This is a genomic window from Noviherbaspirillum denitrificans (assembly GCF_002211445.1).
GTDB classification, from domain to species: Bacteria; Pseudomonadota; Gammaproteobacteria; order Burkholderiales; family Burkholderiaceae_D; genus Noviherbaspirillum; species Noviherbaspirillum denitrificans.
Genome location: NZ_LSTO01000001.1, coordinates 4,223 through 53,536 on the forward strand (window position 1 = coordinate 4,223; position 49,314 = coordinate 53,536).

57 protein-coding genes are annotated in these 49,314 nt (G+C 63.3%); 30 read left to right on the forward strand and 27 right to left on the reverse strand.

What is annotated here, in order from left to right:
* Nucleotides 1-521: M14 family zinc carboxypeptidase (locus tag AYR66_RS00035; protein WP_234814627.1), on the reverse strand; the 521-nt coding region annotated here is incomplete at its 3' end.
* Between the two features lie 94 nt (nt 522-615).
* Nucleotides 616-1,779, reverse strand: a complete 1,164-nt coding sequence (metK, locus tag AYR66_RS00040; RefSeq protein WP_088705791.1) for a methionine adenosyltransferase — start codon at nt 1,777-1,779, stop codon at nt 616-618.
* 180 nt (nt 1,780-1,959) lie between these two features.
* Between metK and AYR66_RS00045 the strand changes: the two genes are divergently transcribed.
* From AYR66_RS00045 to AYR66_RS00085, 9 genes are all read left to right on the forward strand, one after another.
* Entirely contained in the window at nt 1,960-2,805 is an 846-nt protein-coding gene (locus tag AYR66_RS00045) for a lysophospholipid acyltransferase family protein (protein ID WP_088705792.1), read from the forward strand.
* On the forward strand, nt 2,802-3,674 hold the full coding sequence (locus tag AYR66_RS00050) for an LpxL/LpxP family acyltransferase (protein WP_088705793.1): 873 nt from the start codon (nt 2,802-2,804) through the stop codon (nt 3,672-3,674). The genes AYR66_RS00045 and AYR66_RS00050 overlap by 4 nt, the downstream gene beginning before the upstream one ends.
* An 8-nt stretch (nt 3,675-3,682) precedes the next feature.
* Entirely contained in the window at nt 3,683-4,534 is an 852-nt protein-coding gene (dapF, locus tag AYR66_RS00055) for a diaminopimelate epimerase (protein WP_088705794.1), read from the forward strand.
* 149 nt (nt 4,535-4,683) lie between these two features.
* On the forward strand, nt 4,684-5,682 hold the full coding sequence (locus AYR66_RS00060; RefSeq protein WP_088705795.1) for a porin: 999 nt from the start codon (nt 4,684-4,686) through the stop codon (nt 5,680-5,682).
* Nucleotides 5,683-5,777: 95 nt separating this feature from the next.
* The gene (locus tag AYR66_RS00065) at nt 5,778-6,446 is read left to right on the forward strand and encodes a DUF484 family protein (RefSeq protein ID WP_088709523.1); all 669 of its coding nucleotides are present in this window, start codon (nt 5,778-5,780) and stop codon (nt 6,444-6,446) included.
* Nucleotides 6,447-7,412 carry a tyrosine recombinase XerC gene (xerC, locus tag AYR66_RS00070; protein WP_088705796.1) on the forward strand — a complete coding sequence of 322 codons (966 nt, stop codon included), beginning with the start codon at nt 6,447-6,449 and terminating at the stop codon, nt 7,410-7,412.
* Between the two features lie 2 nt (nt 7,413-7,414).
* Nucleotides 7,415-8,617, forward strand: coding sequence for a class I SAM-dependent rRNA methyltransferase (locus tag AYR66_RS00075; RefSeq protein ID WP_088705797.1), 1,203 nt, complete (start codon nt 7,415-7,417; stop codon nt 8,615-8,617).
* A 91-nt stretch (nt 8,618-8,708) separates the two neighbouring features.
* Nucleotides 8,709-9,191 (forward strand): Fur family transcriptional regulator, encoded by a 483-nt coding sequence (locus tag AYR66_RS00080; RefSeq protein WP_088705798.1) that lies wholly within the window; start codon nt 8,709-8,711, stop codon nt 9,189-9,191.
* A gap of 4 nt (nt 9,192-9,195) precedes the next feature.
* Nucleotides 9,196-10,233, forward strand: coding sequence for a CobW family GTP-binding protein (locus AYR66_RS00085; RefSeq protein ID WP_088705799.1), 1,038 nt, complete (start codon nt 9,196-9,198; stop codon nt 10,231-10,233).
* Nucleotides 10,234-10,385: 152 nt separating this feature from the next.
* On the opposite strand, the gene AYR66_RS00090 is transcribed toward AYR66_RS00085, so the two are convergent.
* Nucleotides 10,386-10,817, reverse strand: a complete 432-nt coding sequence (locus tag AYR66_RS00090) for a hypothetical protein (protein WP_141103986.1) — start codon at nt 10,815-10,817, stop codon at nt 10,386-10,388.
* Nucleotides 10,818-10,875: 58 nt separating this feature from the next.
* Here AYR66_RS00090 and dksA point away from each other — a divergent pair, with 58 nt between their 5' ends.
* The 8 genes from dksA (at nt 10,876) to AYR66_RS00130 (ending at nt 17,993) form a co-directional block, all read left to right on the forward strand.
* Nucleotides 10,876-11,361, forward strand: a complete 486-nt coding sequence (gene dksA, locus AYR66_RS00095) for an RNA polymerase-binding protein DksA (protein WP_088705801.1) — start codon at nt 10,876-10,878, stop codon at nt 11,359-11,361.
* A gap of 111 nt (nt 11,362-11,472) precedes the next feature.
* Complete coding sequence (locus AYR66_RS00100; RefSeq protein WP_088705802.1) at nt 11,473-12,135, forward strand: ABC transporter ATP-binding protein; 663 nt, start codon at nt 11,473-11,475, stop codon at nt 12,133-12,135.
* Entirely contained in the window at nt 12,132-13,343 is a 1,212-nt protein-coding gene (locus AYR66_RS00105) for an ABC transporter permease (RefSeq protein ID WP_088705803.1), read from the forward strand. The genes AYR66_RS00100 and AYR66_RS00105 overlap by 4 nt, the downstream gene beginning before the upstream one ends.
* Before the next feature lie 97 nt (nt 13,344-13,440).
* A complete protein-coding gene (locus AYR66_RS00110) occupies nt 13,441-13,941 on the forward strand; it encodes a DUF3299 domain-containing protein (RefSeq protein ID WP_088705804.1) in 501 nt (166 codons plus the stop codon).
* A gap of 395 nt (nt 13,942-14,336) precedes the next feature.
* Nucleotides 14,337-15,755, forward strand: coding sequence for an STAS domain-containing protein (locus tag AYR66_RS00115; protein ID WP_088705805.1), 1,419 nt, complete (start codon nt 14,337-14,339; stop codon nt 15,753-15,755).
* A gap of 126 nt (nt 15,756-15,881) precedes the next feature.
* Nucleotides 15,882-16,418 carry an ATP-dependent protease subunit HslV gene (gene hslV, locus AYR66_RS00120; RefSeq protein WP_088709524.1) on the forward strand — a complete coding sequence of 179 codons (537 nt, stop codon included), beginning with the start codon at nt 15,882-15,884 and terminating at the stop codon, nt 16,416-16,418.
* A gap of 25 nt (nt 16,419-16,443) precedes the next feature.
* Nucleotides 16,444-17,790, forward strand: coding sequence for an ATP-dependent protease ATPase subunit HslU (gene hslU / locus AYR66_RS00125; RefSeq protein ID WP_088705806.1), 1,347 nt, complete (start codon nt 16,444-16,446; stop codon nt 17,788-17,790).
* 2 nt (nt 17,791-17,792) lie between these two features.
* Complete coding sequence (locus AYR66_RS00130) at nt 17,793-17,993, forward strand: hypothetical protein (RefSeq protein ID WP_088705807.1); 201 nt, start codon at nt 17,793-17,795, stop codon at nt 17,991-17,993.
* A 1-nt stretch (nt 17,994) separates the two neighbouring features.
* Here the strand turns inward: AYR66_RS00130 and AYR66_RS00135 are convergent, their stop codons facing one another.
* The 12 genes from AYR66_RS00135 to gspG are packed head-to-tail and all read right to left on the reverse strand — an operon-like array spanning nt 17,995 to nt 29,101.
* Nucleotides 17,995-18,777 (reverse strand): type II secretion system protein N, encoded by a 783-nt coding sequence (locus tag AYR66_RS00135; protein WP_088705808.1) that lies wholly within the window; start codon nt 18,775-18,777, stop codon nt 17,995-17,997.
* A gap of 22 nt (nt 18,778-18,799) precedes the next feature.
* Nucleotides 18,800-20,020, reverse strand: coding sequence for a type II secretion system inner membrane protein GspF (gene gspF / locus AYR66_RS00140; protein WP_088705809.1), 1,221 nt, complete (start codon nt 20,018-20,020; stop codon nt 18,800-18,802).
* Between the two features lie 7 nt (nt 20,021-20,027).
* A complete protein-coding gene (gene gspE / locus AYR66_RS00145) occupies nt 20,028-21,467 on the reverse strand; it encodes a type II secretion system ATPase GspE (RefSeq protein WP_088705810.1) in 1,440 nt (479 codons plus the stop codon).
* A gap of 2 nt (nt 21,468-21,469) precedes the next feature.
* Complete coding sequence (gene gspD, locus AYR66_RS00150; RefSeq protein WP_088705811.1) at nt 21,470-23,659, reverse strand: type II secretion system secretin GspD; 2,190 nt, start codon at nt 23,657-23,659, stop codon at nt 21,470-21,472.
* Nucleotides 23,656-24,429, reverse strand: a complete 774-nt coding sequence (locus AYR66_RS00155; protein WP_088705812.1) for a type II secretion system protein N — start codon at nt 24,427-24,429, stop codon at nt 23,656-23,658. Before AYR66_RS00155 ends, gspD begins: the two co-directional genes overlap by 4 nt.
* Nucleotides 24,430-24,439: 10 nt before the next feature.
* The gene (gene gspM, locus AYR66_RS00160) at nt 24,440-24,934 is read right to left on the reverse strand and encodes a type II secretion system protein GspM (protein WP_088705813.1); all 495 of its coding nucleotides are present in this window, start codon (nt 24,932-24,934) and stop codon (nt 24,440-24,442) included.
* The gene (gspL, locus tag AYR66_RS00165) at nt 24,934-26,184 is read right to left on the reverse strand and encodes a type II secretion system protein GspL (protein WP_088705814.1); all 1,251 of its coding nucleotides are present in this window, start codon (nt 26,182-26,184) and stop codon (nt 24,934-24,936) included. Before gspL ends, gspM begins: the two co-directional genes overlap by 1 nt.
* A gap of 18 nt (nt 26,185-26,202) precedes the next feature.
* Nucleotides 26,203-27,153, reverse strand: a complete 951-nt coding sequence (gspK, locus tag AYR66_RS00170) for a type II secretion system minor pseudopilin GspK (RefSeq protein ID WP_337366587.1) — start codon at nt 27,151-27,153, stop codon at nt 26,203-26,205.
* Nucleotides 27,150-27,764, reverse strand: a complete 615-nt coding sequence (locus tag AYR66_RS00175) for a PulJ/GspJ family protein (protein WP_088705815.1) — start codon at nt 27,762-27,764, stop codon at nt 27,150-27,152. Before AYR66_RS00175 ends, gspK begins: the two co-directional genes overlap by 4 nt.
* Nucleotides 27,761-28,141 carry a type II secretion system minor pseudopilin GspI gene (gene gspI, locus AYR66_RS00180; RefSeq protein ID WP_088705816.1) on the reverse strand — a complete coding sequence of 127 codons (381 nt, stop codon included), beginning with the start codon at nt 28,139-28,141 and terminating at the stop codon, nt 27,761-27,763. The genes AYR66_RS00175 and gspI overlap by 4 nt, the downstream gene beginning before the upstream one ends.
* Before the next feature lies 1 nt (nt 28,142).
* Nucleotides 28,143-28,643: a GspH/FimT family pseudopilin gene (locus tag AYR66_RS00185; protein WP_420093120.1), complete on the reverse strand. Its 501-nt coding sequence runs from the start codon at nt 28,641-28,643 to the stop codon at nt 28,143-28,145.
* Nucleotides 28,640-29,101, reverse strand: coding sequence for a type II secretion system major pseudopilin GspG (gspG, locus tag AYR66_RS00190; RefSeq protein ID WP_088705818.1), 462 nt, complete (start codon nt 29,099-29,101; stop codon nt 28,640-28,642). The genes AYR66_RS00185 and gspG overlap by 4 nt, the downstream gene beginning before the upstream one ends.
* 244 nt (nt 29,102-29,345) lie before the next feature.
* Here gspG and AYR66_RS00195 point away from each other — a divergent pair, with 244 nt between their 5' ends.
* Nucleotides 29,346-29,687 (forward strand): cupin domain-containing protein, encoded by a 342-nt coding sequence (locus AYR66_RS00195; RefSeq protein ID WP_088705819.1) that lies wholly within the window; start codon nt 29,346-29,348, stop codon nt 29,685-29,687.
* Nucleotides 29,688-29,716: 29 nt separating this feature from the next.
* Here AYR66_RS00195 and AYR66_RS00200 read toward each other — a convergent pair whose 3' ends face one another.
* The 5 genes from AYR66_RS00200 to AYR66_RS00220 all read right to left on the reverse strand — a co-directional run bounded on the left by AYR66_RS00200 (nt 29,717) and on the right by AYR66_RS00220 (nt 32,478).
* Entirely contained in the window at nt 29,717-30,715 is a 999-nt protein-coding gene (locus AYR66_RS00200) for an NAD(P)H-dependent glycerol-3-phosphate dehydrogenase (protein ID WP_088709526.1), read from the reverse strand.
* Nucleotides 30,716-30,741: 26 nt separating this feature from the next.
* Nucleotides 30,742-31,188, reverse strand: a complete 447-nt coding sequence (locus tag AYR66_RS00205) for an SH3 domain-containing protein (RefSeq protein WP_088705820.1) — start codon at nt 31,186-31,188, stop codon at nt 30,742-30,744.
* 30 nt (nt 31,189-31,218) lie between these two features.
* Complete coding sequence (gene secB, locus AYR66_RS00210; RefSeq protein ID WP_088705821.1) at nt 31,219-31,725, reverse strand: protein-export chaperone SecB; 507 nt, start codon at nt 31,723-31,725, stop codon at nt 31,219-31,221.
* 73 nt (nt 31,726-31,798) lie between these two features.
* Nucleotides 31,799-32,062, reverse strand: coding sequence for a glutaredoxin 3 (gene grxC, locus AYR66_RS00215; RefSeq protein ID WP_088705822.1), 264 nt, complete (start codon nt 32,060-32,062; stop codon nt 31,799-31,801).
* 14 nt (nt 32,063-32,076) lie between these two features.
* Nucleotides 32,077-32,478 carry a rhodanese-like domain-containing protein gene (locus AYR66_RS00220; protein WP_088705823.1) on the reverse strand — a complete coding sequence of 134 codons (402 nt, stop codon included), beginning with the start codon at nt 32,476-32,478 and terminating at the stop codon, nt 32,077-32,079.
* A 106-nt stretch (nt 32,479-32,584) separates the two neighbouring features.
* Here AYR66_RS00220 and gpmA point away from each other — a divergent pair, with 106 nt between their 5' ends.
* From gpmA to AYR66_RS00240, 4 genes are all read left to right on the forward strand, one after another.
* On the forward strand, nt 32,585-33,331 hold the full coding sequence (gene gpmA, locus AYR66_RS00225) for a 2,3-diphosphoglycerate-dependent phosphoglycerate mutase (protein ID WP_088705824.1): 747 nt from the start codon (nt 32,585-32,587) through the stop codon (nt 33,329-33,331).
* Between the two features lie 10 nt (nt 33,332-33,341).
* Nucleotides 33,342-34,766 carry a murein hydrolase activator EnvC family protein gene (locus AYR66_RS00230; RefSeq protein WP_088705825.1) on the forward strand — a complete coding sequence of 475 codons (1,425 nt, stop codon included), beginning with the start codon at nt 33,342-33,344 and terminating at the stop codon, nt 34,764-34,766.
* A 3-nt stretch (nt 34,767-34,769) separates the two neighbouring features.
* The gene (locus tag AYR66_RS00235) at nt 34,770-36,245 is read left to right on the forward strand and encodes a S41 family peptidase (protein ID WP_088705826.1); all 1,476 of its coding nucleotides are present in this window, start codon (nt 34,770-34,772) and stop codon (nt 36,243-36,245) included.
* 96 nt (nt 36,246-36,341) lie between these two features.
* Entirely contained in the window at nt 36,342-37,088 is a 747-nt protein-coding gene (locus AYR66_RS00240; RefSeq protein WP_088705827.1) for a HesA/MoeB/ThiF family protein, read from the forward strand.
* Here the strand turns inward: AYR66_RS00240 and AYR66_RS00245 are convergent.
* A complete protein-coding gene (locus AYR66_RS00245; protein WP_088705828.1) occupies nt 37,085-37,405 on the reverse strand; it encodes a hypothetical protein in 321 nt (106 codons plus the stop codon). The genes AYR66_RS00240 and AYR66_RS00245 overlap by 4 nt on opposite strands.
* A 178-nt stretch (nt 37,406-37,583) precedes the next feature.
* Between AYR66_RS00245 and AYR66_RS00250 the strand changes: the two genes are divergently transcribed.
* The 5 genes from AYR66_RS00250 to AYR66_RS00270 all read left to right on the forward strand — a co-directional run bounded on the left by AYR66_RS00250 (nt 37,584) and on the right by AYR66_RS00270 (nt 41,705).
* Complete coding sequence (locus tag AYR66_RS00250) at nt 37,584-38,453, forward strand: DMT family transporter (protein WP_088705829.1); 870 nt, start codon at nt 37,584-37,586, stop codon at nt 38,451-38,453.
* On the forward strand, nt 38,450-39,652 hold the full coding sequence (locus tag AYR66_RS00255; protein WP_088705830.1) for a YbfB/YjiJ family MFS transporter: 1,203 nt from the start codon (nt 38,450-38,452) through the stop codon (nt 39,650-39,652). Before AYR66_RS00250 ends, AYR66_RS00255 begins: the two co-directional genes overlap by 4 nt.
* A 75-nt stretch (nt 39,653-39,727) precedes the next feature.
* Nucleotides 39,728-40,627: a DMT family transporter gene (locus AYR66_RS00260; RefSeq protein ID WP_088705831.1), complete on the forward strand. Its 900-nt coding sequence runs from the start codon at nt 39,728-39,730 to the stop codon at nt 40,625-40,627.
* 114 nt (nt 40,628-40,741) lie between these two features.
* Complete coding sequence (locus AYR66_RS00265) at nt 40,742-41,227, forward strand: hypothetical protein (protein ID WP_088705832.1); 486 nt, start codon at nt 40,742-40,744, stop codon at nt 41,225-41,227.
* Nucleotides 41,228-41,231: 4 nt separating this feature from the next.
* Nucleotides 41,232-41,705: a hypothetical protein gene (locus AYR66_RS00270; RefSeq protein WP_088705833.1), complete on the forward strand. Its 474-nt coding sequence runs from the start codon at nt 41,232-41,234 to the stop codon at nt 41,703-41,705.
* Nucleotides 41,706-41,722: 17 nt separating this feature from the next.
* Here the strand turns inward: AYR66_RS00270 and pabB are convergent, their stop codons facing one another.
* The 4 genes from pabB to AYR66_RS00290 all read right to left on the reverse strand — a co-directional run bounded on the left by pabB (nt 41,723) and on the right by AYR66_RS00290 (nt 45,952).
* Nucleotides 41,723-43,552, reverse strand: coding sequence for an aminodeoxychorismate synthase component I (gene pabB / locus AYR66_RS00275; protein ID WP_088705834.1), 1,830 nt, complete (start codon nt 43,550-43,552; stop codon nt 41,723-41,725).
* A 64-nt stretch (nt 43,553-43,616) separates the two neighbouring features.
* Nucleotides 43,617-44,510: a DMT family transporter gene (locus AYR66_RS00280; protein WP_088705835.1), complete on the reverse strand. Its 894-nt coding sequence runs from the start codon at nt 44,508-44,510 to the stop codon at nt 43,617-43,619.
* Nucleotides 44,511-44,629: 119 nt separating this feature from the next.
* Entirely contained in the window at nt 44,630-45,205 is a 576-nt protein-coding gene (slmA, locus tag AYR66_RS00285) for a nucleoid occlusion factor SlmA (protein ID WP_088705836.1), read from the reverse strand.
* Nucleotides 45,206-45,226: 21 nt separating this feature from the next.
* Nucleotides 45,227-45,952 carry a pyrimidine 5'-nucleotidase gene (locus tag AYR66_RS00290; protein WP_088705837.1) on the reverse strand — a complete coding sequence of 242 codons (726 nt, stop codon included), beginning with the start codon at nt 45,950-45,952 and terminating at the stop codon, nt 45,227-45,229.
* Nucleotides 45,953-46,003: 51 nt separating this feature from the next.
* On the opposite strand from AYR66_RS00290, the gene AYR66_RS00295 reads away from it, so the two are divergent.
* The gene (locus AYR66_RS00295; RefSeq protein WP_088705838.1) at nt 46,004-46,933 is read left to right on the forward strand and encodes a TraB/GumN family protein; all 930 of its coding nucleotides are present in this window, start codon (nt 46,004-46,006) and stop codon (nt 46,931-46,933) included.
* A 34-nt stretch (nt 46,934-46,967) separates the two neighbouring features.
* Here AYR66_RS00295 and argB read toward each other — a convergent pair whose 3' ends face one another.
* Nucleotides 46,968-47,879, reverse strand: a complete 912-nt coding sequence (gene argB / locus AYR66_RS00300; RefSeq protein ID WP_088705839.1) for an acetylglutamate kinase — start codon at nt 47,877-47,879, stop codon at nt 46,968-46,970.
* A 142-nt stretch (nt 47,880-48,021) separates the two neighbouring features.
* On the opposite strand from argB, the gene AYR66_RS00305 reads away from it, so the two are divergent.
* Nucleotides 48,022-48,579: a sigma-70 family RNA polymerase sigma factor gene (locus tag AYR66_RS00305; RefSeq protein WP_088705840.1), complete on the forward strand. Its 558-nt coding sequence runs from the start codon at nt 48,022-48,024 to the stop codon at nt 48,577-48,579.
* Entirely contained in the window at nt 48,576-48,761 is a 186-nt protein-coding gene (locus tag AYR66_RS00310; RefSeq protein ID WP_088705841.1) for a zf-HC2 domain-containing protein, read from the forward strand. Before AYR66_RS00305 ends, AYR66_RS00310 begins: the two co-directional genes overlap by 4 nt.
* 7 nt (nt 48,762-48,768) lie before the next feature.
* On the opposite strand, the gene AYR66_RS00315 is transcribed toward AYR66_RS00310, so the two are convergent.
* On the reverse strand, nt 48,769-49,314 hold a 546-nt coding region (locus AYR66_RS00315; protein ID WP_206046999.1), incomplete at its 5' end, for an SPOR domain-containing protein.

Below are 49,314 nucleotides of genomic sequence, written 5' to 3' on the forward strand. Positions count from 1 at the left end.
GGGAAGCGGCGCGGGTCGCTGCCGGTGGTTTTCATCCAGTAGCGCTTGGCATCCTGTTCCCAGCCCGGCGTGGGGAAATTCCGGTTCAGGTCGACGCCGTTGGCGTTCACGCGCTGCGGCTTCGACGCAAGCAGGCCGTCCGGATTGACGACCGGCGCAACGCGCCAGTGGAAAGCCTGCGCCGGCGGCGTCTGCAGCAACTGCATCCATTCGAAGACGATTGCCGCTGCCGTCAGTTCATCGCCGTGGATACCGCCCAGCAGCAGTACGCGCACAGGCTCGCCCTGCTTGCCGTGTTTTGCAGCCGGGATGGAGCGCATCAGTATGGGAAAACCGTTGCGCGAGGAAGCGCCGGTCGGCTGCAGTCCGCTTTTCTGGCAGGTCGCCGCATTCACGCCGGGAAGCCTCGGCGTCAGCCGCTTGCACCATTCGGCCTGCTGGGCCGCGGTGGCGGGAGCGGCGAACGCGGGGACACATGCTGCCGCAACCAGCAGCGCGATGGCTTTGCGAATCAATCGCACAATAACGTCATCCAATGAAATCGGGCCTGCACGAGAAATTACTCGAAACAGGCCCGTTGCGCCACTGCCTGCAAAAGCAGGCGTAGCGGTGTTACTACAGACCGGCGGCGGCGCGCAATGCGGCTGCCTTGTCCGTACGCTCCCACGAGAATTCCGGCTCTTCACGGCCGAAGTGGCCGTAGGCGGCGGTCTTCGAATAGATCGGACGCAGCAGGTCGAGCATCTGGACGATGCCTTTCGGACGCAGGTCGAACAGTTCATGCACGAGGACGGCCAGCTTGTCGTCGCTGATCACGCCGGTACCGAACGTGGTGACCATGATCGATGTCGGTTTGGCAATGCCGATTGCATAAGACACCTGGATCTGGCAGCGCTTGGCCAGGCCGGCGGCGACGATGTTCTTCGCCACGTAACGGCCGGCGTAGGCGGCGGAACGGTCGACCTTGGACGGATCCTTGCCGGAGAATGCGCCGCCACCGTGGGGAGCTGCGCCGCCGTAGGTGTCGACGATGATCTTGCGGCCGGTCAGGCCGCAGTCACCCTGCGGGCCGCCGATGACGAAACGGCCGGTCGGGTTGATCAGGTAGCGGGTGTTCTTCAGCCACTCCTGCGGCACCACCGGCTTGATGATTTCCTCGATCGCGGCTTCTTCGATCGCCTTGTGCTCGATGTCCGGGCTGTGCTGGGTGGACAGCACGATGGTGTCGATCGCAACCGGCACGCCGTCGACGTACTTCAGCGTGACCTGGGACTTCGCATCCGGACGCAGCCACGGCAGGCGGCCGTCCTTGCGCAGTTGCGACTGGCGCTCGACGATGCGGTGCGAATAGTAGATCGCAGCCGGCATCAGTTCCGGCGTCTCGTCGCAGGCATAACCGAACATCAGGCCCTGGTCGCCGGCGCCCTGGTCGAGGTCGATGCCCTTGCCTTCATCCACGCCCTGCGCGATATCCGGCGATTGCTTGTCGTAAGCGACCAGCACGGCGCAGCTCTTGTAGTCGATGCCGTAGTCGGCATTGTCGTAGCCGATGCGCTTGACGGTGTCGCGTGCGACGCTGATGTAATCGACGTTGGCGGTGGTGGTGATTTCGCCGGCGAGGACGACGAGGCCGGTGTTGCAAAGAGTTTCAGCCGCGACGCGTGCTTTCGGGTCCTGTGCCAGGATGGCATCGAGGATGGAATCGGAAATCTGGTCCGCGACCTTGTCGGGATGACCTTCGGAGACGGATTCGGAAGTGAAGAGATATTCGTTTGCCATTGCAGGCTCCTGTAATGATGATTGCTGACCATGTCGCGGCCAAACATTCAATTCGAGCCTGCGACGCTTTAGCGAGATTTGTATTCCGCCTCGCAAGTTGTCGTGTTAACTCGGCGGGTACAGCAATATGATATTTTACGCGTCTTCCAAAGTTTCTCAACATTTCCCATTGACTAATTGATGCTTGTCAGACTTTTTCACCTGCTTTCCGTCATGCCGCTCCCCGTCCTGCATGGCTTCGGTGCGGTCCTGGGGTGGATGGTCTATCTGGCATCGCCATCCTACCGGCGGCGCATGAAAGACAACATCACCCGCGCTGGTTACGCAGGTTCGCTGCCATCCGCCATCGCTGAAGCGGGCAAGAACATCCTCGAGCTGCCGTTCGTCTGGTGCGCCCGGCCCGAACGCGTGCTGAAAACCGCACGCATTGAGGACTGGGAAGTTGTGCAATCGGCGCTGGATGCAAAGCAGGGAATCATCTTCCTGACGCCGCACCTTGGCTGCTTCGAAATCCTGGCGCAAAAAGTGGCTTCGATCACCCCTGTCACGGTCATGTACCGCCCCCCGAAGAAATCGGCGCTCAAGCCGCTGGTCGAGGACGCGCGCCGGCGCAACAACCTCGGCCTTGCACCGGCGACGCTGTCGGGCGTACGCCTACTGCTCAAGACGCTCAAGCAGGGCAACCTCATCGGCATCCTGCCCGATCAGGTGCCGCAGGAAGGCGAAGGCGTATGGGCCGATTTTTTCGGCAAGCCCGCGTACACGATGACCTTGCCGGCCAAGCTGCAACAGATGACCGGGGCACCGATCATTCTCTCGTATGCGGAACGCCTCCCGGGCGGCAAGGGCTATGTGCTGCGCTTCGCGCGCTTCGACGGTGACATGACAGGCACGCCCGCCGACCAGGCGCGCGCGATCAATGCCGGCATGGAAGCGCTGATCGCACACTGCCCCGCGCAGTACTTCTGGAGCTACAACCGCTACAAGGCCCCGGACGGCATCGCGGGCCCAGGGGAGACACAATGAGGCTGCTCCTTGGGGTAATGTGGCTGCTGCACTGGCTGCCGCTGCCGCTGCTCGCGCGCATCGGCGAAGCAGTCGGCTCGCTGCTTTTCCTAGTCGTGAAATCGCGCCGGCACATCACGCTGACCAACCTGCGCCTGTGCCTGCCCCAGCTGTCCGAGGAAGAACGCCGGTCGATCGCGAAGAAGCATTTCCAAGCGTATGCGCGCAGCGTGCTGGAACGCGCCATCCTCTGGTGGGCGCCGGAAGCGCGCCTGCACCGCCTGATCCAGGTCGAGCCACGCGTGCCGCTCGATACCATCCAGTCGGGCCCGACCATCCTCCTTTGCCCGCATTTCGTTTCGCTGGATGTGGCCGGCGTTGCGGTCGTCCTGGAAACCAACCTGTGCTCGATCTACACCAAGCAGCAGAACAAGGTGTTCGACGAAGCACTGCGCAAGGGCCGCTCGCGCTTCCGTCCGGTGCGGCTGTTTTCGCGCGGCGAAGGCGTCAAGCCGATCATCCGCGCGATGCGCGAAGGCCTGCCCTTCTTCATGCTGCCGGACATGGATTTCGGCGAGAAAGATGCGGAGTTCGTGCCCTTCTTCGGCATCCCGGCCGCGACGCTGACAGCACCGGCGCGCATTGCCGGAGCAACAGGGGCGAAGGTCGTACCGGTCATCGCCACCTATCTGCCGAATTACCGCGGCTGGAAGGTCAGCTTCCATCCTGCCTGGGACAACTACCCCGGCGACGACATTACGGCGGCGACGCGGCGCATGAATGCCTTTATCGAAGACCGCGTGATGGAAGCACCGGCAGAATACTTCTGGGCGCACAAGCGCTTCAAGACGCGTCCGCCGGGCGTGCCAAGCGTCTACGCAAAGTTATAATCGCTGGCATGAAACTCAAATTCACAAAAATGCACGGCGCCGGCAATGATTTCGTCGTCATCGACGCGATCAACCAGGATGTCCGGTTCACTCCCGAACAGTGGAAGCAGCTGGCCGACCGCCGCTTCGGCGTCGGCGCAGACCAGATGCTCGTCGTCGAAAAGCCGTCCACCGACGGCGTGGATTTCCGTTATCGCATTTATAACGCCGACGGCGGCGAGGTCGAACAATGCGGCAACGGCGCACGCGCCTTCGTGCGCTTCGTGACCGAAAAAGGCCTGACCGGCAAGCGCGCGATCAAGGTCGAGACCATGTCCGGGATCATCGAACCACGGCTGGAAGCCGACGGCGGTATCACCGTGGACATGGGCGCGCCCATCCTCGAACCGGAACGCGTGCCCTTCGACGCCTCCGGATTGCAGGGCAAGGCCGAAGGTACCGACACGCTCTGGCCACTGGACGTCAACGGGCAGACAACCTGGATTTCCGTGGTTTCGATGGGCAACCCGCATGCGGTACAGGTGGTTCCCGACGCGCAATCCGCCGCCGTCCACCAGGACGGCCCGGCGATCGAGCACCATCCGCGCTTCCCCAAGCGCGTCAATGCCGGATTCATGCAAGTCGTCGACCGCCATGCGGTGAGGCTGCGCGTCTTCGAGCGCGGTGCGGGCGAAACGCTGGCCTGCGGCACCGGCGCTTGCGCGGCCGTCGTTGCCGGCATCCGCCGCGGCCTGCTCGACTCGCCGGTCAGGGTCACCACACTCGGCGGTGAACTGTCGATTGCCTGGGCCGGCCCGGGTACCTCCGTCATGATGACCGGTCCGGCCGTCAGCGTGTTCGAAGGCGAAATCGAGATCTGATTCCCTCCTCCACAGGCCGCCCGGTGCCTGTGGAGAAAAAGCCACACTCCCTCCTGCCTGTCCTTTGACCAATTTCTCGCAGGCGTCGGTCCGATAGCCTATGCTGAATAGACACAGACCTTGGAGAACCATCCTGACCGGGAGCCAACATGCAACGGCCGTTACTTGTCATTGCAACATGTGGTGCGCTTTCTCTCACAACCGGCGCTGTTTCAGCCCAGACATCATTGACGCTGTACGGCATCGTGGATGCCGGCGTGGTCTATGAACGGGGCGGGCCGGCCGGCAACCTGACCAAGCTGACGAGCGGCGTGCAGTCCGGCTCGCGGCTGGGCTTCAAGGGCATGGAAGACCTCGGCGGCGGCCTGGCAGCAAAATTCAACCTGGAAACCGGGTTCAATACCGATACCGGCGGACTCGGACAAGGCGGACTGCTGTTCGGACGCCAGGCTTGGGTAGGGTTGGGCGGCCGATGGGGCGACCTCAGCTTCGGCCGGCAATACACGCCGCATTACGAACTCCTCGATCAGGTCGATCCATTTGCCACCGGGCTCGCGGGCAATGCAGCGAACCTGACGTCGACCACGCCGCGCATGAACAACACTATCAAACTGGCAACTCCGGACTGGAGCGGTGTGTCGGGTGAGCTGGCATACGGCTTTGGCGAGGTCCCCGGCAACAATACCGCCAATCGTCAGCTGGGCGCATCCCTTGGCTATGCCAGGGGACCGCTGATGTTGAAAATCGCCCACCACCGTATCGAAGACGGCACCGGCAGCGATAATGCACGTAGCACCCTCATCGGCGGCAAGTTTGATTTCGGCATGGCGGCAGCCAGCCTCGGTGTCGGGCTGAACCACGGCGCAGGCGGCACCGACAATCGCGACTACATGCTGGGCGTCACCGTGCCTGTCGGCGCGGGCGCCGTGCTCGCATCCTTCACGCGCAAGGACGACCGCAGCGGTCTGAATGCAGGTGCAGACCAGTGGGCGCTCGGCTATACCCATGCGCTGTCGCGGCGCACGAATGTCTACACCTCCTTCGCCCGCATCTATAACGATCCGGGTGCCGGCTTCACTGCGGGCAACGCGAGCGAGCCGGGATCGGGCGACAAGGCATTCAACATCGGCATCCGGCACAAGTTCTGACGCGGCGCGGCGCCTGATTTATTGACCGATCCATGCGGCAATGCGGCATCGTTGTCGGGTAAAATCACGGCTTGGCCCAGACCTCCACCGCGCATATGACCTCCCAACTGGATTCCAACGCCGTTGCCGATTTCCTTTCCGACAATCCGCATTTCTTCGAAGAGCACAGCGAACTGCTGGGCAGGGTCAAGCTGACCAGCCCGGTCGCCGGCCGTGCCGTGTCGCTGCAGGAACGCCAGATGGAAGTCTTGCGCGACAAGATCAAGACGCACGAGCTGCGCCTGGCTGAACTGCTGCGCATCGCGCAAGAGAACGACGACATCACCCATAAATTCCACCAGTGGACGCACTCGCTGCTGCTGGCCCGTAACGACGTCGATATCGCGCACACGCTGGTAAACGGTTTGCAGACCATCTTCGGCGTGCCGCATGCCACGCTGCGCCTCTGGGGCGTGGCGGAAGAATTCGCGCATACCTGGTTCGCCGCGGAGGTATCCGAAGACGCCAAGCTCTTCTGCAACAGCCTGACGACGCCTTACTGCGGACCTAACCAGGATTTCGAAGCGGCGTCCTGGCTCGATGAAGCGGAAACCGTCCGCTCGATCGCGATGCTGCCGCTGCGCGTGACCGGCGCGCCTTCCGCCTTCGGTCTGCTGGTGCTCGGCTCGCCCGACCCGCAACGCTTCACTGCCGACATGGCCACCGACTTCCTGTCGAAGATCGGCGAAACCGCGAGCGCTGCCCTGACCTGCCTGCTGGATTAAGTGAGCAACGAGAACAACCGGGCGCAAGTCGCCCGCTATCTCGAACACCTCGAAAAGCAGCGCCAGCTGTCGCAGCACACGGTCAGCAATTACGGGCGCGACCTGCAGGAATTCCTCGCCTTCGCCGACGCGATCCCGAGCCGTCCGGCACTCAGCTCGATCACGCAATTCCACATCCGCAAGCTCGCGGCACAAATGCATGCGCAAGGGCTGAATCCGCGCTCGATCGCGCGCAAGCTGTCGGCGTGCCGCGGCTTCTTCGACTGGCTCGCGCACGAGGAAGGCATTGCGGCCAACCCGGTCGACGGCGTCAAGGCGCCCAAGCGCGACAAGCCCTTGCCCAAGGCGCTCTCCGCCGATGATGCAGTGCGGGTGGTGTCGGAAGCGCGCCCCGGCCGCGATGCGCAATCCGCCAGCGAGCTGTGCAACCGGGCGATGTTCGAACTGCTGTATTCGAGCGGCCTGCGCGTGTCGGAACTCGCCGGGCTGGACGCGCACTATGCAAGGGAAGCGAACTACGAATCTGCCGGCTGGCTGCACATGGACGAGCACGAAGTCGAAGTCACCGGCAAGGGCAACAAGCGGCGCCGGGTCCCCGTCGGCAAGCCGGCGATGGAAGCCCTCGCCGCCTGGCTTGCGGTACGCGGCGCGCTGGTGAAGCTCGACCCGCATCCGCTGTTCCTGACCGAACGCGGCACGCGCATGTCGCCGCGCGTGATCCAGCTGCGGCTGAAGGCGCATGCGCAGGCGCTGGGCATACCGGCCAATGTGCATCCGCACGTATTGCGGCATTCGTTCGCGACACATGTGCTGCAATCGTCCGGCGACCTGCGGGCGGTGCAGGAAATGCTGGGCCATGCGTCGATCGCCGCGACGCAGGTGTACACCTCGCTCGACTTCATGCGCCTGGCGCAGGTATACGACGCCGCCCATCCGCGCGCGAAGAAATCAAAGACTGAAAAATAAACATGCTGACCATCACCCTGAAACCCGGCAAGGAAAAAAGCCTCCTGCGCCGCCATCCCTGGATTTTCCCGACCGCCATCGACCGCATCGAGGGCAAGCCGGAAGAAAAGAACAAGCCCGGCGCGACGGCGCTCGTGCGCTCGGCGACCGGCCAGTTCCTGGCGCGCGCCGCGTTCAGCCCGAAATCGCAGATCCGCGCGCGGGTCTGGAGCTTCGACGAAAACGAACCAATCGACCACGCGCTGATCAAGCGCCGCGTGAAGAAGGCCATCGCCTACCGCATGCAAAGCGTGCGCGACACCGATGCCATTCGCCTGATCTTCGGCGAGGCGGACGGCTTCCCCGGATTGGTGGTGGACTGGTATGCGGGCAAGCAGGGACACCTCGTCTGCCAGTTCCAGTCGGCCGGGGTGGAAGCATGGAAGGCGCCCATCGTGCAGGCGCTGATCGCGGAGACCGGCTGCCCGAACGTCTATGAACGCTCCGACGCCAGCGTGCGCGAACGCGAAGGCCTGCCCCTGGTTACCGGCGCGCTCGCGGGCAATGAACCGCCTGAAGAGACGCTGGTCACCGAGAATGGCGTGCGCTACGCGGTGGATATCAAGACCGGCCACAAGACCGGCTTCTACATCGACCAGCGCGACAATCGCCGCCTGGTGATGGAGCATGCCGAAGGACGCGACGTGCTCAACTGCTTCTGCTACACCGGCGGGTTTTCGCTGGCTGCGCTGAAGGGCGGCGCGAAGAGCGTGGTATCGATCGATTCCTCGGGCGAAGCGCTGGCCATCGGCAAGCGCAATGTCGAGCTGAACGGCTTCGACCCCGCGCGGGCGGAATGGTGGGATGCCGACGTCTTCAAGACCTTGCGCGCACTGCGCGAGCAGGGCAAATCCTTCGACCTGATCGTGCTCGATCCGCCCAAGTTCGCCGCCTCGCCGGACCAGGTGGAACGTGCGGCGCGCGCCTACAAGGACATCAACCTGATCGGCCTGCAGCTGCTGCGCGAGGGCGGGCTGCTGTACACCTATTCCTGCTCGGGGGCGATCAGCGCGGACCTGTTCCAGAAGATCGTCGCCGGCGCAGCCAACGACGCAAAGGTCGATGCGCGCATCCTGCGCCGCCTGCACGCCGGCGTAGACCACCCGATGACGACCAGCTTCCCCGAAGGCGAATACCTGAAAGGCTTGATGCTGCACAAGCCCTGAAGAACATGAGGTTGCCGTCGCATCAATTTTTGCAACTCGATTGCAAATTTGCGTCATAATTTTCCATCATGACCCTGATGGCAACACCCAGATGAGCAGCAAAGCCAGGCCGGAAGCACCGGCGAACCCGAAACAGTCCGACTCCACCACGCGCGCGGAAGCACAACTGCGCGGCGCCTCGGTGCGCATCACGGATGCGCGGGTGAAGGTGCTGGCGGCGCTGCTCGACGCGGAGCGGGCGTTTTCGCACCAGGATGTGCAGGAAGCGTTCGCCGACATGGACCGGGTCACACTCTACCGCGCGCTCGACTGCCTGACCGATGCCGGGCTGGCGCACAAGATCGCCGGCGACGACCGCGTATTCCGCTACAGCGCGGGCGCCGAACACGGCAGCGAGCCGCATCACCAGCACGGACATTTCAAGTGCACCCGCTGCTCGCGCGTGTTCTGCCTCGACAGCATCGCGGAAGCGGAAACCCTGCAGAACGCCCTGCAGCAATCGCTGGGCAAGGGCTTCCGCAGCCACGATATTGAATTCACGATCAAAGGATGGTGCGCCGACTGCGCCAGCTGAACCCATGACTCTCGTTCCCGCAACCATACTCACCGGCTTCCTCGGCGCCGGCAAGACCACGCTCCTCAACCGCATCCTGCGCGAGCCGCATGGCCACCGCATTGCGGTCATTGAAAACGAGTTCGGTGAAGAAAACATCGACAACGAAATCCTGGTCCAGGACAGCAACGAACAGATCGTCGAAATGAGCAACGGCTGCATCTGCTGCACCGTGCGCGGCGACCTGATCCTCGCGCTCGGCACGCTGGCGCAGAAACGCAATGCCGGCGAACTCGACTTCGACCATGTGGTAATCGAAACCACCGGCCTTGCCAACCCGGGCCCGGTCGCGCAGACCTTCTTCATGGATGACGAAGTCGCCTCGCATTACATGCTCGACGCCGTGATTACCGTCGTCGACGCCAAGCATGCGATGCAGCAGCTCGACGAGCATGAAGAAGCCCAGCGCCAGGTCGGTTTCGCCGACCGGCTGCTGCTGTCGAAGACCGATCTCGTCAGCGCCGATGATGTGGATGCCCTCACCTCCCGCATCAAGCGCATCAATCCTCGCGCGCCGATCCGCAAAGTCGATTTCGGCCAGATGCCGGTCAATGAAGTGCTGGACCTGCGCGGCTTCAACCTCAACGACAAGGTCGAGATCGATCCGGATTTCCTGGCCGAGGAAGAGCACGAACACCACCATGAATGCGGCGAGCATTGCGGCCACGACCATCACCACCACGGCCACCGGCATTCGAACCATACGGATGAAATCGCAGCCTTTGTCTTCCGCAGCGACCGTCCCTTCAACACCGCCCGGCTGGATGAATTCCTGGGCAGCCTGGTGCAGGTCTTCGGCCCGCGCATGTTGCGTTACAAGGGCGTGCTGTGGATGGAAGGCGCCGACCGCAAGGTGGTTTTCCAGGGCGTGCACCAGTCCATGGGCACCGACATTGGCGCGAAATGGACCGAGGGGGAAGCACGCGGAAGCAAAATGGTGTTTATAGGAAAGAATCTCCCGAAAGAAACATTTATTAGCGGTTTGGAACAGTGTTTGGTATAAACTACCCAACATGTATTGACGTAGATTCAAGCAGTGGAGGTAGTCGTTTGGCAAATTGCGCGGCTGATAGCCGTACGCGACGCCCGATGGTATCCAAGCCTGCCTGAGAACGGCAGGAAAGGTTTTCGGGCACGGATCAACGGTCGGGCGCTTCATAATAATGAGGGGACCATGAACGCAACCGTGACAAGATCCGCCACCAAGAGCACATCGGCAAAAAGCGTCAGCAAGACGGCGGCAAAGACCGCTGACCCGGCAAAAGGCAAGACTTCCGCCGTGCCGGCAACCCAATCGATCCTGAAAGCGGTTGCAGGAAAAGTGGTGAAAACCGTCGCCAACGCCCTGAAACCCGCCACCAAAACTGCCTCTTCGTCACTAAAAGCCATTGCCAAACAAGGTAAAACCACGGTAAAAAGCAGTGTTAAACCTTCGGCAAAAACAAACGCCAAAGGAGCTACCGTCGCAAAAGCAATACCGGCCGCAACCCGGGCAGCCGCCGCAAAGGGCGCTGTACCGAAAGCGGCCAGGGGAGCAACAGCATCGAAGCAGGCTGCGCAGAAGAAGACTTCGAGCCAGAGTTCCAAGGAGACATCCGGCGCAAGCATGAGCGGAAGCAATGTCAGCGCCGGGTTAACAGATACAATGGAAAAACCCGTAGTTTCGAAAGTAAGCGAAGTGGCTACCAAAACAACTAAACCGACCGCCGCCCCAGCTGAGGGCCGACTGCTCACCGAAGAGGAAATCCTCAAGATGAGCGACAAGGACTACATGAACGAGGCGCAGCTTGCCTTCTTCAAGGCGCGATTGCAGCAGCTCGAACGCGACCTGCTGAAGAACGCCGGCGAAACCACGGAACACCTGCGCGAAACCGTGCTCGTTCCCGATCCTGCCGACCGCGCCACGATCGAGGAAGAACACGCGCTGGAACTGCGTACCCGCGACCGCGAGCGCAAGCTGCTGAAGAAGGTCCAGCAAGCCATCGTCAGCATCGACGCTGGCGAGTACGGCTGGTGCGAAGAGACCGGCGAGCCGATCGGCATCCCGCGTCTGCTGGCACGCCCGACCGCGACGCTGTCGCTCGAGGCACAACAGCGCCGCGAGCTGAAGCAGAAGCTGTACGGCGACTGACACGCCGGGCTTCGCCGAAACGACAAGCGCACGATCCTTCGTGCGCTTGTTTGCTTTTGGGGCGCCGGAATCCACGGCACTCTTCCTGCCCGGCCACTATATAATGCAACTATGTTGCAAATATCCGGCATCACCTACCGCTATCCGAACGCCACGGGCCAGCAATTGTCCGTGCCTGCGTTTTCCCTCGCCCGGGGCGAGCATGCCGTCATCCTCGGCCCGTCGGGCTGCGGGAAGTCGACCCTGCTGCACCTGCTGGCGGCCATCCTCACCCCGCAGCAAGGCGAATTGCGTGTCGCCGGCACGGACCTGCGCACGCTGTCGCCACGCGCCGCCGATGCCTGGCGCGGCAGCACTGTCGGCTTCCTGCCGCAGAAGCTGGCGCTGGTGCCCAGCCTGAGCGTGCGGGAAAACGTGCTGATGGCCGCCTATGCCAACGGCCGCCATGCCGACCGCACGCGCGCGGATGCCGTGCTTGAAGCGCTCGGACTCGGCGAGAAGGCCAACGCCAAACCGCACCAGCTCAGCCAGGGCCAGCAGCAGCGTGTCGCCATTGCGCGCGCGCTGTTCAATCATCCCGCCCTGCTGCTGGCCGACGAGCCTACCGCCAATCTCGACGATGGCGCCTGCGCCGTGGCGATCGGGCTGCTGACCACGCAGGCAGAGCAAAACGGCGCATCGCTCGTCATTGCCACCCACGATGCCCGCGTGCTGGCAGCCCTGCCCGGCGCCAACCTGCTGCGCCTTGGCCGCACTGCGACGGAGGCCGAATGACCCGCATCAATGCCTTCACGCTGGCCCTCAAGTCCCTGCGCCACAAGCCGCTGTCGACCGCGGTCAACCTCGTCCTGATGGCAGTCGGAGTCGCCATGATGTCCTTCGTGCTGTCGGCCTCGCAGCAGCTGGAAGAACGCGCATTGCGGGATGCAAACGGGATCGACCTGGTGGTCGGGGCCAAAGGCTCCCCGCTGCAACTGATCCTGTCCTCGATCTATCACATCGACATCCCGACCGGGAACATTCCGCTCGCGACAGCGGCAGATCTTCAGAAGAACCGCATGGTGAAGAAAGTCATCCCGCTGGCGCTCGGCGACAGCTTCAAGGGTTTTCGCATCGTTGGCACGACGTCCGACTACATCGCGCACTACAGCGGCGAGATCGCACAGGGAAAAATGTTCGATGCGCCCATGCAGGCCGTTCTCGGCGCACAAGCGGCCGCCAATACCGGACTCACGCCTGGCGGGCGCTTCATCGGCTCGCACGGCATTGCGGGCGGAGGCGACGGCCATGGCGACGCGCCGTTCACCGTCACCGGCGTGCTCAAACCGACCGGCTCCGTACTCGACCGTCTCGTGCTGACGCCGGTGGAATCCGTCTGGCACATGCACGAAGGACACGGCGCAAGCCATGACGAGGAAGAAAAGGACGGGATGGATGAAGAGCGCGAATTGACCGCCCTGCTGGTCCAGTACGCATCGCCGCTGGCAGCCGCAATGCTGCCGCGCGCCGTCAACAGCCAGCCGGGGCTGCAGGCCGCCCAGCCGGCCTTCGAATCGGCCAAGCTGTTCCGCATGCTTGGCGTTGGCGTCGACGTCCTGCGCGGCATCGCGGGCATCATGCTGCTGTCGGCAGCGCTGTCGATGTTCGTCGCGCTCTACAGTGCGCTGGAAGAGCGCAAAACCGACCTGGCCATCCTGCGCACGCTCGGCGCGCCGCCGCGCAAGCTGCTGTCGCTGCTGCTGGTGGAAGGGCTCTTGCTGGCGTCCGCGGGGGCGGCGCTGGGCTGGCTTGCCGGCCACGCCGCACTAGAGATCCTCGGGCGCACGATGTCCGATGGCCAGAACTTGACGTTGGACGGCTGGCATGTCGCACAAGCGGAAGCATGGCTGGTTCCGGTCGCCCTTGCCATCGGCTTCACTGCCGCCTTGCTGCCGGCGCTGCGGGCTTATCGTACCGACATCGCTACCACCTTGTCTCACTGAATCCGGGGAGAACGTTTTGGTGCGCCCGCTGTCCCTGTTACCGTCTGCCGCAAGGCGTAGAATTCCTGCGTATCCAGGTCATTTTTTTGGAGGTGTCATGAAGGGATCATGGCGTTATTTGTTGATTGCCGCGCTCGCCGCTCCCATCCTTGCTGGTGCACAGGCCGGGCCGGGTGCCAGCCACGTCCCGCCGCCGAACGCGCCGCCGCCGCCAATGCAGCCGCTGCCAGAAATCAAGGGTGTGGTGTCCTGGAACACGCTGGCCAAGGTCAAGCAGATCAAGACCAAGGACCGCATCCTGCCCGAGTTCGCAAAAGAGATCACTGCCCTCGACAATACCGAAGTCAAGATACAGGGCTTCATGATGCCGCTGGAACCGGGCGAGAAGCAAAAGCATTTCCTGATCTCGCTCACCCCGCAAAGCTGCTCGTTCTGCCTGCCTGCCGGCCCCGAAGGCGTGGTCGAAGTAAAGAGCAAGACGCCTGTGAAGTACACCTTCGAGCCGGTCGTTTTGTCGGGCAAGATGACCGTGCTGAAGGATGATCCGATGGGCCTGTATTACCGCCTCACCGAAGCCGCGCCGGTCTCTCTGAAATAAGACCCCGTCCCCGCGTGTACTTTCATTCGGGATTGCAGCTAGAGGACGACTGTCTCGATTGCACAACGCGCGCCCAATGCGGAAGTGCGCTATTCGAACAGTTCGCGCGAGGTATTCGACACTTTAGACCTCGGTGATACGGCATTGGAAAAAGAGCGTTCCTGCAAGACATCCGGCTGCCAATGCCGGTATTGCCGAATGTTGCGCTGCAACCTGGACATTACATCGTTGCCGGCATTCGCACACGTTTCTCAACGTGCTTGCCAGCATGCTGCCAGTTTGACAAATGCAAGTTGAGTCGTTGTAATGGCAAGCCGGTATGCTATTTGTGTTACCTTAGAAATCCGCCCTGTGCCTCCGGCGACGGGGCGCAGAACAGCCATCTCAGGGAAAACGTGGGGATCTTTTCGCTTTTCGGTAAGAAGGACAGCCGCCAGGCCAAACCTGCGGACAAGGACTCTGCCCGCGGGAAGAAACCGTCAGGTACGCAACAAGTCGTCAACAAGACGACGACCACCTCAACGACCCGTGTGCCGACTGTCAAGCGCGACGCCAAGACAGCCCTAGCCACTGCCCTGAAGATCGACGCCATCGAATCCGAAATGTCGTCCGAGTTCGTCAGCATCACGACGCAACAACCGACGACGCAGCAAAAGAAGCCTCCCCCCTCTGCACCGAAGCCTGCGCCGCAGCAGGACAAGCCACGCGCCGAGGCTGAAAAGACGGCACCGCCCGTACCCGAGATCTCGCAGCAAGCACCCGCCGACATGGGCACCACCACCGACTTCCTGCTCGACGGCCAGAGCGCCATCGTCGACATGGCGACGCCGGCATCCGATGCCGCAGCCGTGATCGAGGAAGCGGCGATCATGTACGCGAACGGCCAGGCAGTCGTCGTCGAGCACACGCTTCGCTCGGCCATCGAGGAAGACATGCTGGGCGACCTCACGCGCACCGCGTGGCTGATGCTGTTCGACCTGTACCAGATCGGCGGCAAGAAACAGGAATTCGAAAACCTGTCCATCGACTTCGCGAGCAAGTTCGAAACCTCGCCGCCGGGATGGATCGAAAATGCGTGCGAGGCCACGCCTTCCGCGCAAGCCGCGACGCCGCTGGTGCCATTCGCGGGCAAGCTCGACGGCAGCTGCGTCAAGCATGTCGAACGCGCGCTGAAGCTTGGCGAGAATTACCGTGCATTGCGGCTCGAATTCGCAAAGGTGACGGAAGCCACGACCGAAGGCTGCACCCTGCTGCTCGGCCTGTTTCGCAAACTGCAGAAAACCGAGCACGACCTCATCCTCGTCGGCGCACCCGAATTGGCCACGCGGATTCGCGCCATCATCGAGACCGGCCGCCGCGACGACACCGAGGACGCCTGGCTGCTGCTGCTCGAAATCCTGCGCCTGCTGAACCAGGAAAAGGAATTCGAGGAAACCAGCATCGACTACTGCATCACCTTCGAAGTTTCGCCGCCCGCCTTCGCCGCGCCGAAGAGCAAGGTCACTACGGCGAGCACCGAAGCCACCCAGAAAGCGATGGAAGGTTTCCCGATGCCGTCCGTGGTCGAAGGACGCATCGACAACCTGATCCTCGCGATCGCCGCCTATTCCGACGAACACAGCCCCGCTGTCATCGACTGCTCGAATCTTAACCGCGTCGATTTCAATGCGGCTGGGCGCCTGCTGACCGGTTTGGGGCCGTTTTGCGGCGCGGGCAAGGTCATCGAATTCCACCACGTCAACCACCTCGTTTCTGAACTGTTCAACGTCATCGGCCTGAAGGACGTCGCCCGCATCGTTCCGCGGAAGAACTGAACCACCGCGCTTTTTTGTCGCCCGGTCGGCTTGTAATCCGGCACCCTGCCCTCATCTGCGGTTGAATACCCGAACACCCCGTTGCCGATGCGCATTTCCGGCGCCGGCATTTCAGCAGAGGAAAGCATGGAACAATTTCACGGCACTACCATTCTGTCCGTCCGTCGCGGCAATACCGTCGCGCTGGGCGGCGACGGCCAGGTCACGCTCGGCAATATCGTCATGAAAGGCAGCGCCCGCAAGGTGCGCAAGCTGTACCAGGGCAAGGTGCTTGCCGGCTTCGCGGGTGGCACGGCCGATGCATTCACCCTGATCGAGCGCTTTGAGGGCAAACTGGAAAAGCACCAGGGCAACCTGATGCGCGCCTCGGTCGAACTGGCCAAGGACTGGCGCACCGACCGCATGCTGCGCCGCCTGGAAGCGATGCTGCTGGTGGCGGATCGCGAATCGACCCTGATCATCACCGGCAACGGCGACGTGCTGGAACCGGAGAGCGGCATCGGTGCGATCGGCTCCGGCGGCGCGTATGCGCAATCGGCCGCCAAGGCGCTGCAGGAAAACACCGACCTGCCGCCGGTCGAGATCGTGAAGAAAGCGCTCACTATCGCCGGCGAACTCTGCATCTACACCAACCTGTCGCACACCATCGAGACCCTCGAATAACGCGATCCGATACAGGCAAGACACCATGAACATGACTCCGCAAGAAATCGTTTCCGAACTCGACAAGCACGTCGTCGGACAGGGCCGCGCCAAGCGCGCCGTCGCCATCGCGCTGCGCAACCGCTGGCGCCGCCAGCAGGTGGGCGAGCCGCTGCGCCACGAAATCACGCCGAAGAACATCCTCATGATCGGCCCGACCGGCGTCGGCAAGACCGAGATCGCGCGCCGCCTCGCCAAACTGGCGGACGCGCCCTTTATCAAGATCGAGGCGACCAAGTTCACCGAAGTCGGCTATGTCGGCCGCGACGTCGACACCATCGTGCGCGACCTGGTGGACATCGGCATCAAGCAGACGCGCGAATCCGAAATGCGCAAGGTGCGCACGCGCGCCGAAGACGCGGCGGAAGACCGCGTGCTCGACATCCTGCTGCCGCCGCCGCGCGACTTCGGCTTCAGCGCAACGCCGAGTGCTTCGGAAACGGATGCACAAGCGGGCAACAGCACTCGACAGGCCTTCCGAAAGCGCCTGCGCGAGGGTTCGCTGGACGACAAGGAAATCGAGATCGAAGTGTCCGAAGCCAGCCCGCACATGGAAATCATGGCGCCGCCCGGCATGGAAGAAATGACCGAGCAGATCAAGTCCATGTTCTCGGGTCTCGGCGGCGGGCGCAAGAAGAAGCGCAAGCTGAAGATCAAGGAAGCGATGAAGCTGCTGGTCGACGAGGAAGCCGCCAAGCTCGTCAACGACGAAGAACTCAAGCAGAAGGCGATCGCCAATGTCGAGCAGAACGGCATCGTGTTCCTCGACGAGATCGACAAGATCGCCAGCCGCTCGGAAGTCGGTGGCGCGGATGTGTCGCGCGCCGGTGTGCAGCGCGACCTGTTGCCGCTGGTGGAAGGCACGACGGTGAATACCAAGTACGGCATGATCAAGACCGACCACATCCTGTTCATTGCCTCCGGCGCCTTCCATCTCGCCAAGCCGTCCGACCTGATCCCGGAGCTGCAGGGCCGCTTCCCGATCCGCGTCGAACTGGAGTCGCTGTCGATCGCCGATTTCGAGCGCATCCTGACCAGCACCGATGCCTGCCTGACGCGCCAGTACGAAGCGCTGCTGGGCACCGAAGGCGTGAAGATCGCGTTCGCCGACGACGGCATCCGCCGGCTCGCGGAGATCGCTTTCTCGGTCAACGAGAAGACGGAAAACATCGGCGCGCGCCGCCTGTACACCGTGATGGAAAAACTGCTGGAAGAAGTATCGTTCTCCGCCACCGACGCCTCCGGCCAGACGGTGACGATCGATGCCGCCTACGTCAATGACAAACTCGGCGCGCTGGCCGTCAACGAAGACCTGTCGCGCTACGTGCTGTAATCATGGCCAACAAGGCACTCGCCAAGCGGCAGAAGCTGACCATCCGTGTCGAGCCCTCGCAGCGGGCGCTGAAGCCGCGCAATCCGATCGCGCTTGCCGCCAAGCAGAGGGTGGCGGGCGCGCATCGCAAGAATGCTTCAGGCGAGAGGCAATTGCATGAGCGCCTGCTGAAGAAATTGCTCGGCGGGACCGACGACAAGTAAGTCAGCGCATCGGGCCGGGTGCAACGCCCGGCAGCGATTGCGCGGGCGGTTGTGGCGGCACGGGTACCGGAGCCGGCTGAGCAGGTGCTGCAGGTATTGTGGGCGCTGGGCTGACGACTGTGGTTGGCGGCGCAGTAGTCGTGGCTGCCGGCGGAACCGGAGCTGGTGACGGAGCAGGAAGCGCCGCCGGCGGTGTCTGCGGAGGTTGCGGCTGCGCGGGTGCGGTTTGCGGTGTGATTGCCTGTGGTACAGCCTGGACAGGCGGCATTGCAGGGACCGGTTGCTGTGCTGCTTGTGCCGCCTGCGCACGTGAAGGAACAGGCTGGCTCGCTGCCGGCCGGCTTGGGGTCGTCGCCGGTGCTGCTGCAATCCCTTCCAATCCTTTCGCATTATCCGGCAGGTCGACACGCTTGTTGGCGCCGCCTTCCGACAGCAGCACGTGGTCGCGGTGCACTTCCTTCACCATTACACCCGGAACAACTTCCTCATCCACACCAATTGCCTGTGCCGGCTTGCCGTCGGCGCTGATGATCGCCACGCTGCTGCGCGGGCTTCCCGAAAAGATCACGCCGCGCAATTGATAATTGCTGGCCGTCGCGACGGGCCCCTTGCTGCTACCGAACAGCGTGCCGGCGGCGTCGGGCCGAATCTCGGCCTGCGCGACGCGCGGCGGGGCAGCCACCGGGCGCACCGGTGGCTTGAACAGCTGCATCGCCCAGTACGCCACCGAGGCGCATAGCGCCACGAACAGCACGAAACTCACGATAAGCGGCAGGCGCCTCATTCCAGTCCTTTTCTCTTTGTTGTTATCGCACCAGCTGGTTGATCTCGATGATCGGCATCAGCACCGCCAGCACGATCAGCAGGACCACCACGCCCATGACCAGGATCAGGGCAGGCTCGAGCAGGCCGGCGATCGTCATCGCGCGCCGCTCCAGGTCGGTTTCCTGCGCGTTCGACGCTCGCTCGAGCATGGCCGGCAATTCGCCGGTCACTTCGCCGGCGCGGATCATGTGGATCAGCATCGGCGGGAAATGCTTGTGCGCGGACAGGGCGCGCGCCAGTCCCACGCCTTCGCGCACGCTGGTAGTTGCTTCTTCCACCTGCTGGCGCATGGCGACGTTCGACAGCGTATCGCGGCTGGTCTGCAGCGCGCGCAGGATGGGCACGCCGGAACCGGTTGTAATGGCGAGCGTGCTGGCGAAGCGCGCCGTGTTCAGGCTGCGTTCGAACTTGCCGTAGAGCGGCGCATTCAGCAGCCAGCGGTGCCAGCCGAACTTGATGTCGGGATTCTTCAGCGCGGTACGCCACGCAAGGAAAGCGGCCGCCACCACCAGCGCAACCAGCCATCCGTAGGCGCGCACGAAGTCGGAGATCGCCAGCATGACGACGGTGAGGAGCGGCAGCTTCTGCTTGGTATTGGCGAACACCGACACGATCTGCGGCACGACATAGGCCAGCAGGAAAATCACGATCGAGAACGCGACCACCGTGACAATGGCCGGATAGGTAAATGCCAGCCGCACTTTTTGCACGAGGGAATTGCGGCGCTCGATGTAATCGGCGAGGCGCGACAGCACGCGCGACAGCTGGCCGATCTGTTCGCCCGATGCGACCAGCGCGCGGTAGATGTCGGCGAAGTCGCGCGGATGCCGCGACAGCGCATCCGACAGTGAGGAGCCGCCCATCACTTCCGAACGGACCGAAGCAACCAGATCGCGCACATAGGGGCGCTCTGCCTGTTCCAGCAAGGCGGTGAAGGCCTGCTCCAGCGGCAGGCTGGCTTCGAGCAGGCTGGCAAGCTGGCGAGTGAACAGCGCCAGCTCGGTCGTCGACAACCGATCGCCGAACATGCTGCGGCGCGTCTGTCCGAGTTCGTCGACCTGGGCCGCGATGGCATCGACGACGATGGGCACCAGGCCCTGCGAGCGCAGGTCCGAGCGTGCGGCGCGTGCGCTATCGGCGTTCACCACACCCTTGCGAGTCGCGCCTGCTTCATCGACGGCTTCATAGCGGAATGCCGGCATCTGCCCTTTACTCCTTCGTCACGCGCAGCAGTTCGGCCTGCGTGGTCACGCCTTCGGCAAGCCAGCGCTCGCCATCCTCGCGCATGGTGCGCATGCCGTCGCGCTGCGCGGTCACGCGAATCTCCGCCTCCGACGCGCGGTCGTGGATCTGCGAACGGATTTCATCGGTGGTGACCAGCAGCTCGTACACACCGACGCGTCCCTGGTAACCGGTCTGGCCGCACTTGTCGCAGCCGACCGCATGCCACTGGTGCCCATCGTGCCGGCGGCAGACCGGGCACAGCTTGCGCACCAGGCGCTGCGCGACCACACCGAGCAGCGAGGACGACAACAGGAAAGGTTCAATGCCCATGTCCAGCAGGCGGGTGACCGCGGAGGCCGAATCATTGGTATGCAGCGTCGCCAGCACGAGGTGACCTGTGAGCGATGCCTGCACAGCGATCTGCGCGGTTTCGAGGTCGCGGATCTCGCCGATCATGATGATGTCCGGGTCCTGGCGCAGGATAGCGCGCAGGGCCTTGGCGAAGGTCATGTCGATGCGCGCATTGACCTGGGTCTGGCCGACGCCGGCCAACTCGTATTCGATCGGGTCTTCGACGGTGAGGATGTTGGTTGCCGGCGCATTCAGCTTCGACAGCGCAGCGTAGAGCGTGGTGGTCTTGCCGGAACCGGTCGGGCCGGTCACCAGCACAATGCCGTGCGGCTGGCTGATGAGGTCGTCGAACTGTTTCTGCACCTCGGGGCTCATGCCGAGGTGGCTCAAGTCCATGCGGCCGCCTTCCTTGTCGAGCAGGCGCAGCACCGCGCGTTCGCCGTGGCCGGTCGGCAGCGTCGAGACGCGCACGTCGACCGCCTTGCCGCCAACGCGCAAGGCGATGCGGCCATCCTGCGGCAGGCGCTTCTCGGCGATGTCGAGCTGCGCCATGATCTTGATGCGCGAAATCAGCGAGGCGTGGATGGCCTTCTTCGGACGCACCACGTCACGCAATGCGCCGTCGACTCGGAAGCGCACGACCGACACCTGCTCGAAGGGCTCGATATGGATGTCCGATGCCTCTTCACGCAGCGCCTGGGTCAGCAGCGCGTTGATCATGCGGATCACCGGCGCATCGTCGGCCGATTCCAGCAAGTCCTCGATGGCCGGCATGTCCAGCATCAGCTTGGTGAGGTCGAGGTCGGATTCGACTTCGTCCACCACCTGTGCGGCATCATCGCCGGAATTGGCATAGGTGCGCGCGATCGCTGCTTCCAGCTCTTCACGCGGAATCGACTTGAGCTTGACGCGGCCGAAGCGGCGGCTGACTTCCGCGATGGCGGAAGGCGCGGTGGCTTCGGACACCCACACCTCGACGGCGTTGTTCGCCGCCTCGCTGCGCCGTGCAAGCACGGCGTGGTCGCGGGCGAAGGCGTAAGGCAAAAGACGGGCGTCGCTCAATACGGTACTCATTGCTATTTACTCTGGTTCTGGTCCGCCGGCGGCGTTCCCCCTGAGGGCGGGGTCGACGGCGGCACACCCATCGCTTCCGGACGGCCCGCCGGCGGAATGTTCAACATGGAGCCGCCGACCGGACGGCCATCCTGCAATGGCGGCAGCACCGGCGTCTGCACTTCCGGCAGGATGACGCTGCTGCCGCGCGAGTCGTTCTGCACATTGCGGATGAAATCGTAACGGTCGCCGGCGAGGTTCACGCTCTGGAAATTGGTGCGCACCACGGTCGGGCGCAGGAATACCATGAGGCTGGTCTTGGTGCCCTTGCGTGTCTGGTACTTGAAGAGGTTGCCGACGACGGGAATGTCGCCCAGCGCCGGCACCTTTTCCACGCCGTCTTCCACCCGGTCCTCGATCAAGCCGCCGAGGACCAGGATCTGGCCGTCGTCGACCAGTACATTGGTTTCGATCGAACGCTTGGTGGTGGTGATGTCCGACGTGCCCGCCGTGCGCGGCAGGACTGCGGAAATCTCCTGGTAGATCGCCATCTTGACCGTTCCACCTTCCGACACCTGGGGCTTCACGCGCAGCGCGAGGCCGACATCGCGGCGTTCGATGGTCTGGAACGGATTGACGCCGGCGGCGCCACCCGAAGCCTGGGTGGTGAACTGGCCGGTCACGAAAGGCACGTTCTGGCCGACGATGATGCGCGCCTCCTCGTTGTCGAGCGTGATGAGGTTAGGCATCGACAGGATGTTTGCGTTCCCTTGCGTTTCCAGCGCGCGCGCGATTGCGCCGAGCGTGAGCGCGCCGTTGACCTGACGGAAGATGCCGATGTTGAGGCCGTTGCCTGGAGGTAGCGGATTGCCGGTGGTGGCATTGTTCACGGCCTGGTTAATCAGGTTGTTGCCTCCCGAACCAAAACCGCTGGCTACGCCAAGGCGGTAGCGGCTGGCGTCGTCGCCCGACAGGCCGGCCCACTGCACGCCGAGTTCCGCCGCTTTTTCGGCGGAAACTTCGACGATCAGCGATTCGACGTACACCTGCGCGCGGCGCGCATCGAGCTGGTCGATGACGGCGCGCAGGTTGCGGTAGACGGTTTCGCTGGCCGTGATGATGAGCGCATTGGTCGCGGGGTCGGCCTGGATGAAGCCTGCCGGCCCGCCAGTCGGCAGCGCGGCCGGCGTCGTGGATTGCTGCAGCGCCCCCTGCCCGAGCTGCGATTGCTGGCCCTGTGCGGCAGCCTGCGGCTGCTGCGGTTGCGGTTGTGTGCCGGCCTGCTGCGGCGAGCTGGTGTCGGACGCGACAACCGCGCGCAGGGTTTGCGCAAGGCGCACCGCGTCCGCGTTCTTCAGGTAGACCACATGCACGTTGCCCGGCTGCGCGGTCGGCTGGTCGAGCTTGGCGATCAGCGACTTGGCGAGGTTGGCGCGCGCAACGGAAGGCGCACGGATGATGAGCGAATTGCTGCGCGCATCGGCCAGCACGGTGACGCGGCCCGCGTCGGGACCGGCAGCAGGCGCGCCGCCCTGGTCCAGCAAGCGGTTGATCACCTGCGCGAGGTCGCTCGCGGAGGCATTGCGTACCGGGACGATGTCGAGGTCGCCCACGGCCGGCGCGTCGAGTGCGGCGATGATGCGGCCAAGGCGCTTCAGGTTGTCCGCATAGTCGGTGATGACGATGCTGTTGTTGCCGGGATTGACGTTGATCGTGTTGTTCGGGGAGATCAGCGGGCGCAGCACCTGCACCAGGTTGTTGGCGGATTCATAGTTGAGGCGGAAGATTTGCGTGGCGATCTGGTCGCCGCGCACGTCGCCGGCCTGCGTCGGGCCTGCCTGCAGCTTCGCATCCGCTTCCGGCACCACCTTGAGCAAGCCCTCTGTCCGCACCACCGCGAAGCCCTGCAGGCGCAGCGCCGAGGTCAGCATCTGCAAGGCCTGCGCCTTGGTCACCGGCTTCTCTGACACGAGGTTGATGGTGCCCTTGACGCGCGGATCGATGATGAAGGTGTTGCGCGTGTAATGGCCGACCGCCTTGACCACCGATTCGATGTCGGCGCCGACGAAGTTGAGCGTGGCCTGGTTGGAGGCCGGGTCCTGCGTGTACGCGACCGGCGCGCCGGCGATTGCACACAGCAGCACCGCTGCCGCTCCCACCCGGCGCAATCCGGCCCGGCCCTGCCATGTTTCTGCTGATCGATTTTTTTTCATTTGAACTCTAGCGCGATAACATCCTTGTCGCCTTCTCGTCGGCGCTGTCCCAGCAAATTCAAGAGATTTGCCAGCCTTTCTTCCTGACCTGCTTCCGCTTCTGCCTTTCCCGAAAACTGCAATCTACCGTTCGTCAGCGTGCCGTTACCACTCAACAGCATCGGCCCTTTGATCGTTGTCAATGCCAGTTGCGCCTGCCGCCCGCGCCAGTCCATTATCAGTTGGTAAGCGCCCAAGGGTTTGACCGGTGACAGACGCGACGCAATGTCCTCCATGCGCAGCGTCGCCGTGCCGGCCACTTCGACTGCGTTGCCTTGGCGCGCCACCTGCAGCGGCGTCCATGACAGCTGCATGCGGCCCGATGGCTGGATGGTATTGAGCGGCGCCCCCAGCCCGGCCAATCGTTCTGCCGGCAGTGTGACCGCCGCCGGGCTCACCTGCCACTGGAACCAGTCGCCGGTAATCTTCAAAGGCTGCGACAGCGCCTCGGCATTTTCGACATCGACATCCACCTGCCCCAGCAGCACCATCGGCGACAAGTGCCAGGCGAACCGTCCGGGCAGCAGGGGCGTCACCGGATCGGCGCCACTTGGCGCGCCACCGACGAAAGCCGACCCGCGCCACAATGTACCTTGCGCATCGCCGAGCGCGAGGCGTCCGCCCGACTGCGATTCGACCAGCGCGGCCATCCATGCTGCCGGGCAAAACGCCAGCAGCGTCAGCACCATGGCGAGCGTACCCGCCAGCAACCATATCACGAGACGTCGCACCGGCTTTTCCTCACTCGCCGCGCTGCTGGCGCAGGGTCAGGTTGGCATTCACCGTGTCCGGTTGCTGCTGTGTTTCGACCATTGCTTCCAGTACGGACATGCGTGCGGTCTTCTGCGCGTCGGCCAGCCACTCGGCCAGCGCCGAGAACGGCACGCCATTCAATTGCAGTTTGGCAAGCTCACCGCTCACGGTGACGCCCTGCGCTTTCAGCCCCTTGCGTGCGAGTGACGCCTCGATGCTTTCGCGCGTCATTGCCGGCGGCGCGGCCGCAGGTGTCTTGCTGCCGAGCGCAGACGCTTCTTTCGACAGTGCCTGGACTTCGGCCGCCTGCTGGCGCAGGTTGGGCAGTTTCTTTTCGAGGTCGGCACGCCCGCTGATTGCCGGATCGATCAGCAGCGCGTACAGCAAGCCGAAGAGAATGACCACGGCGGCCAGCGCCAGCATGTTCTGCTCGCGCTTGTTGCGTTCGCTCCAGAATTGTTTCATGCCACTGGTACGCGCCATTATTTGCCGCTCCTGATTTGCCAGACGCCCGCTGTGGACTGGGTGAGCGACAGGTTGCGCGACGACAGCGCGGTTTTCAGCTGCTCCATCGACGCCGACGTGCCCGGTTTGAGTTTGACGGTGAGGCTGCGGTCGCGGTATTCGAGGCTGGCAACCGGTGCGGGTCCTTGCCCGGTCGATGCCCATGCTTCGCTGAATGCCGACGCCAATGCAAGGAAATCGTCCGGCGCCAATTGGCCCGAGTCGCGCTGTGCACCGGCCATCTTCTGCCTGAGTTGCGCGAGCGGATCGATAATGACCGGATCCTTTGGAAAGGCCGCGCGGTAAGTCTGCACCATGCCATTGCTCAGCGCCGATGCTTCGCGCTTGAGGCGAAGCCAGTCGACATTGAGGCCAATCACGTTGACGAGCAGCACCGCCGCACCAATGACCAGCGGCCAGCGCCACGGCTTCCAGTCGAACTGCGGTCCGGCGCCGCTGCCCATTCCCGCGATCAGGTCGACACCTGCCTTGCCCGCGCCGGCAACCCAGCGTTGCCAGCTATCGGCGTGCAGCGTGATGCGCTGCTCCAGCGTCGGCGCGACATGCAGCGATTCCTGGTAATCGCGCACGCGTGATTGCGGCACATAGAGCGCGATGGGCGCGGCCGGCACGACCGCGGCGAGGGATTGCATCGCTTCGAATGCGAGTGATTCGGGCTGATCGGCAATGATTGACAGTCCCAGTCCATCCTGTTCGGCGACGCGGACAGCGAGGTCGGCTTCAGGGCCATGTTCGGAGACCGCCGCCGAAGCGGTGTCGCCCTGGTACGGCAGGCACAGTTGCGAGGGTACCGCCGAGATGTTGCGCGCCCCAAGGGAACGCAGCGTACGTATCAGTAGCTCAAGCCAGTTGCGACCGACGACCGCGACCGTGCGCAAACCCGCATGCATGTCACCGGCGACCACCACGCATTCCTCGGGATCGCTCATCAGGCGGTCCTCGACCAGATTGGGCAGTGCCGCGCGCAGCTTTGCGCCGGACAGCGGCGGCATCTTGACGCGCAGCAGGGTGACGTCGCTCGCGGCGAGCAGCAGCACCACGCGTTGCGCGCGCTTCACCTGCTCGGCCAGTTCGGACAAGGCAGCCACGCCTTCTCGCTCGACGGCGCCGCTGGCAGATGCGACTGCATAGTGGCAGTACAGCGGCACGCCGGGCTGCAAGCCTTCGGCGGCGGCGTGCGATGGCAGGCGGATGTATAGGTTGCTCAAGGTCTCACTTTCTTGTTCTTAGTACTCGCGTATCCAGAGGACGGTTTGCCTTGCCTGGTCCCGCTTGATCAGTGCCTGCATCTCCATGCCGGCGCGATTCAGGCGCACATTGCCGTTCACAAAGAAATAGCTTGTCTTGACGTCGAGGCCATCGCGATTAAGTCCCGCCGACAAAGGCAGGTCGTTCAATGATTGAAACGGTCGGCTTTGCCGTGCCGCAACCAAAGATGACGCTTCGGCAAGCGACAGTGTATCAACTTTGGCAGCAATCACTTCTGCGGGGGCAGTGTTGACGTTGATCTTTGTCACGTCGGAGGGGAGGACTACCACGTAATTCCTGACCTTCTCCAGAAGTTCCGGCGTAAAGCCGGGTACAGCCAGCAGGTCGTCGACGTGCAGCAGCTCCATTGGCAGGGGTGCGGAATCGGCCTTGGCGGCAGGCGCGCCGCCGGGTGACGGGGTCTTGGGCTGTGTCGACTGCATCAGCACCGCCGTGGCACGTGACAGTGCAGGATTGATGCCGAGCAAGGTAAGCAGCTTGCCGAAACGCGCGACCTCCTGGTCGTTGATGACGCCGTTGCTGCAGAGATTGCGCAAGTTGTAGCGTGCCTGCGCATCGGTGATGCCGCCGGAGAGCGCCGCATCCGGCACATCACCGGCCCTGTCCTTTTCCACGTACTGGTCGAGGCGAGTTTCGGCAAGCGGCACCGCCCAAGGCTCACCGAGATGGTCGATATCGCCGTAGCGGTTGCCGATGCGCTTGTCCTCGCCGAGGATCAGCCGCGCCCAGTCGAGCGCGCCACGCAGGATCCATTGCTTCTGCAACTGCAGGCGCTGGTTTTCAATGGACCGCACCTGCACCTGCTGCTGCCAGAAGAGGCTGGCGACGATGGTGATCGCGAGGGTGGTCAGCAGCAGCGCGGTGATGACGGCGACACCGCGTTGACGATGAATTCTGCGCTTCATCATGCGGCACCCAGCAGGAAAATCTTCACCAGGTTTTCCGGACTGCCGCGCACCCGGAGCGAGACTTCCAGCCCGGTCGGGGGAATGGTCGCGCCGCCCGGTCCGGTTCCGCCTTCCATGCCCGCAGGGCGCCACTCGCGGTCGACCCAGCTGCGGATGATCATGGCATCGATGCTTGCATGCAATGTGACCGCGGGGACCGTCGCCGTGTCACCCAGCGCCGTGAGCCAGGCGGTGTCCAGCTCCTTGAGGTCACGCGTCGGAATCGATTCGCGGCGTGTGAGCAGGCCGCCTTCGATGCGATAGGCGACAACTTGCACGCGCGACGGCTGGTTCTCGGCGAACACCATGCGCACCAGCGTCAGCCGTCCCGCCTGCACGGAGAGCACCGGACGACGGCCGATATCCTCGACCTTCGCGATATGCCCTGTATCGCTTTGCATCTGCGCAAAGGCGAGCTGCAGGCCGCGCGTCTGGTCCAGCTCCTGGTTGAGCGACACGCGCGAGCGCACGATGGTATCCAACCCGCGCCAGCCGAGCACGGCGACGATCGCCATGATGGTGATGGCGACCAGCAATTCGATCAGCGTGAAGCCGCGGTGGGATGTCTTCATTGGCGCGACACGATCTGCGCCAGCTTGATGATCTGACGGCCAGGATCGTCCTCGTTGTACACCACCACTTCGACGCGGCGGAAAAAGGGATTCGGCGTGGCGAACACTTCTTCCTCGCAATTGAGGCGCAATTCGCCCTGCGGGCAGGCGAAGCTGCGTTTGCCGATGGCGGGATATTCGCGTCGCAGGCGGATTTCGGCGAGCCGGTTTTCGGCGGACCAGGTCGCCATCATGGAGGCGCGCAGGCCGCTGCTGTTCTGGGTGAGGCTGCCCACTGCACGCAGGCTGGCGCCGAGCGCCGTGCCGACCACGACGAGCGCGACCAGCACTTCCAGCAGGGTGAAGCCGGCATGCGTGGAAATGGAGCGCCGACGCATGTCACTCGACCACAAAATGACCGACGCCATCGGCGTGGATGGCCACGCTGGCATCGCCGAGCGTGAAGGTCAGGATGAAGGGCTTGTCCACTGGTTCGCGCCCGAATACGACGCGCATCGGATTGGATTCGGCGGCAGTCGGCGGATCGATGGAGAGCGCAATCGGCCCGCGCGGGAATTCGCGCTCGCGCAGCAGGTCGTCCTGCGTCAGCGCCTGCCACTTGTTGCCGTCGCGGATCAGGAAGCGATAACGTTCGGGTTCGGCCTCGAAGGCGATCGGCCGGTTGCGCACGATCGCTTCGTCACGGGCCAGCTGAAGGAGAAGCGCCACGCGCTGCGCTTCTCCTTGCAGGACCTGGCGTTCGCCCTGCATGGCGTTGAGGCCGACCATGCCGAGCAGGATGCCGGCGATGACCAGCACCACCAGCAGTTCGAGCAGCGTGAAGCCGCGCGCGGGAGTGCAGCGCGCAACACGCTGTTGGAGATTGGAAGGCTTGACTATAGATCCCACGAACCGATGTCTGCGTCATTGCCGGTACCGCCAGGCTGGCCGTCGGCGCCGTAGGAGAAAACGTCGACCTCACCCTTGACGCCCGGCGACAGGTACTGGTACTGGCCACCCCAGGGGTCCTTGGGCAGCTTGTCGAGATAGCCGCCATTCTTCCAGCCATTGGCTGCAGGGCCGCTGGTCGGCTTCGCGATGAGGGCCTGCAGGCCCTGCTCGGTCGTCGGATAACGCTGGTTGTCCAGCTTGTACAGCTTGAGCGCCTGCATCAGGGTCGCGATGTCCTGCCTGGCGGCGGTGATGCGCGCGTCATCCGCGCGGCCCATCAGCTTCGGCACCACCAGTGCGGCAAGGATACCCATGATGACGACCACCACCATGATTTCGATCAGGGTAAAGCCGCGCTGGGCGGTACGGCCGGCCGAGCGGCGCAGGGAAATGACTTTGGTTAGCATCGAGGAATCTTCAAAGGATGACAAACAAACCACTAGTATAAGGCCTGCACGGGCATGGGATGCTTTGAGCGCGGGCAATAAGTCTGTGGGGAAAACAGCATGCTGATGATGCTGTGCGGCACGGTATCGGTGGGTTGTAATCGCCGCCTTGCTACAGACCTCGACTGGCCGTGACGGTTCCCGCATGCAATCGAGGAACAAACATGGGCGTAATATAGTCTCCAAGACAACAAAGGAGAACATCATGGCACTGCATCGTCCTGCTCCCGGAGAGTTGATCGATATCCGCCCCTTGGGCGACAAGCTGGCAGAGGCGGATTCCATCGCGCTGGCGAGGACCGACGACTTCGAAGTGATGCGCGTGGTGATGCCAGCGGGGAAGACGATACCGGAGCACAGCGTGCCGGCCGAACTGACCCTGCAATGCCTGGAAGGAACAGTCGATGTCCAGGCACTAGGCCGTACGCAAACGCTGGAAGCAGGCCAGATGCTTTACCTGCACGGTAATACGCCCTATGCGCTGCAGGCGCGCGCCAATGCCTCGGTGCTGATGACCGTCCTGCGCAAGGAAAACATGAAAGGATGATGCGCGCCGGGAATATCTCCCGGCGGCATTCAGGCGGCTTCGTCGCGCGGATCGCGCGACAGCAGGCGTTCGACCATTGCGCGCGGCGAATCGCCGTCGAACAGGACGGCTGCAACCGCATTGGTGATCGGCATGTCGACACCCACATCCTGCGCCAGCGCGCGCACTGCCTGGGCACAGCGCACGCCCTCGGCAACGTGACCGAGTTCGGCAACGATGGTGTCGAGTTTCTTGCCCTGCGCCAGGCCGAGGCCGACCTTGCGGTTGCGCGACAGGTCGCCGGTGCAGGTGAGGATGAGGTCGCCGACGCCGGCCAGCCCCATGAAGGTTTCGGTACGGCCGCCGAGGGCGACACCCAGTCGGGTTATTTCGGCGAGGCCGCGCGTGATGAGCGCGGCGCGTGCATTCAATCCCAGTCCCATGCCGTCGATGACGCCGGTGGCGATGGCCAGGATATTTTTCACCGCGCCGCCCACTTCGACACCGACCAGGTCGTCGGTCGAATAGACGCGCATCGAGCGGCCATGTACCGCCGCCACCACGCATTCGCGCAGTGCCGCCGATGTCGACGCCACCGTCAGCGCGCAAGGCAGACCGGCCGCAACTTCCTGCGCGAACGACGGCCCGGACAGTGCCCCATGCGGCAGTTCCGCACCGAGCACTTCGCGCACGACCTGGTGCGGCAGCAACCGGGTCTTTTCTTCAAAGCCCTTGCACAGCCAGACGAGGTTGGGAATGGATTTGCCCTGCAGGCGCTGCGCCAGCGGACGCAGGCCGGCGACGGAGGATGCGATGATCAGCAGGCCTTCGCCCCGGCCGGCATGGTCTACCGCGGCCTGGAAATCGGCGGTTGCCTGCACGCCCGGCGGCAATGCAAAGCCGGGCAGGTAGGCGGCATTCTCGCGCTTTGCCTCGGCATCGCGCATCGCCCCCTCTTCACGCCCCCACAAGACGACCTTGTGGCGGTCGGCGAGCAGGATCGCCAGCGCGGTGCCCCAGGCACCGGCGCCGAGAATGGAGACGTTCATGGACCTGCAGCTGGCAGCGGGCGACATCACTCGCCCCAGACTTCAGAAACGCGCACGAAACCGGACTGGCCGTCGCGATGCTTCACCTTGAGCCAGCCGCCTACGGGGGAATCGACCATGTCCAGCAACACGCCCTTTTCCGCGGTAAAGACCACGGGAGCGGCCTCTTCGGCCGCTGACCGCACGCGCGCAGTCGCCGCATTCACGACGACGCTACGGCGCTGCACCAGCGCGCGTGCCTGCACCCATGACAGATCGCCCGCCATGTCGCGTACCTTGACCCACTCGCCGTAGGTCAGGACGACTTCGACCGGCATGCCGCGCGGCGCAACGAACACCTTGCGCCCCTTGGGCGACGGCGCGTCATAGAACACGGCCGGCACGGGTCCGATCGATTTGAACTCGAGCGCATGCGCTGCGCCCGTCACTGCGAGCAACGCCGCGCACAACACGAACAGACGCGCAGATTTCATCCAGTCTCCCTGCGATATGGCGGCTGCTTCTTAGTGCTTGGCCGGGGAGCCGTCGGGCATCACCAGGCCGGTTGCGCCCTGTGCCTGTTGCTGCTGTTGTTGTTGCTGGAGCTGCTGCAGGCGCTGCTGGTAGAAGGCTTCGAAGTTGATTTCGGCCAGGTGCACCGGCGGGAAGCCCGCACGGGTGATCACGTCGGCGATGTTGGCGCGCAGGTAGGGATAGATGATGTTCGGGCAGCCGATGCCGAGCAGCGGGTCGAGCTGTTCCGCCGGGATGTTGGCGGCTTCGAAAATGCCGGCCTGCTTGCCTTCCACGAGGAACGCAACCTTGTCCTTGATCTTGGCAGTCACGGTGATGGTGACGGTCGACTCGAAAATCGTCTCTGCCAGCGCTTCCGCACCGACGTCCACGGACACCTCGATGTTCGGGCTTTCCTGCTCGAGGAAGATGGCCGGGGAGTTCGGCTGCTCGAGGGAGAGGTCCTTCAGGTAGACGCGCTGGATCTGGAATACGGGCTGGTTGTTTTGCTCGGACATGGAAGTCTTTCGTTGAATGTAGGAAGGAAAAAGGACGGCTTGCTGCCGTCCTTCCACTAAAAGAAGGCCAAGTTTAAGCGCCTTGCAGCAGCGCGTCCAGCTTGCCTTCGTGCTCGAGCTTGGAGAGATCGTCGAAGCCGCCGACATGGGTATCGCCGATGTAGATCTGCGGCACCGTGCGGCGGCCGGTCTTTTGCATCATCTCGACGCGCTGTTCCGGCTGCAGGTCGACGCGGACCTTTTCGATGTTCTGGACACCCTTGGCGGTCAGCAGGCGTTCCGCCATCACGCAGTAGGGGCAGACGCCGGTGCTGTACATTAAAACGCGTGCGGTCATGATCGCTTGCTCCGTTACTTCGTCAGCGGCAGGCCCTGTGCCTGCCAAGCGGCAACACCGCCGTCGAGGCTGAATGCCTCGTTGAATCCGGCATTCTTCAGCTGCGCCGCCGCCTTTGCGGAACGGGTGCCGGATTGGCAAACGGCGATCACAGCCTTCGATTTGAACTTGTCGAGTTCACCGAGTCGGTTCGACAACTCGCCCGCCGGGATGTTCTTGGCGTCGCGCAAATGGCCTGCGGAGAACTCCGCCGGTTCGCGCACGTCCACTACGACGGCCTTGCCCTGGTTGAGAAGCTGGGTAGCTTGAAGGGTGGAAACCTTGGCACCGCGGCGTTGCAGGTTAGGCCACATCAAAGCGCCTCCCGAGAGGAGAGCAATACCGATCAGCCAGATGTTATCAAGAAGGAATTTCACGTTACTCCAGTGGTTTCAATGGTTTTAGGCAATCCCGCCATTATAAAATAGATGCGGAAGCCGTATTTCAAAGTCCCAAATACACTATTTTTCATCATCTCCCCCTATGTACAAGATCGTATTCATGCGCCACGGCGAATCGACGTGGAACCTCGAAAACCGTTTCACCGGCTGGACCGACGTTGACCTGACCGAAAAAGGCGTCAACGAAGCCCGCCAGGCCGGCAAGATCCTGAAGGAAGCCGGCTTCGACTTTGACCTCTGCTACACCTCCGTCCTCAAGCGCGCCATCCGCACCCTGTGGCTGACGCTGGACGAGATGGACCTGATGTGGCTGCCGGTCAAGCACGACTGGCGCCTGAACGAGCGTCATTACGGCGCGCTGCAGGGCCTGAACAAGGCGGAAACCGCCGCCCAGTACGGCGACGAGCAGGTCCTGGTCTGGCGCCGCAGCTACGACGTGCCGCCCAATCCGCTCGACGCAAACGATCCGCGCACCTCGTACAACGACCCGCGCTATGCCGGCCTGAAGAAGGAACAGATTCCCCTGACCGAGTGCCTGAAAGACACCGTCGCCCGCGTGATGCCGGCCTGGGACGAGGAAATCGCCCCCGCCATCAAGGCCGGCCGCAAGATCCTGATCTCCGCCCACGGCAACAGCCTGCGCGCGCTGATCAAGTCGCTGGACGGCATCAGCGACCAGGACATCGTCGGCCTGAACATCCCCAACGGCCAGCCGCTGGTCTATGAGCTGGATGCCAACCTGAAGCCGATCAAGAGCTACTACCTGGGCGACCAGGAAGCCATCGCAGCGGCCATGAAGGCCGTCGCCAGCCAGGGAAAGGCGAAGTAACGCTTTTTCCATGCAGTTCTTCAGCCGTCCCGGAAACCGACAGGAATCCCCCTCGATCACCCGGCATCTGCGCCATGCCGGGTGGGTTGCCCTCGCGGTTCTCGGGGTGGCCCTGGTGCTGGGCAGCGCGCCTGCCCACGCCAGCAAGGTCACCGAACGCACCCGCCAGAAGCGCGCCGCCGAGGCGGAGCGTGCCGAACTCCAGCAGAAGCTGGAAGCCCTGAAACGCGACATTAGCAAGACCGAAACCGCCAAGAGCCACGCTGCCGACGCCCTTTCCACTTCGGAAGCGGCGATCTCGGAAGCCAACCGCGCACTGCACGAACTGGACCGCGAACAGAAGGATGCCGAAGCGAGGCTGGTCCGTCTGTCGCAGCAGCAGGATCAGCTCGCCAAGACCATCGCCGAACAGCAGGGGCGCCTGTCCCGTCTGCTGCGCGACCAGTATGTCGCAGGCAACGAAGACCGGATCAAGCTGCTGCTCTCCGGCGACAACCCGAACCGCATCAACCGCGAGCTGCAGTACATGGGCTACGTCTCGCAGGCACAGGCGAAACTGATCGATGCGCTGCGTGCCAACATGAAGGCGGTCGAGGACAATAAGGCCGCCGCCCAGGAAGCTCGCGACGAACTCGAGGAAATCGCGCAGGAACAGCGCGAACAGAAAGCCCACCTCGAGAAAGAAAAGACCCGCCGCGCCACGCTGCTCGCCCAGCTGTCCACCAAGCTGGCATCGCAGCGCAAGGAAGCCGGCAACATCGAACGCGACGAGCAGCGCCTTGCCGGGCTGGTCGACCGGCTTGCAAAGTTAATTGAAGAGCAACGAAAGAGTGAAGCCGCGGCGCGCGAAAAGAAGCGCCAGGAACAACTCGCCCGCGCGAAAGACAAATCCGAGCCGCAGTCCGACAGGAAAGTGAGTTCCGTCAAGGTGCCAGCGCACAGTCCTGATGCAATAGATGACGATGAGCCGCCGAAAAAATTGACGGCCCGAAATGAACTCACACCCGAACCCGGCGTCCAAGCCCGGGGCCTCGATCTTGCCTTTGCTTCGCTCAAGGGCCAGCTCAGGCTGCCGGTCAAGGGAGATCTTGTTGCCCGGTTCGGCAGCAAGCGTGGGGACGGTCCTGCGTGGAAGGGCTTGTTCATCCGGGCCGCCGAGGGCGCGGACGTCAAGGCGGTCGCCGCCGGACAGGTAATTTTCGCTGAATGGTTGCGCGGATTCGGCAACCTCATCATCATTGACCACGGCGGCCAGTACATGACCATCTATGGCAATAACCAGTCGGTCCTGAAACGGGTAGGCGATACGGTCAGGACTGGCGACGTGATTGCCAGCGCCGGCAACAGCGGCGGCAACGAAAATTCGGGTTTATACTTTGAAATGCGGCATCAGGGCCGCGCAATCGACCCACTCGCGTGGGTAACTATCAGGTGACACATGAGCAGCAAACTGAAGAACTTCGGCCTTATCGGTTTAGGCGTTATTGCTGGCATCGCCGGCTCAATGCAGTTTGAAGCAAGCGCCCAGAAGCATACGTCTCCGCTGCCACTGGAAGAATTGCGCCAACTGGCGGATGTGTTCGGCCTGATCAAGTCCGATTACGTCGAGGCGGTGGAAGACAAGAAGCTGCTGACCGAGGCGATCTCGGGCATGGTGTCTTCGCTCGACCCGCACTCCGCCTATCTCGACAAGAAGGCCTTCAAGGAACTGCGCGAAGGCACCCAGGGCAAGTTTGTCGGCCTGGGCATCGAGGTCGGCATGGAAGACGGCTACGTCAAGGTCATCTCCCCGATCGAAGATTCGCCCGCGTTCAAGGCAGGCCTGAAGGCCGGCGACCTCATCACCCGCCTGGACAGCACCCCGGTCAAGGGCCTGACGCTGGATGAAGCGGTCAAGCGCATGCGCGGCGAGCCCAACACCAAGATCACCCTGACCATCGCCCGCAAGGACGAGGACCGCCCGATCATCGTCACCATCGTGCGCCAGGAAATCCGCGTGCAGAGCGTGAAGTCGAAGGTCGTCGAACCCGGCTACGCCTGGCTGCGCGTATCGCAGTTCCAGGAGCCGACCGTCGAAGACATGGCCAAGAAGCTGCAGGCGATCTACCAGCAGGAACCCAACCTGAAGGGCCTCGTGCTCGACCTGCGCAATGACCCGGGCGGCGTGCTGCCGGGTGCCATCGGCGTCTCCGCGGCCTTCCTGCCGAAGGACGTGCCGGTCGTGTCGACCAACGGCCAGCTGCCGGATTCCAAGCAGACCTTCTACGCACGCCGCGAGTTCTACACTTCCTCGCGCGTGGCCACCAGCGATCCGCTCTCCAAGCTGCCGGAAGCGGTCAAGAACGTGCCGATCGTGGTGCTGGTCAACACCGGCTCCGCGTCCGCCTCGGAGATCGTGGCCGGTGCGCTGCAGGACTACAAGCGCGCCACCATCATGGGCACGCAGACCTTCGGCAAGGGCTCGGTGCAGACCATCCGCCAGCTGTCCGCAGATACCGCGGTCAAGCTGACCACCGCCCGCTACTACACGCCGAACGGCCGCTCGATCCAGGCCAAGGGCATCGTGCCTGACCTGCTGGTCGACGAAACCGCCGACGGCGACGGCCTGAATGGACTGCGCCTGCGCGAAGCCGATCTGCAGAAGCACCTGCTGAACGACAAGGACAAGGACGAAGCTGCCCGCAAGCTGGATGAACTGGAAGAAGAACAGCGCCTCGCCGCCCTCGAGAAAAAGCGCAAGCCGCTCGAGTTCGGCAGCAAGGAAGACTTCCAGCTGGCCCAGGCGCTGAACCACCTGAAGGGCATGCCGGTCCAGCTCTCCAAGTCCGCGAAGATCGAGAGCAAGAAGGAAAACACCATTAATGAGAAGAAGAACGGCAATGGTGAAAAGAACGGAAACGGCGAGAAGAAGTAATCCCGCCCGATGAAGGAAAAGGCCGCAGCGATGCGGCCTTTTTCATTTCCTGCCCGGGTACAATCCCCGTATTGCCATCCCCGCCCACGTAGCGCCATGAACGACAACCAGCTGCTCCGCTATTCCCGCCACATCCTTCTCGACGAAATCGGCATCGAAGGACAGGAAAAAATCCTGGCCGGCCACGCGCTGGTGATCGGCGCCGGCGGTCTGGGTTCGCCGGTTGCGTTCTACCTGGCGTCGGCAGGCATGGGCAAAATCACCCTGGTCGACAACGACACAGTGGACCTCACCAACCTGCAACGCCAGATCCTGCACACCACGGAGCGCGTCGGCCAACCGAAGGCGGAATCAGGCAAGGCCACCCTGGCACGCATCAATCCTGAAGTCGAGGTGGTGGCGCTGAAAGAGCGCCTGGAAGGCGAACGCCTCTCCGAACTGGTGAGCCAGGCGAGCGTGGTGCTCGACTGCAGCGACAACTTTGCGACGCGCCACGCCGTAAACCGCGCCTGCGTTGAGCACAAGGTGCCACTGGTATCAGGCGCCGCAATCCGCATGGATGGACAGATTTCCGTGTTCGACACGCGCCACGAAATGTCGCCCTGTTACGCCTGCCTGTTTCCGCCTGAGCAGCAGTTCGAGGAAGTGCTGTGCTCGACCATGGGTGTGTTCGCGCCGCTGGTGGGCATCATCGGCACCATGCAGGCGGCGGAAGCGCTGAAGCTGGTCGCGGGCATCGGCGAGTCGCTGGCGGGCCGCCTGTTGCTGCTGGATGCGCGCAATATGGAGTGGACGAGCATCCGCGTCGCACGCAATGCAGGCTGCTCGGTGTGCGGCAGCTAATCCGGCAAGGAATTCACGATGCAAGCCGGGACGCCCGCATCAACCTCGCGCGACACGGCACTCCCATCGCCGCTCGACCGGTACATGCTCGAGGACTCGTCCGACAGCGCCCGGTAAGCGGTGTAAATGGCAAAGTGCCGGCGCTCCGCCATGAGCGCCTGGCTTGTCGCGGCGCCATCCTCCTCCGCCACGGCCTGGATCACCGGTGTGGCAGCATCGGCATAGGACAGTTCCACCCTTCCGCAAGCCGCCAGCGGCATGGCCGCTACCAGCACTACCACGTTCGCCATCTTGTTCCTGTGCGCAGGCTTTTTCATGTCGATCTCCCTGACATGATTATTAATGTTCCGACAAGCCGGTTTTTGGCTTGTATCAACGGCATTACAAGCCGCGTCCCGATTTCACCTGCGCCCTGTGCATACGCAACAAAGCGCTTGAAAAGTCACAGTGTTACAATCGAACGACCGCTCTTTTTCCCCTCTGCAACACTCCCCCATGTCTGCCGCCGACCTTGCCAAGCTGGTGTTCCTGTCCGCGATCTGGGGCGGCTCCTTCATCTTCCTGCGCGTTGCGGTGCCTGAAACCGGGCCGTGGCTGACGGCCACGCTGCGCACGACACTGGCCGGCATTGCGCTGCTCGCCTTTGCGACCGCCACGCGGGTGAAGATGGACTGGCGCGCAAACCTCAAGCCCTTTGCAGTGGTCGGCCTGTTCGCAGTCGTGATTCCCTTCTCCTGCTTTTCCTTTGCCGCGCTGCATCTGCCCGCAGCCCACTCGGCGGTGCTGAACGCAACCGCGCCGCTGTTCGGTGCCGTCTTCTCGATGGTCTGGCTGGCGGAGCGCCTGACCATGCAAAAGCTGGCCGGCCTGATGTTGGGAATCACCGGCGTCGCCGTGCTGGTCGGCGCAGGATCCATCCCCTTGAACGCCAATACGCTTACCGCCTTCGCCGCCTGCCTCGTGGCGGCAGCGGGCTATGCGCTGTCGAGCATCATCGTCAAGAAAACCGGGCAGCCGGGCGGCATCCATCCGATTGCCATGGCGTCCGGCTCGATGGCAATCGGCAGCCTCATCATGCTGCCCGGCGTGCCGTTCAGCGTCCCGGCGGCCATGCCTTCGATGACGGCCATCGCCTGCATCGCGGCAATGGCGCTGCTGTCGTCCGGGCTGGCACAGGCGCTGTTCATCCCGCTGATCGTCAAGATCGGACCGACACGCGCGATGAGCGTGTCCTTCCTGATCCCGCTGTTCAGCATGCTATGGGCCTTCCTCTTCCTGCATGAGCCGGTCGGCATGGCGACGGTCGCCGGCGGCAGCGTGGTGCTGGGTGCGATGGCGCTCGTGCTGACGGCGCCGAAAGCATGAGCGCGGTGCAGGCCGGACAGTTCGCGCTCCGCCATCCGCTGCTGACAGCGCTTGCGCTGTCCTTCGGCGCGGCGATTTCGCTCGGCATTTCGCGCTTTTCCTATGCGCTGCTCTTGCCGCCGATGCGCGCCGACCTGCAATGGTCTTACCTGCTGGCGGGAGCAATGAATACGGCAAATGCCTTCGGCTACTTCGTCGGCGCGCTGCTGACGCCGGCGCTGATGCGCAGGCTGAATGCGCAGGCGGCACTGGTCGGCGGCGCGGTGCTCACGGGCATCTTCATGCTGCTGTCCGGCTTCGTCACCGAGGCCGCGGTCCTGCTGCTGCAGCGCGTGCTGGCGGGCGTTGCAAGCGCCTTCATCTTCATTTCGGGGGGATTGCTCGCCGCGCGGCTTGGCGCCCAGCATCCGAAGCATGCCGGCTTCCTCATCGGCCTCTATTACGGCGGGACCGGTTTCGGCATCACGCTGTCCGCGCTGCTCGTTCCCGCGACGCTGGAATCAGCAAGCCACACAGCACATCCGTGGCAATGGGCATGGCTGGTGCTGGGCGCGGTCTGTCTCGTGATGACCTTGCTGATGGCACTGCCTGCGCGACAGGTGGATGGCGCGGCGACGGCTGCCGCCGGGGCAATCCACTTCCGCGTGCGCGAGTTTGCATTCGGTCTCGCCGGCTATTTCATGTTCGGTGTCGGGTACATCGGCTACATGACCTTCATCATCGCGCTGCTGAAGGAGCAGGGCATGCAGGCGCCGTCGATCACGCTGTTCTACGCCATGCTCGGCCTGGCGGTTGTCGCCTCGTCGCGCATCTGGGCGCGCATGCTGGACCATTTCAAGGGCGGCCAGGCCCTTGCTATCCTCAACGGCTTGCTCGCCATTGCCACCCTGCTGCCGGTGCTGACGTCGGCGCCGGTCGCCGTGTTCGCGTCGGGCATCCTGTTCGGCGCGGTGTTCCTGTCCGTGGTCGCATCAACTACCGCGCTGGTGCGGCACAACCTGCCCTCGCAAGCATGGTCGTCGGGCATCAGCGGCTTTACCACCGTGTTCGCCTTCGGCCAGATCGTCGGACCGACCATCGTGGGATGGATTTCCGACGGCGGCGGCGGACTGCAGCGTGGACTGGTGTTTTCCGCGGTCGCGCTCGTCGCCGGCGCCTTGCTTGCATCGCGACAGCAACCCTTGCGGAACCGCGCATGATCGCTTGTCCGAATCCGGCCAGCCAGCCTTGCGCAGCCGCGCTAATCTTTCATTCCGCTCATATCAGGATTCACCATGCGTAGCGCCGACCTCGCCCGCCTCATCGCCCTTGCCGCCATCTGGGGCGCGGCCTTTCTCTTCATGCGTATCGTCGCCCCGGTGCTCGGCGCACTATGGACTGCCGAGTTGCGCGTGGCGATCGCGGGCACGGCAATGCTGATATTCATGCTGGTGACAGGACGGAACATGCAGTTCCGCGCCAACTGGAAGCAGTACCTCATACTGGGCACGCTGAACTCGGCCATCCCCTTCGCGCTGTTCTCGTATGCCGCGCTGACGCTGCCAGCGGGATACTCCGCCATCCTCAATGCCACCAGTCCGCTGTGGGGCGCGCTTGTTGGCGCCGCGGTGCTCGGCGAAACGCTCACCACGCGCAAGATCGCCGGCCTCGTCACCGGCGTGATTGGCGTCGCCTTCCTGGTCCGTCTCGGACCAGCGGCCTTCTCGCCGCAGGTGATGATCGCCGCCCTGGCCTGTGTGACAGCCGCCCTGTGCTATGGCATTGCCGGTGCGTATTCGAAGAAGAAATCGTCCGGCATCGCGCCGCCATTGATGGCCACCGGTTCCCAGCTCGGCGCGGCCCTCGCCTTGCTGCCCTTCGCGTCCCTGTCGCCGATACGCGGCGAGATCACGCCCTTCGTCATGGTGATCGTGCTGATGCTGGCCTTGCTGTGCAGCGCGGTCGCATACTTCATCTACTTCCGGCTGATCGCGGACCTGGGGCCGACCAAGGCGTTGACGGTCACCTTCCTGATTCCTCTGTTTGCGCTGGTGTGGGGCGCGGTGTTCCTGCATGAGGAAATCAATTTCAACACGCTGGTCGGATGTGCGCTGGTGGTGCTGGCGACCTGGCTGGTGGTGTTCCAACGAGTCGATGTCGCGAATAGCGCGCCGGGGGAGCGTCTGTCGCGCTAGATGTCATGAAATTGTCGTCGTAGTCTTGCCCGTCCCTTGAAAGACTCCGCTTGATTGCCTATCTGTCTCCAGCGCATCCACGCGCCATCTCCGGCAGGCAGAAACGAGCTTTCAATGCGACTGATACACCACGACATCCACCGCGCGACGGCCAGGCAACTGGCGGCCAACCAATACAATGACTTCGTGGCGGGCGCCCTCTATGCGCCTGTTTTCGCGGGATTGTTCGGGGCGTTTCTCCTGGACTGGCCATTCATCTTCCTGGCGTATGTGTGCGTCGTCATCCACGCGACACGGCGACAGATAAGGGCAGCACGGGATTCGGACTTCGGGCGTTTTGTTTCCGGATGGCTGCAGCATGTGGTGTTGTTCATTACTTCGTTCGCCGGTGTCGCAGCGTTGATGGACGGCAGCCGCGAGTACGCCACCTTTCTTGTCTTTGCACTTCCGCCGATCCTGATCGAATACCTCAACCGCCGGAAGTGCTATCGCGCCCTCCACTTTCATGTGGCGCGCGCCTACATTCGCGATGTATACGATGTCCGCACGCGCTTGCAACGGCAGCGGAAGAGGAAGGCGTCTTACCGTGCGCCGAAGTGACGGCATGAAACTGGCCCGCAATCGATGGACGGAAGTGGCCGCGCTGGCCTTGCTGGGCCTGTGGTGGGGGGTGCCCGCCATCCGCATATGGCAGGCGGACAGGATGGTGGATGAATTGTGCGCCAAGGATGGGGGCTTCACTATCCATGAACAAGTGCAACTGTCCGACGACGAACCCGAGCAGGCAGTGCCATCCGCGGCACTCGACGCAAGCGTCATGCAAGTGACCGACAAATACTACCGGACGCGAAAAACCCGATATATCAGCGGTGATTCGAATTCGCCCGAGTCTCTGGCGATCATTCAGGACCGCTACCGGCTATACCGAAGTTCGGACAGGAAGCTGCTTGGCGAGGCGATTGCCTATATGCGTACAGGCGGCGATCCGGTCGGCCCGTGGCGATCGTCCCCGCATAGCTGTCCGCAGCATGCGGACCAAGGATTAGCAAAAAGGATCTTCCGGAAATCGGGTGCCTGAGCGTTTGCTCCGGCCTCCTAAACGATGGTTGCCGGCAGCACGCCACGCAGTGCATTGCACAGGATGACTTCTTCCGCGGCGCGCAAGTCTTCGAGCGTCAATCGCCTTTCGCGCGCAGCCCATGCCGGGTCATCCAGCAGCACGCCACGCATCACGCCCGGCAACACACCCGCTTCGAGCGGCGGGGTAAACCATTGCCCACCCAGCTTGACGAACACGTTGCTGCGTCCGCCTTCCGTGAGTTCGCCACGCTCGTTGAAGAACAGCATGTCGAATCCGCCCTTCTCCTCGGCGGCACGCCATGCCGCATCGTACTGCGTACGCACGCTCGTCTTGTGACGCAGGAAGAGGTCCATGGACAGCGTCGGTGCCGGGGCCAGGAATACCTTCGCCGGCAAGGGCAAAGGCGTGATCGCCGCTGCCTGCAACGATATGCTGCCGTCCTCGCGCAGGGACAGGCGCATGCGGTATGTCTTCTGCGGCTCCAGCGATGCACACCCTTGAACCACCTTGTCCGCGATCCGGCCGTCATCCCATGCAAATCCGAAGTACGAGGCGGACGCGCGCAGGCGCCGCAGGTGCCGATCCAGGTTGCGGCATCCATTCTCACGCGTGGCCTGCATGGTTTCGAACAGCTCGAAATCGTTGGACAGGCCCGTCAGGAACGATGCTTTCAAACGACATTCCGCCAGTTCATCGGCGGCAATGCTGTCATGCACGATGCCTGCGCCGACACCCAGTTCGCCCTGCCGGACACCGCCGGATTCGGCTTGCAGCGTCAACGTCCGAATCGGGACCGACAAACAGAAGTCGCCGACGCGGCGATCCGCGGACGGGGCGTCGAACCAGCCGATTGCGCCGGTATAGATACCGCGAGGATCGGGCTCGAGCTCGCGGATGATCTGCATCGTGCGGCGCTTGGGTGCGCCGGTGATCGAACCGCAGGGATACAGGGCGGTGAACACATCGGCGAGGTTCGCGTCGTCACGCAGCTCGGCCTCGACTGTCGACGTCATCTGCAGCACGCTGCTATAACGGTCGACGCTGAACAGCTTCGGCACACGCACCGAGCCGAACTTCGCCACGCGCCCGAGGTCGTTGCGCAGCAGGTCGACGATCATCAGGTTTTCGGCGCGGTTTTTCGGATCGGCTGCGAGTGCAGCGGCACGTTGCGCATCGATCGCCGCATCGCCTGTGGCCGCTGCGGTGCCTTTCATCGGCCGCGTCGTAAGCGTGCCCTTTGCATGGCGCACGAAGAGCTCCGGTGACAGGGACAGCACTGCCTCGCCGCCGGGCAGCGCAATCAATGCGCCATAGGGAACCGGCTGTCTTTCGCGCAGGCGGCGGTACAGGTCGAGCGGCGAGCCGAAGGCGTCGAAGCGCAGCCGGTAGGTGTAATTGATCTGGTAGGTGTCACCCGCCTCGATGTAGGCATGGATGCGGGCGATGGCATCCTCGAATCCGGCATCGGTGACGTTGGCGCGGACCTGCGCAATGCCTGCAGGACGGTCCTGCCGGCGTGCGTCGAGCCATTCCCGCACCTGTTCGGACGACATCCGCGCGCAGTCGGAGAACAGCAGTATTCGCGCGAACGGCCCCTGCCCTGGATGCGGCGCGATGCGATGCATCTCCGCGCCGAGTTCATAGCTGAACAGGCCGACTGCATGCAGCCCCTGTTTGAGCGACGCCTCCATCTGCGCCAGCATGCCCGGCAGCCCGGCAGCGTCCGCGCATTCGAGCGTGCCGGCATGACCGGTCAACAGGCGCGAACGCGGGTCGTCCGCGCTGGCGTCGCAGTCGTCGAGCAGTGCGAAACAATCGTCGGCGGAGTGAGTGGAGGCGTTCAAGGCAGTGTCACGCGAGCAAGTTGGCGTGCCGGACAAGCGATGGGAGGTGATAACCGTATTGTACTCAGCTCCCGCGCTTGGACAGGTAGATCCCCCACAGCAGCAGCACGCCCCCGGCCATCTGCACCGGGCCGATGGCTTCCTGGAAAATGATCCATGCCGCGACGGCGGCGGTCAGCGGCTGGATCAGCAGGCTGACGGAAGTCAGGTTGGCCGGCAGGTGGGCCGCCGCATAGGCGATGACGGTCTGGCCGCCGATCTGCGCGACCAGCGCGAGCGCCAGCAGCGGAAGCCAGCTGGCGGCCGTAGCGGGCCAGAATGCGCCGGGCGCGGCCAGCGCGAACGGCAGCAGGGCCAGTCCGGTGACCGTCGTGCTCCACGCCATCAGGCGCGCGGTGGAGTATTCGTTGCGCGCGTCCTTGACCACGAGCTGGTAGGCGGCGTAGAACACCGCGCTGGACAGGCCGAGCGCATCGCCGAGCAGCTTGTTGCCGCCGCTGCTTTCGCCGCCTGCATTGGGGCCGACCAGCATGATCGCGCCGACCAGCGCGATCACCATGCCGACGATGAAGATGCGGGCGAAGCGCACCCGGTATGCAATCCACATCCACAGCGCGATGAAGATCGGAGCGAAGTTCGACAGCAGCGTGGCGTTGGCGACCGTGGTGTAGTGCAGCGACAGGTGCCAGATGCCCATGTCGCCGGCAAAGTAGATGCCGGCCAGGACCAGCGCCTTCGTGAAATCGGTGCGCTTGCCCGCCGCCTTGTCCTGGTTGCGCACGGCGAAGGCCCACGCCCAGAGGAAAGGCGATGCCAGCGCCATGCGCCAGAAGGCGGATGCCACCGGATTGACGTCGGACAGGCGCATGAAAATGCCGGCGAAGCCGATGGCCATGCCGCCGATCAGCAGCGATGCAAAGGCGAAGACGGGGAAGTGCTTTTCGGTGGTGGAGTCCATGCAGCCGGGCGGTGAAATCGCAAAGACAGAGAGTGTACTGATCTTTGCATGCCGGCGCAGGACGCAGACGACGGGAAGCGAATCAAATTCGGATCCACCCCGCAAAAAACCGCGAAGCTTCAGGCAAGCAGCATCGCGATCTGCGCCTGCGCATTCTCCGACGGGTTGTACTTGAAGCCGCTCTTGGCATAACGATGCCATTTGCCGACCACCAGGCTGGTGATCATGCAGGCGCGGGTAGCGATTTCATTCTCGCGCGCCTGGCCCTGGGTCGCCGCGATGCGCAGCGCCTGCCGGATGGACAGTTCGACGCGTTCGATGAACTGATTCATGCGCGACTGCAGGCGCTCGTCCTCATTGACCAGCGCATCGCCGATCAGCACGCGGGTCATGCCGGGATTGCGTTCGGCAAAGCTGAGCAGCATGGCCGCGATGGCCTGTACCTGCGCCAGGCCGTTTTCCTGCTGTTCGCTGATCTGGTTGATCAGGCCGAACACGCTGGTCTCAATGAATTCAATCAGGCCTTCGAACATCTGCGCCTTGCTGGCGAAGTGCCGGTACAGCGCGGCCTCCGATACGTCCAGCTTGGCCGCCAGGGCCGCGGTCGTGATCTTTTCCCCCTTTGGATGCTCCAGCATTGTGGCCAGAGTCTGCAGGATTTGAAGCTTGCGTTCGCCCGGTTTTGTGGTTGCCATGATCGTTTTATGGAGAAGGTTTTACCTCAGCCTGTGCAGCATCGCCGGAAGTTGCCTTACGGATTGTACTTTGACATCGACATAAATGGGGCGCTTTGTGAATCTTGGTATGGGTCGACCGTTGGCAAGCTGCCTCAGGTTGGGGCTGGTTGCGAGATACTGGGTGACCCAAGCGGTGCGCATGCCCAGCGCCTTGGCCGCCTTCAGGTTGTCGGCGGTATCCTCGACCAGGATGCAGCGGCGCGCCGGAACACCCTCGCGCGCCAGCAGCTTGCGCAGTAATTGCCGAGACGGCTTGGGGCGCAGCTGGCCGTGGACATGCATGGATTCAATGGGGATGTGCTGCGCAAAATGGCGGTGCAGCCCGAGGTGGCGCATCACGTCGTGGGAGTAGCGCCGCGGCGCATTGGTCAGCAGGATCTTGCGGCCGGGGAGCCGTTTCAGCAGGCGGCCGAGGCCGCGTTCGGCGCGGATCATCGTGCCGAGATCCTCGAAAAGGTGGGCCTCGCGCAGGAAGTCATCCATCTTCACATCGTGGTGCCGGACCATGCCGAGCAGCGTCGCGCCGTAGCGCTTCCAGTAAGCGAGGCGCACCGCATTCACGGTCTCGGGGTCGGCGGGCTGGTCGCCATTGCCGAGCACCTTTGCCATAAATGCATTCATGTTGGCGTTAATCGCCGGGAAAATCGCGTGCGACGCATTGTGCAGCGTGTTGTCGAGGTCGAACAACCAAATCGGTGAAGGCATCTGATACAGTGAATTGAGCCGCCATCAGCGCGGCAAATCAGGGAGAAAAAAATGAAGTCGGGTGTTATTGTTTTGCTAAGCCTGTGCCTGGCTGGCTGGTTCGGCGCAGCGCATGCGGACAATAATGCAGCACCGGCTGCAAGCGCACAAGCAGGTGCAGCGAAGCGCGGTACCCTCTACCGCGTGCGCCACCACGGCAACACCGCCTACCTCTTCGGCACCATACACGTCGGCAAACCAGCCTTCTTCCCGCTGGAAGATGAAGTGACTGGCGCCCTCGCCCGCGCCGGCAAGCTGGTGCTCGAGATCGACATCCGCAAGCCGGAACCCTTCCAGGCGGCGTTGAGCAAGCACGCCTTCTATCCGGTCGGCGAGTCAGTCGAGCACCACCTGTCGCCGGGCGTGCTGGTACAACTGAAGCGCGCGCTGGACGTGGCGGGCCTCGCCTTCGAGGATGTGCGCCATATGAAGCCCTGGCTGCTGGCCAACATGCTGGTCGGCCTCGACCTCGAACGCAACGGCTACGAGCGCAGCCACGGCATCGAGACATTCCTGCTCTCGCTGGCCGACAAGCAGGCGAAAGACGTGCGCGAACTCGAGTCGGCCGAGTACCAGATGTCGCTGTTCGACGGCATGCCCGACGCAGTGCAGGAGCAGTACCTGCGCGAGAACCTGGACGAGCTGGGCGACGGCAATGCGCTGAAGAAGGCGCAGGCGCTGATCGACGCGTGGGCCACGGCCAACAATGATGCAGTGGAAGCCTTCATGCGCGCGTCGCTGCTCGAGAAGTCGGCATCATCGGAATTCACGCAGCGCGTACTGCTGGACAAGCGCAATCCGGAGATGGCGACCAAGATCGAGGAACTGCTGCGGGATGACGAAACGACCTTTGTCGGGGTCGGGCTGCTGCACATGGTCGGGGAGACCGGGGTGCCGACCTTGCTGCGGCGGAGGGGGTATGAGGTGGAGAAGCTGTACTAGGCGCGGGGTGCGCGGAGCGCACCCCGGCCATCAATCAATGCGACCGGATCATCGTCCCGAACGCCTGCTCCGTCAGCACTTCCAGCAGCAGCGAATGCTCGATGCGGCCATCAATGATGTGCACGGTATTGACGCCCGACTTCGCGGCGTCCAGCGCGGATGAGATCTTCGGCAGCATGCCGCCCGAGATCGTGCCGTCGGCGAACATCTCGTCGATCTGGCGGGCCGACAGGTCGGTCAGCAGGTTGCCCTTCTTGTCCATCACGCCCGGGATGTTGGTCATCATGATCAGCTTTTCCGCCTTCAGGATTTCCGCGATCTTGCCCGCCACGAGGTCGGCGTTGATGTTGTAGGCCTGGCCATCCTCGCCGAAGCCGATCGGCGAAATGATCGGGATGAACGCATCGTCCTGCAGCGCCTTGACCACTGCGGGGTTGATGGCATCGATCTCGCCGACGAAGCCGATGTCGAGGAATTTGCCCGGGTTTTCCTTGTCCGGCATCTGCATCTTGCGCGCACGGATCAGGCCGCCGTCCTTGCCGGTCAGGCCGACCGCCTGGCCGCCGTAGTGGTTGATCAGCATGACGATATCCTGCTGCACTTCGCCGCCCAGCACCCACTCCACCACTTCCATGGTTTCTTCGTCGGTGATGCGCATGCCCTGCACGAAGGTGCCCTGCTTGCCGATCTTCTTCAATGCATTGTCGATCTGCGGACCGCCGCCGTGGACCACGACCGGGTTCATGCCGACCAGCTTGAGCAGGATGACGTCGCGCGCGAAGCCGTGCTTGAGGCGCTCTTCGGTCATCGCATTGCCGCCGTACTTGACGACGATGGTCTTGCCGTGGAACTTGCGGATGTACGGGAGTGCCTGGGCAAGAATTTCAGCCTTGATTTGGGGCGAAACACCGGACAGGTCTGTATTGGGGTCTGCGAGGTCGGTCATGGCGGGTCCTGTAAAACGATTTTCGCGATTTTACAGGGAAAGTGCGGCACGAAGTTGCCGCATCCCCGGCGGATTTCTTGTAATTGCGCGCTCCATCCGCTAGGCTTTGTCCAAATGACAATCCGTGACCAAAAACGGTGACATGACGACCATACATCCTCGCGAACTCGATGCCCTGCGCCCCGCCTTGGTGCGCTTCGCCGTCTTGCAGCTTCGCAATGAGGCGCTGGCCGAGGATGTGGTGCAGGATGCGCTGATCGCCGTCCTGGAGAAGCCGGACCGCTTTTCCGGCCAGTCCTCGCTGCGCACTTATGTCACCGGCATCCTCAAGCACAAGATCGTGGACGCGCTGCGCTCGACCAAGCGCGAACTGCGCATCGAAACGGGCGAAGACCAGACCGACGCCGAGGTCATCGACGCGCTGTTCAAGCCCGACGGCCATACCGTGGACATGCCGCGCCAATGGGGCGATCCGGACGCCACGCTGGAGCAGAAGGATTTTTTCCGGGTGCTCGAAACCTGCCTCGAAAGGCTGCCGGCCAGGAATGCCCGCATTTTCATGATGCGGGAGTGGCTGGAACTGGACACCGAAGAAATCTGTAAGGAACTGGGCATCAGCACGTCTAATGCCTGGGTAATGCTGTATCGCGCTCGTGTGCAGCTGCGCGAATGCCTTGACCTGAACTGGTTCGGACGATGATCAAACCCACCTGCAAGGAAGTCCACCGCCTCACGTCCGAAAGCATGGACCGCGAGCTGACGCTGCTCGAACGGTCCCGCGTGCGCATGCACCTGCTGGTATGCAACGCCTGCCGCAACTTCACTGCGCAAATGGACCTGATCCGCAAGGCGATGCAGCGCCTCGGGCCGGGCGGAGATTAACCCTGCCTCACTCGCACTTGCGGATTTCCTGCCTCGGGAACTCCGCCCTCACCTTGTCGAATGCCGACTTGCCATCCTCGTCGAGGTCGCGCACCTGGAACGCCACCTGGCTCGACGTCACCGTGCGCTGCCCGATGCGCGCGCTGCGCACGCCCTTCTGGTTGAGCGCGGCGAGATGCGCCTTGGCCGCGTCCTCATGCTTGAACACACCGAGCGAGATCCCCCAGCGCATGCTGGAGTTGTCCTGGATGATGAAGAAATCGTTCACGCCCATCTTGCGCAGCTCGCCGGCCTTCTTTTCCGCACCGTCCTTGTCGGCCTGGGGCGGAATGTAGACCATGTGGTTCGCCACTTCCTGCAGCGCGCGCTGCTTTACGCGGTCGGCAAAGGGCAGCTTCGCCAGCTCGGCGCTGAAGCGCTTGGCATCATCGGGGGGGAAGTTGCCGATCTCGGTGCAGGCCAGCACGACGGTCTTTTTCACCGCCGCAGCCGGGGGCACCGGCTCCGGGGCCGGTTCGGGAGCCGGTGCGGGCTTGGCCGCCGGCGGGGGGAC

Excerpts from the sequence above, each read along its gene's own strand:
- argB (WP_088705839.1), bottom strand. The coding sequence starts at position 47,879 with ATGACCGACCTCGCAGACCCCAATACAGACCTGTCCGGTGTTTCGCCC.
- AYR66_RS00195 (WP_088705819.1), top strand. The coding sequence starts at position 29,346 with ATGGCACTGCATCGTCCTGCTCCCGGAGAGTTGATCGATATCCGCCCC.
- AYR66_RS00290 (WP_088705837.1), bottom strand. The coding sequence starts at position 45,952 with ATGCCTTCACCGATTTGGTTGTTCGACCTCGACAACACGCTGCACAAT.
- gspE (WP_088705810.1), bottom strand. The coding sequence starts at position 21,467 with ATGAGTACCGTATTGAGCGACGCCCGTCTTTTGCCTTACGCCTTCGCC.
- AYR66_RS00130 (WP_088705807.1), top strand. The coding sequence starts at position 17,793 with ATGGCCAACAAGGCACTCGCCAAGCGGCAGAAGCTGACCATCCGTGTC.
- AYR66_RS00310 (WP_088705841.1), top strand. The coding sequence starts at position 48,576 with ATGATCAAACCCACCTGCAAGGAAGTCCACCGCCTCACGTCCGAAAGC.
- AYR66_RS00105 (WP_088705803.1), top strand. The coding sequence starts at position 12,132 with ATGACCCGCATCAATGCCTTCACGCTGGCCCTCAAGTCCCTGCGCCAC.
- hslV (WP_088709524.1), top strand. The coding sequence starts at position 15,882 with ATGGAACAATTTCACGGCACTACCATTCTGTCCGTCCGTCGCGGCAAT.
- slmA (WP_088705836.1), bottom strand. The coding sequence starts at position 45,205 with ATGGCAACCACAAAACCGGGCGAACGCAAGCTTCAAATCCTGCAGACT.
- AYR66_RS00110 (WP_088705804.1), top strand. The coding sequence starts at position 13,441 with ATGAAGGGATCATGGCGTTATTTGTTGATTGCCGCGCTCGCCGCTCCC.
- AYR66_RS00240 (WP_088705827.1), top strand. The coding sequence starts at position 36,342 with ATGAACGACAACCAGCTGCTCCGCTATTCCCGCCACATCCTTCTCGAC.
- AYR66_RS00135 (WP_088705808.1), bottom strand. The coding sequence starts at position 18,777 with ATGAGGCGCCTGCCGCTTATCGTGAGTTTCGTGCTGTTCGTGGCGCTA.
- AYR66_RS00205 (WP_088705820.1), bottom strand. The coding sequence starts at position 31,188 with ATGAAATCTGCGCGTCTGTTCGTGTTGTGCGCGGCGTTGCTCGCAGTG.
- AYR66_RS00060 (WP_088705795.1), top strand. The coding sequence starts at position 4,684 with ATGCAACGGCCGTTACTTGTCATTGCAACATGTGGTGCGCTTTCTCTC.
- AYR66_RS00305 (WP_088705840.1), top strand. The coding sequence starts at position 48,022 with ATGACGACCATACATCCTCGCGAACTCGATGCCCTGCGCCCCGCCTTG.
- gspI (WP_088705816.1), bottom strand. The coding sequence starts at position 28,141 with ATGCGTCGGCGCTCCATTTCCACGCATGCCGGCTTCACCCTGCTGGAA.
- gspF (WP_088705809.1), bottom strand. The coding sequence starts at position 20,020 with ATGCCGGCATTCCGCTATGAAGCCGTCGATGAAGCAGGCGCGACTCGC.
- dapF (WP_088705794.1), top strand. The coding sequence starts at position 3,683 with ATGAAACTCAAATTCACAAAAATGCACGGCGCCGGCAATGATTTCGTC.
- AYR66_RS00045 (WP_088705792.1), top strand. The coding sequence starts at position 1,960 with ATGCTTGTCAGACTTTTTCACCTGCTTTCCGTCATGCCGCTCCCCGTC.
- AYR66_RS00265 (WP_088705832.1), top strand. The coding sequence starts at position 40,742 with ATGCGACTGATACACCACGACATCCACCGCGCGACGGCCAGGCAACTG.
- AYR66_RS00065 (WP_088709523.1), top strand. The coding sequence starts at position 5,778 with ATGACCTCCCAACTGGATTCCAACGCCGTTGCCGATTTCCTTTCCGAC.
- AYR66_RS00280 (WP_088705835.1), bottom strand. The coding sequence starts at position 44,510 with ATGGACTCCACCACCGAAAAGCACTTCCCCGTCTTCGCCTTTGCATCG.
- AYR66_RS00230 (WP_088705825.1), top strand. The coding sequence starts at position 33,342 with ATGCAGTTCTTCAGCCGTCCCGGAAACCGACAGGAATCCCCCTCGATC.
- grxC (WP_088705822.1), bottom strand. The coding sequence starts at position 32,062 with ATGACCGCACGCGTTTTAATGTACAGCACCGGCGTCTGCCCCTACTGC.
- AYR66_RS00200 (WP_088709526.1), bottom strand. The coding sequence starts at position 30,715 with ATGAACGTCTCCATTCTCGGCGCCGGTGCCTGGGGCACCGCGCTGGCG.
- AYR66_RS00260 (WP_088705831.1), top strand. The coding sequence starts at position 39,728 with ATGCGTAGCGCCGACCTCGCCCGCCTCATCGCCCTTGCCGCCATCTGG.
- AYR66_RS00050 (WP_088705793.1), top strand. The coding sequence starts at position 2,802 with ATGAGGCTGCTCCTTGGGGTAATGTGGCTGCTGCACTGGCTGCCGCTG.
- AYR66_RS00295 (WP_088705838.1), top strand. The coding sequence starts at position 46,004 with ATGAAGTCGGGTGTTATTGTTTTGCTAAGCCTGTGCCTGGCTGGCTGG.
- AYR66_RS00100 (WP_088705802.1), top strand. The coding sequence starts at position 11,473 with ATGTTGCAAATATCCGGCATCACCTACCGCTATCCGAACGCCACGGGC.
- AYR66_RS00245 (WP_088705828.1), bottom strand. The coding sequence starts at position 37,405 with ATGAAAAAGCCTGCGCACAGGAACAAGATGGCGAACGTGGTAGTGCTG.
- gspG (WP_088705818.1), bottom strand. The coding sequence starts at position 29,101 with ATGCTAACCAAAGTCATTTCCCTGCGCCGCTCGGCCGGCCGTACCGCC.
- gpmA (WP_088705824.1), top strand. The coding sequence starts at position 32,585 with ATGTACAAGATCGTATTCATGCGCCACGGCGAATCGACGTGGAACCTC.
- AYR66_RS00270 (WP_088705833.1), top strand. The coding sequence starts at position 41,232 with ATGAAACTGGCCCGCAATCGATGGACGGAAGTGGCCGCGCTGGCCTTG.
- AYR66_RS00175 (WP_088705815.1), bottom strand. The coding sequence starts at position 27,764 with ATGAAGACATCCCACCGCGGCTTCACGCTGATCGAATTGCTGGTCGCC.
- hslU (WP_088705806.1), top strand. The coding sequence starts at position 16,444 with ATGAACATGACTCCGCAAGAAATCGTTTCCGAACTCGACAAGCACGTC.
- gspD (WP_088705811.1), bottom strand. The coding sequence starts at position 23,659 with ATGAAAAAAAATCGATCAGCAGAAACATGGCAGGGCCGGGCCGGATTG.
- secB (WP_088705821.1), bottom strand. The coding sequence starts at position 31,725 with ATGTCCGAGCAAAACAACCAGCCCGTATTCCAGATCCAGCGCGTCTAC.
- AYR66_RS00075 (WP_088705797.1), top strand. The coding sequence starts at position 7,415 with ATGCTGACCATCACCCTGAAACCCGGCAAGGAAAAAAGCCTCCTGCGC.
- AYR66_RS00080 (WP_088705798.1), top strand. The coding sequence starts at position 8,709 with ATGAGCAGCAAAGCCAGGCCGGAAGCACCGGCGAACCCGAAACAGTCC.
- AYR66_RS00085 (WP_088705799.1), top strand. The coding sequence starts at position 9,196 with ATGACTCTCGTTCCCGCAACCATACTCACCGGCTTCCTCGGCGCCGGC.
- AYR66_RS00250 (WP_088705829.1), top strand. The coding sequence starts at position 37,584 with ATGTCTGCCGCCGACCTTGCCAAGCTGGTGTTCCTGTCCGCGATCTGG.
- AYR66_RS00255 (WP_088705830.1), top strand. The coding sequence starts at position 38,450 with ATGAGCGCGGTGCAGGCCGGACAGTTCGCGCTCCGCCATCCGCTGCTG.
- dksA (WP_088705801.1), top strand. The coding sequence starts at position 10,876 with ATGGAAAAACCCGTAGTTTCGAAAGTAAGCGAAGTGGCTACCAAAACA.
- gspM (WP_088705813.1), bottom strand. The coding sequence starts at position 24,934 with ATGGCGCGTACCAGTGGCATGAAACAATTCTGGAGCGAACGCAACAAG.
- metK (WP_088705791.1), bottom strand. The coding sequence starts at position 1,779 with ATGGCAAACGAATATCTCTTCACTTCCGAATCCGTCTCCGAAGGTCAT.
- AYR66_RS00235 (WP_088705826.1), top strand. The coding sequence starts at position 34,770 with ATGAGCAGCAAACTGAAGAACTTCGGCCTTATCGGTTTAGGCGTTATT.
- gspK (WP_337366587.1), bottom strand. The coding sequence starts at position 27,153 with ATGATGAAGCGCAGAATTCATCGTCAACGCGGTGTCGCCGTCATCACC.